This window comes from uncultured Brevundimonas sp., assembly GCF_963975535.1.
In the GTDB taxonomy this organism is placed as follows: Bacteria; Pseudomonadota; Alphaproteobacteria; order Caulobacterales; family Caulobacteraceae; genus Brevundimonas.
The window spans coordinates 343,753-399,075 of the sequence record NZ_CAXBHE010000002.1 but is presented as its reverse complement, the minus strand read 5'-3'; the positions used below and the strand labels follow the sequence as shown (position 1 = coordinate 399,075).

Annotated in this window: 52 protein-coding genes (1 of these 52 only partly in view); 32 read left to right on the top strand and 20 right to left on the bottom strand. The window is 68.6% G+C overall.

The window, feature by feature from the left end:
* The first annotated feature begins 160 nt into the window (after positions 1-160).
* From AACZ75_RS04240 to aguB, 5 genes are all read left to right on the top strand, one after another.
* Complete coding sequence (locus AACZ75_RS04240; protein ID WP_339871434.1) at positions 161-1,363, top strand: capsular biosynthesis protein; 1,203 nt, start codon at positions 161-163, stop codon at positions 1,361-1,363.
* Positions 1,364-1,432: 69 nt separating this feature from the next.
* Positions 1,433-2,065, top strand: coding sequence for a peptide-methionine (S)-S-oxide reductase MsrA (gene msrA, locus AACZ75_RS04235; RefSeq protein ID WP_339871433.1), 633 nt, complete (start codon positions 1,433-1,435; stop codon positions 2,063-2,065).
* Positions 2,066-2,236: 171 nt separating this feature from the next.
* A complete protein-coding gene (locus AACZ75_RS04230) occupies positions 2,237-4,600 on the top strand; it encodes a TonB-dependent receptor (RefSeq protein WP_339871432.1) in 2,364 nt (787 codons plus the stop codon).
* Between the two features lie 165 nt (positions 4,601-4,765).
* Positions 4,766-5,776 (top strand): agmatine deiminase family protein, encoded by a 1,011-nt coding sequence (locus AACZ75_RS04225; RefSeq protein ID WP_339871431.1) that lies wholly within the window; start codon positions 4,766-4,768, stop codon positions 5,774-5,776.
* Complete coding sequence (aguB, locus tag AACZ75_RS04220) at positions 5,776-6,645, top strand: N-carbamoylputrescine amidase (protein WP_339871430.1); 870 nt, start codon at positions 5,776-5,778, stop codon at positions 6,643-6,645. The genes AACZ75_RS04225 and aguB overlap by 1 nt, the downstream gene beginning before the upstream one ends.
* A gap of 7 nt (positions 6,646-6,652) precedes the next feature.
* Here the strand turns inward: aguB and AACZ75_RS04215 are convergent, their stop codons facing one another.
* From AACZ75_RS04215 to AACZ75_RS04195, 5 genes are all read right to left on the bottom strand, one after another.
* Positions 6,653-7,444 (bottom strand): PA-phosphatase, encoded by a 792-nt coding sequence (locus tag AACZ75_RS04215; protein ID WP_339871429.1) that lies wholly within the window; start codon positions 7,442-7,444, stop codon positions 6,653-6,655.
* Complete coding sequence (locus tag AACZ75_RS04210; protein ID WP_339871428.1) at positions 7,441-7,920, bottom strand: hypothetical protein; 480 nt, start codon at positions 7,918-7,920, stop codon at positions 7,441-7,443. The genes AACZ75_RS04215 and AACZ75_RS04210 overlap by 4 nt, the downstream gene beginning before the upstream one ends.
* A 103-nt stretch (positions 7,921-8,023) precedes the next feature.
* A complete protein-coding gene (locus AACZ75_RS04205; RefSeq protein ID WP_339871427.1) occupies positions 8,024-8,266 on the bottom strand; it encodes a ribonuclease in 243 nt (80 codons plus the stop codon).
* A gap of 107 nt (positions 8,267-8,373) precedes the next feature.
* A complete protein-coding gene (locus tag AACZ75_RS04200) occupies positions 8,374-9,429 on the bottom strand; it encodes a deoxyhypusine synthase (RefSeq protein WP_339871426.1) in 1,056 nt (351 codons plus the stop codon).
* A gap of 114 nt (positions 9,430-9,543) precedes the next feature.
* Positions 9,544-10,806 carry a type III PLP-dependent enzyme gene (locus AACZ75_RS04195; protein ID WP_339871424.1) on the bottom strand — a complete coding sequence of 421 codons (1,263 nt, stop codon included), beginning with the start codon at positions 10,804-10,806 and terminating at the stop codon, positions 9,544-9,546.
* 231 nt (positions 10,807-11,037) lie between these two features.
* Here AACZ75_RS04195 and AACZ75_RS04190 point away from each other — a divergent pair, with 231 nt between their 5' ends.
* From AACZ75_RS04190 to AACZ75_RS04165, 6 genes are all read left to right on the top strand, one after another.
* A complete protein-coding gene (locus AACZ75_RS04190) occupies positions 11,038-12,273 on the top strand; it encodes a DUF2254 domain-containing protein (protein ID WP_339871423.1) in 1,236 nt (411 codons plus the stop codon).
* A 109-nt stretch (positions 12,274-12,382) separates the two neighbouring features.
* The gene (gene phnC / locus AACZ75_RS04185) at positions 12,383-13,180 is read left to right on the top strand and encodes a phosphonate ABC transporter ATP-binding protein (protein WP_339871422.1); all 798 of its coding nucleotides are present in this window, start codon (positions 12,383-12,385) and stop codon (positions 13,178-13,180) included.
* On the top strand, positions 13,177-14,181 hold the full coding sequence (gene phnD / locus AACZ75_RS04180; RefSeq protein ID WP_339871421.1) for a phosphate/phosphite/phosphonate ABC transporter substrate-binding protein: 1,005 nt from the start codon (positions 13,177-13,179) through the stop codon (positions 14,179-14,181). Before phnC ends, phnD begins: the two co-directional genes overlap by 4 nt.
* A 107-nt stretch (positions 14,182-14,288) precedes the next feature.
* Positions 14,289-15,032, top strand: a complete 744-nt coding sequence (gene phnE / locus AACZ75_RS04175; RefSeq protein WP_339871451.1) for a phosphonate ABC transporter, permease protein PhnE — start codon at positions 14,289-14,291, stop codon at positions 15,030-15,032.
* A gap of 78 nt (positions 15,033-15,110) precedes the next feature.
* On the top strand, positions 15,111-16,169 hold the full coding sequence (locus AACZ75_RS04170) for a substrate-binding domain-containing protein (RefSeq protein WP_339871420.1): 1,059 nt from the start codon (positions 15,111-15,113) through the stop codon (positions 16,167-16,169).
* Positions 16,170-16,419: 250 nt separating this feature from the next.
* Positions 16,420-17,634, top strand: coding sequence for a porin (locus AACZ75_RS04165; RefSeq protein WP_339871419.1), 1,215 nt, complete (start codon positions 16,420-16,422; stop codon positions 17,632-17,634).
* A gap of 87 nt (positions 17,635-17,721) precedes the next feature.
* Here the strand turns inward: AACZ75_RS04165 and AACZ75_RS04160 are convergent, their stop codons facing one another.
* The 3 genes from AACZ75_RS04160 to AACZ75_RS04150 all read right to left on the bottom strand — a co-directional run bounded on the left by AACZ75_RS04160 (position 17,722) and on the right by AACZ75_RS04150 (position 21,499).
* A complete protein-coding gene (locus tag AACZ75_RS04160) occupies positions 17,722-18,807 on the bottom strand; it encodes a glycosyltransferase family 1 protein (RefSeq protein ID WP_339871417.1) in 1,086 nt (361 codons plus the stop codon).
* A gap of 92 nt (positions 18,808-18,899) precedes the next feature.
* A complete protein-coding gene (locus tag AACZ75_RS04155) occupies positions 18,900-19,823 on the bottom strand; it encodes a hydroxymethylglutaryl-CoA lyase (RefSeq protein WP_339871416.1) in 924 nt (307 codons plus the stop codon).
* Positions 19,820-21,499: a glycosyltransferase family 39 protein gene (locus tag AACZ75_RS04150; protein ID WP_339871415.1), complete on the bottom strand. Its 1,680-nt coding sequence runs from the start codon at positions 21,497-21,499 to the stop codon at positions 19,820-19,822. Before AACZ75_RS04150 ends, AACZ75_RS04155 begins: the two co-directional genes overlap by 4 nt.
* Positions 21,500-21,619: 120 nt before the next feature.
* On the opposite strand from AACZ75_RS04150, the gene AACZ75_RS04145 reads away from it, so the two are divergent.
* Both AACZ75_RS04145 and AACZ75_RS04140 read left to right on the top strand, forming a co-directional pair.
* Positions 21,620-22,360, top strand: coding sequence for a glycosyltransferase family 2 protein (locus AACZ75_RS04145; RefSeq protein ID WP_339871414.1), 741 nt, complete (start codon positions 21,620-21,622; stop codon positions 22,358-22,360).
* A gap of 109 nt (positions 22,361-22,469) precedes the next feature.
* Entirely contained in the window at positions 22,470-22,895 is a 426-nt protein-coding gene (locus AACZ75_RS04140; RefSeq protein ID WP_339871413.1) for a hypothetical protein, read from the top strand.
* Positions 22,896-23,169: 274 nt separating this feature from the next.
* On the opposite strand, the gene AACZ75_RS04135 is transcribed toward AACZ75_RS04140, so the two are convergent.
* The 3 genes from AACZ75_RS04135 to AACZ75_RS04125 form a co-directional block, all read right to left on the bottom strand.
* Positions 23,170-23,529 carry a hypothetical protein gene (locus AACZ75_RS04135; protein WP_339871412.1) on the bottom strand — a complete coding sequence of 120 codons (360 nt, stop codon included), beginning with the start codon at positions 23,527-23,529 and terminating at the stop codon, positions 23,170-23,172.
* The gene (phaR, locus tag AACZ75_RS04130; RefSeq protein ID WP_339871411.1) at positions 23,526-24,149 is read right to left on the bottom strand and encodes a polyhydroxyalkanoate synthesis repressor PhaR; all 624 of its coding nucleotides are present in this window, start codon (positions 24,147-24,149) and stop codon (positions 23,526-23,528) included. The genes AACZ75_RS04135 and phaR overlap by 4 nt, the downstream gene beginning before the upstream one ends.
* Positions 24,150-24,223: 74 nt before the next feature.
* The gene (locus tag AACZ75_RS04125; RefSeq protein ID WP_339871409.1) at positions 24,224-24,925 is read right to left on the bottom strand and encodes a hemolysin III family protein; all 702 of its coding nucleotides are present in this window, start codon (positions 24,923-24,925) and stop codon (positions 24,224-24,226) included.
* Between the two features lie 152 nt (positions 24,926-25,077).
* Between AACZ75_RS04125 and AACZ75_RS04120 the strand changes: the two genes are divergently transcribed.
* The 11 genes from AACZ75_RS04120 (at position 25,078) to AACZ75_RS04070 (ending at position 34,077) form a co-directional block, all read left to right on the top strand.
* Positions 25,078-26,265 carry an acetyl-CoA C-acetyltransferase gene (locus tag AACZ75_RS04120; RefSeq protein ID WP_339871407.1) on the top strand — a complete coding sequence of 396 codons (1,188 nt, stop codon included), beginning with the start codon at positions 25,078-25,080 and terminating at the stop codon, positions 26,263-26,265.
* An 82-nt stretch (positions 26,266-26,347) separates the two neighbouring features.
* Positions 26,348-27,250 (top strand): methyltransferase, encoded by a 903-nt coding sequence (locus AACZ75_RS04115; RefSeq protein WP_339871406.1) that lies wholly within the window; start codon positions 26,348-26,350, stop codon positions 27,248-27,250.
* Between the two features lie 77 nt (positions 27,251-27,327).
* Positions 27,328-28,017, top strand: a complete 690-nt coding sequence (locus tag AACZ75_RS04110; RefSeq protein ID WP_339871450.1) for a pseudouridine synthase — start codon at positions 27,328-27,330, stop codon at positions 28,015-28,017.
* Positions 28,018-28,053: 36 nt separating this feature from the next.
* On the top strand, positions 28,054-28,296 hold the full coding sequence (locus AACZ75_RS04105; RefSeq protein ID WP_339871405.1) for a type II toxin-antitoxin system prevent-host-death family antitoxin: 243 nt from the start codon (positions 28,054-28,056) through the stop codon (positions 28,294-28,296).
* Positions 28,290-28,709, top strand: a complete 420-nt coding sequence (locus tag AACZ75_RS04100; RefSeq protein ID WP_339871404.1) for a type II toxin-antitoxin system VapC family toxin — start codon at positions 28,290-28,292, stop codon at positions 28,707-28,709. The genes AACZ75_RS04105 and AACZ75_RS04100 overlap by 7 nt, the downstream gene beginning before the upstream one ends.
* On the top strand, positions 28,706-29,335 hold the full coding sequence (locus AACZ75_RS04095; protein ID WP_339871403.1) for a phosphoribosylanthranilate isomerase: 630 nt from the start codon (positions 28,706-28,708) through the stop codon (positions 29,333-29,335). The genes AACZ75_RS04100 and AACZ75_RS04095 overlap by 4 nt, the downstream gene beginning before the upstream one ends.
* A 38-nt stretch (positions 29,336-29,373) precedes the next feature.
* Positions 29,374-30,588, top strand: coding sequence for a tryptophan synthase subunit beta (trpB, locus tag AACZ75_RS04090; protein WP_339871402.1), 1,215 nt, complete (start codon positions 29,374-29,376; stop codon positions 30,586-30,588).
* 18 nt (positions 30,589-30,606) lie between these two features.
* Positions 30,607-31,038 carry a hypothetical protein gene (locus AACZ75_RS04085; protein ID WP_339871401.1) on the top strand — a complete coding sequence of 144 codons (432 nt, stop codon included), beginning with the start codon at positions 30,607-30,609 and terminating at the stop codon, positions 31,036-31,038.
* Positions 31,035-31,865: a tryptophan synthase subunit alpha gene (gene trpA / locus AACZ75_RS04080; RefSeq protein WP_339871400.1), complete on the top strand. Its 831-nt coding sequence runs from the start codon at positions 31,035-31,037 to the stop codon at positions 31,863-31,865. The genes AACZ75_RS04085 and trpA overlap by 4 nt, the downstream gene beginning before the upstream one ends.
* A gap of 10 nt (positions 31,866-31,875) precedes the next feature.
* Positions 31,876-32,781 carry an acetyl-CoA carboxylase carboxyltransferase subunit beta gene (locus AACZ75_RS04075; RefSeq protein WP_339871399.1) on the top strand — a complete coding sequence of 302 codons (906 nt, stop codon included), beginning with the start codon at positions 31,876-31,878 and terminating at the stop codon, positions 32,779-32,781.
* Positions 32,782-32,790: 9 nt separating this feature from the next.
* Positions 32,791-34,077 (top strand): folylpolyglutamate synthase/dihydrofolate synthase family protein, encoded by a 1,287-nt coding sequence (locus tag AACZ75_RS04070; RefSeq protein WP_339871397.1) that lies wholly within the window; start codon positions 32,791-32,793, stop codon positions 34,075-34,077.
* A gap of 90 nt (positions 34,078-34,167) precedes the next feature.
* Here AACZ75_RS04070 and trxA read toward each other — a convergent pair whose 3' ends face one another.
* The 7 genes from trxA to AACZ75_RS04035 all read right to left on the bottom strand — a co-directional run bounded on the left by trxA (position 34,168) and on the right by AACZ75_RS04035 (position 44,357).
* Positions 34,168-34,497, bottom strand: coding sequence for a thioredoxin (trxA, locus tag AACZ75_RS04065; RefSeq protein ID WP_339871396.1), 330 nt, complete (start codon positions 34,495-34,497; stop codon positions 34,168-34,170).
* A 96-nt stretch (positions 34,498-34,593) separates the two neighbouring features.
* Complete coding sequence (addA, locus tag AACZ75_RS04060) at positions 34,594-38,088, bottom strand: double-strand break repair helicase AddA (protein WP_339871394.1); 3,495 nt, start codon at positions 38,086-38,088, stop codon at positions 34,594-34,596.
* Positions 38,085-41,174: a double-strand break repair protein AddB gene (gene addB, locus AACZ75_RS04055; RefSeq protein WP_339871392.1), complete on the bottom strand. Its 3,090-nt coding sequence runs from the start codon at positions 41,172-41,174 to the stop codon at positions 38,085-38,087. The genes addA and addB overlap by 4 nt, the downstream gene beginning before the upstream one ends.
* A gap of 52 nt (positions 41,175-41,226) precedes the next feature.
* Positions 41,227-41,922 carry an N-acetylmuramate alpha-1-phosphate uridylyltransferase MurU gene (gene murU, locus AACZ75_RS04050; protein ID WP_339871449.1) on the bottom strand — a complete coding sequence of 232 codons (696 nt, stop codon included), beginning with the start codon at positions 41,920-41,922 and terminating at the stop codon, positions 41,227-41,229.
* 29 nt (positions 41,923-41,951) lie between these two features.
* Positions 41,952-43,040, bottom strand: coding sequence for an N-acetylmuramate/N-acetylglucosamine kinase AmgK (gene amgK, locus AACZ75_RS04045; RefSeq protein ID WP_339871448.1), 1,089 nt, complete (start codon positions 43,038-43,040; stop codon positions 41,952-41,954).
* Positions 43,033-43,503: a tRNA (adenosine(37)-N6)-threonylcarbamoyltransferase complex ATPase subunit type 1 TsaE gene (gene tsaE / locus AACZ75_RS04040; protein WP_339871391.1), complete on the bottom strand. Its 471-nt coding sequence runs from the start codon at positions 43,501-43,503 to the stop codon at positions 43,033-43,035. The genes amgK and tsaE overlap by 8 nt, the downstream gene beginning before the upstream one ends.
* Positions 43,500-44,357: a 1-acyl-sn-glycerol-3-phosphate acyltransferase gene (locus tag AACZ75_RS04035; RefSeq protein ID WP_339871389.1), complete on the bottom strand. Its 858-nt coding sequence runs from the start codon at positions 44,355-44,357 to the stop codon at positions 43,500-43,502. Before AACZ75_RS04035 ends, tsaE begins: the two co-directional genes overlap by 4 nt.
* 139 nt (positions 44,358-44,496) lie before the next feature.
* On the opposite strand from AACZ75_RS04035, the gene AACZ75_RS04030 reads away from it, so the two are divergent.
* The 4 genes from AACZ75_RS04030 to AACZ75_RS04015 all read left to right on the top strand — a co-directional run bounded on the left by AACZ75_RS04030 (position 44,497) and on the right by AACZ75_RS04015 (position 51,254).
* On the top strand, positions 44,497-46,626 hold the full coding sequence (locus AACZ75_RS04030) for a S9 family peptidase (protein WP_339871388.1): 2,130 nt from the start codon (positions 44,497-44,499) through the stop codon (positions 46,624-46,626).
* A gap of 143 nt (positions 46,627-46,769) precedes the next feature.
* Entirely contained in the window at positions 46,770-48,812 is a 2,043-nt protein-coding gene (locus tag AACZ75_RS04025) for an AsmA family protein (RefSeq protein ID WP_339871387.1), read from the top strand.
* A gap of 71 nt (positions 48,813-48,883) precedes the next feature.
* Positions 48,884-49,741, top strand: a complete 858-nt coding sequence (locus tag AACZ75_RS04020; protein WP_339871386.1) for an alpha/beta hydrolase — start codon at positions 48,884-48,886, stop codon at positions 49,739-49,741.
* A 67-nt stretch (positions 49,742-49,808) separates the two neighbouring features.
* Positions 49,809-51,254 (top strand): AMP nucleosidase, encoded by a 1,446-nt coding sequence (locus tag AACZ75_RS04015; protein WP_339871385.1) that lies wholly within the window; start codon positions 49,809-49,811, stop codon positions 51,252-51,254.
* Here AACZ75_RS04015 and AACZ75_RS04010 read toward each other — a convergent pair.
* Entirely contained in the window at positions 51,247-52,005 is a 759-nt protein-coding gene (locus tag AACZ75_RS04010; protein ID WP_339871384.1) for a methyltransferase domain-containing protein, read from the bottom strand. The two genes, AACZ75_RS04015 and AACZ75_RS04010, sit on opposite strands and share 8 nt — an antisense overlap.
* Positions 52,006-52,105: 100 nt before the next feature.
* Between AACZ75_RS04010 and AACZ75_RS04005 the strand changes: the two genes are divergently transcribed.
* The 4 genes from AACZ75_RS04005 to AACZ75_RS03990 are packed head-to-tail and all read left to right on the top strand — an operon-like array spanning position 52,106 to position 55,184.
* The gene (locus tag AACZ75_RS04005) at positions 52,106-52,732 is read left to right on the top strand and encodes a hypothetical protein (RefSeq protein ID WP_339871383.1); all 627 of its coding nucleotides are present in this window, start codon (positions 52,106-52,108) and stop codon (positions 52,730-52,732) included.
* 2 nt (positions 52,733-52,734) lie between these two features.
* Positions 52,735-53,037 (top strand): transcriptional regulator, encoded by a 303-nt coding sequence (locus AACZ75_RS04000; protein WP_339871381.1) that lies wholly within the window; start codon positions 52,735-52,737, stop codon positions 53,035-53,037.
* A 54-nt stretch (positions 53,038-53,091) separates the two neighbouring features.
* Complete coding sequence (locus tag AACZ75_RS03995; protein WP_339871380.1) at positions 53,092-53,871, top strand: tyrosine-protein phosphatase; 780 nt, start codon at positions 53,092-53,094, stop codon at positions 53,869-53,871.
* Positions 53,868-55,184: a chorismate-binding protein gene (locus tag AACZ75_RS03990; protein WP_339871378.1), complete on the top strand. Its 1,317-nt coding sequence runs from the start codon at positions 53,868-53,870 to the stop codon at positions 55,182-55,184. Before AACZ75_RS03995 ends, AACZ75_RS03990 begins: the two co-directional genes overlap by 4 nt.
* Here the strand turns inward: AACZ75_RS03990 and AACZ75_RS03985 are convergent.
* Positions 55,172-55,323 carry the final stretch of a TadE/TadG family type IV pilus assembly protein gene (locus AACZ75_RS03985; protein WP_339871377.1) on the bottom strand. The gene runs 391 nt beyond the window's last position, so 152 of the gene's 543 nt are visible here — the last part of the coding sequence; the start codon falls outside the window, past its right edge — the gene reads right to left on this strand; its stop codon occupies positions 55,172-55,174. The genes AACZ75_RS03990 and AACZ75_RS03985 overlap by 13 nt on opposite strands.

Genomic DNA, 55,323 nt, shown 5'->3' with positions numbered 1-55,323 from the left:
CACGATTGAACCGCCGGCCCCCGCAAGGTGGCCGGCGGTTTTCGTTCGGGATCCGTATGCTTGCCAAGGCCGCTTGGCGGGCCCTAGGAACAGGACGTCCGGCCGATTATCCGAGAAGGGACCGGTATTGCTCGCCACGACCGATTCCCCATCTTCGACCTTGGAGCCGGGTTGCCTGGCCCTGACCGGGCGACGCTTCCTCATCGTCACCGCGCCCTTTGGTCCGTTCGCCGGGCGTCTGGCCGATGCGATCGCCGCACGCGGCGGGACGGTCGTCCGGATGATTTTCAATGCCGGCGACCTGCTGTCATGGCGGCGACCGAACGGACGGGCGTTCCGGGACGGCCCGGATGTCTGGGCCGCGCGGCTGCCGGCGCTGGCCGCCGGGTTCAGCGACCTGGTCATCTTCGGCGAGGGCGGGCCCTACAATCACGCGGTCGTCGCCCTGGCGAAGGCCGGCGGCCCCCGGGTCTGGGTGCTCGAGAACGGCTATTTCCGCCCGGACTGGATTACGCTGGAGCAGGGCGGGGTCAACGCCTGCAGCAATCTGCCGCGAAACCGCGCCGACTACGGTGACCCCGTCGCCGAGGCTCCGCCCCCGCGGCCGCTCGGGCGCATCCTGCCCTATCACGTGCTCAATATCACGGTGCACCATCTGGTCCAGGTGCCGGGTCGCCTGCTGTTTCCACGCTATGCGCCGGCCTATACGGCCCCGGCCTGGTTGCAATGCGCCGGCCATATCGGCCGCTATCTGCGGGGCCTGATCGCGTCGCCGCGGGCCTGCGACGCGGACGCGATCGCGGCCCGGGGGGCCTATTTTCTCGTCTGCCTGCAACGGGAAGGCGATACCCAGCTGCTGCGCTATTCGCGTCTGCCTGACAATGCGGCCTTTCTCGCCGGGGTGATGACCAGTTTCGCCCGGTCCGCGCCGCCGGAGGCGCGGCTCGTGGTCAAGAACCATCCACTGGACCCGGGGTTGCTGGATCTGCGGCGGGTGACCCGCTCCCTCGCGGTCGAGCGGGGTCTGGCGTCGCGGGTCGAATTTATCGACGGTGGCCAGTTGGCGGACCTGTGCCGGGGATCGCGCGGGCTGGTGGTCAACAACTCCAGCGCCGCCCTGTCCGCGCTTGGTTTCGGCACGCCGGTCAAGGTCCTGGGTCAGGCCTTTTTCGATTTCGACGGCCTCACCGACCAGCAGCCGCTGGACGGGTTCTGGACGTCGCCGGCCGCCCCCGATCCGGACCTGTTCCGGCGGTTTCGCGCCACGGTCATCGCCCGGACCCAGATCAACGGCAGTTTTCATGCGCCCCGGGCCGTCGACCGGACGGCGACGCGACTGGCCGAAATTTTTGCGGAATCGTGAAACCCGGCGCGTGCTTTCGTCGTATCCTGAAAGGAGCCGCCCGCCCGGCGGGCCTGGAGACACGGGATCATGCTTCGCCGTCGCCTGCTTGTCGCCCTGTGTGTGGTCGCCGCCGCAGCCTGTTCGGCCGCCGAAACCGCCGAGGGCGGACAGGCCGGCCGCGAGCCGGACAGTGGCCGGCGTGAAACGGCGGTCTTCGCCGGAGGCTGTTTCTGGTCGGTGGAGGCCAATTTCGAGCAGATGCCGGGTGTGGTTGCCGCCGTTTCCGGCTTCACAGGCGGCCGGACCCGCAACCCGACCTATGACCAGGTGGTGCGTGGCGGCACCGGTCACGTCGAGGCCGTGCAGGTCCGGTTCGATCCGGCCCGCGTCAGCTACCGGCAGCTGGTGGACCGGTTCTGGCTGACGATCGATCCGACCGATGCTGACGGCCAGTTCTGTGATCGCGGGGCCGCCTACCGTACGGCGGTGTTCGCGACCGCGGCGCAGAAACCGGCGGCCGAGGCGTCCCGCCGCGCCGCCGCCGTCCGGCTGGGCCAGACCCGTCTGGTGACGCCGGTCCGGGATGCGGTCCGGTTCTGGCCCGCCGAGGCCCATCACCAGGACTTCGCCCGGCTCAACCCGGTTCGCTATGCGGGCTACACCCGGTTCTGCGGCCGGGCGGCGCGCCTGCGTGCGGTCTGGGGTAGCACCGGCCGCTGAAACCGGCGCGCGCCCTAGTGTGGCCTTCCGGTCACCTTTCGTCGTCGTCACATCACTGTCACACGACTGTCGTCCCAGCTTCCCACTGCCACCGTAGACGGGTCCTGATTTTTGGCACGCTCCGGTGTGCCGCAGGCCTTTAATGCCTTCACCATCTGGGGAAAGATGACAATGACGAACCGCAAACGCGTGTTCTGGGCGACGACCGCCCTGTTCACAGGCCTTCTGGCCGCCGGAGCCGCCTCGGCGCAGTCGACCGGTACGGAGGCTTTTGAAGCGTCCAAGGTTGACGACGTCGTCGTTCAGGGTCGTCGGGGCCCGTTGACGATCGACGGCGGCATCGTTGCCGAGACCGCCTCCAAGTCGCGCGCCACGATCACCGAAGAATACATCCAGACCCAGCCGGCCGGCCAGTCGATCCTGAACTCGATCAACCTGATCCCGGGCGTCAACTTCACCAACAACGACGCCTACGGTTCGTCGGGCGGTGATCTGACCATCCGCGGCTTCGACGCAGCGCGCGTCTCGCTGACCGCCGACGGTATCCCGCTGAACGACACCGGCAACTATGCCATCTACTCGAACCAGCAGCTCGACCCCGAGCTGATCGAGCGCGCCACCGTCAACCTCGGCACGACCGACGTCGACAGCCCGACGGCCTCGGCCACGGGCGGCACCGTCAACTACAACACCCGTCGTACCCGCAGCGACTTCGGCATCATCGCCCAGCCGTCGATCGGCGAGGAAGACTATCGTCGCCTGTTCCTGCTGATGGACACCGGCGCGTTCGGTCCCTGGGGCACGGAAGCCTGGTTCGCCTATTCCAGCACCGAATACGACCACTTCAAGGATCCGGGTGGCATCAACAAGACCCAGTACAACGGCCGCGTCTATCAGGCCCTGGGTGACAACGGCGATTTCATCGCCCTGACCGGCCACTACAACCGCAACCGCAACAGCTTCACCCGCCGGGTGACCCTGGCGCAGTTCGATGCCGGCACGGCCTTCGACCAGGCCAACTCGGTCGCCGCGTCCTACACGGGCATCAATCCGTCGAACACGGGTAACATCCGCGGCGCGTCGCGCTTCACCCTGTCCGACCAGCTGACGCTGACGGTCGACCCCTCGTTCCAGTACGTCCTGGCCAACGGCGGCGGCACCAGCAACTGGAGCGAGACCGATCGCCAGCTTCGTGGCAACTCGGGTGCCGCCGGCGTCGACCTGAACCGTGACGGTGACCTCAACGACACCGTGACCCTGTATCGTCCCAACACCACCAATACCCACCGTTACGGCCTGACCAGCTCGCTGGTCTGGCGCCCGAACGACAACAACACGGTCCGTCTGGCCTACACCTATGACTACGGCCGTCACCGTCAGACCGGTGAGGTCGGCTACATCGAGGCGAGCGGTCGTCCCGAGAACCCGTTCGCGGGCCGCAACGGCACCGCAATCGCCCTGCCGGACGGCACCATCCTGCGTCGCCGGGACCGTCTGTCCTACGCCGAGCTGAACCAGATCGCCGTCGAATATCGCGGCTCCTTCGCCGACGACGCGCTCAGCGTGTCGCTCGGCCTGCGCGCCCCGTTCTTCGATCGTGAGCTGAACAACTACTGCTACCAGCGCGACACGTTCAACGCCTACTGCACCACCCAGGCCCCGACGGTCACCAATGCCGACGGTACGGTCCAGTTCCCGGTCTCGGCCCTGAACTCGAGCGCCAACAACCGCTATCGTCCGCCGGTTTCGTTCGACAAGTCGTACGAGGCTGTCCTGCCGAACGCGGGGGCCACCTGGCGCTTCGCTGACAACCAGTCCTTCTACGTCAGCTATGCCGAAGGCTTCTCGGCGCCGCGCACCGACGACCTGTACGATCGCGTCGACGTCAATCCGGAACCGGAAAAGACCAACTCCTACGACCTGGGCTATCGCTACCAGTCGTCGGGCCTGATCGCCTCGTTTGCCGTGTGGCACACGGACTACTCGAACCGCATCCTGCGGACCTTCGACGAAGCCGCCAACCTGTTCCTGACCCGCAACATCGGTGAAGTGACCCTGCGCGGCTTCGACGGCCAGCTCGGCTTCTCGCCGTTCGAGAATTTCAGCCTGTACGGTTCGGTGACCTACACCGACAGCGAGGTCCAGAATGACCTGCCGAACGGCGTGGTTCTCGGCGTGCCGGTGTTCCTGCCGACCGCCGGCAACCAGCTGGTGGAAACCCCCGAGTGGCAGTACGCCATGCGTGCGGACTGGAAACTGGGCAACTGGGACCTGGGCGTCCAGGGCAAGTATGTCGGTGATCGTTTCTCCAACGACATCAACACCGAAGTCGCCCCGTCCTACGCCCTGTGGGATCTGGACGTCCGTTACACCTTCAACGCCATCGGTGCGCCGAACTGGTGGATGCAGGTCAATGTGACCAACCTGTTCGACGAAGAGTATCTGGCCGACATCTCGACCAGCACCTCGGGCGCGGCCCAGTACCAGTTGGGCGCTCCGCGCACGACCATGGTCACCCTGCGGACCGCCTTCTGATCACGGTCTGAAGTCGACAGGCGAGGGGGGCGGGCCGGTGACGGTCCGCCCCCTTTGTCGTTTGGTCCCGAGTCCCCCGAGGGGGCGTCTGTTGAACTCGCCCGTCCGGGTGTCTATCTGGCCGGGCTGGCCCGCTTGGCCCCAGTCCGGATGTTTGCCGTCACCATGACCTCTTCGCTCCCGCCGATCCCGGCCGAATGGACCCCGCACCGCGCCATGTGGGTGGGCTGGCCAAGTCACGGCGAGTTGTGGCTGGATCAACTCGACCAGGCCCGCGACGAGGTCGAGGCCCTGGTGCGGGCCCTGGCGGGGCCGGGCCGCGAACAGGTCCGGCTGATGGTCGGAAATGACGAGTCGCTGTCCGAGGTCCGGGCCCGCTTTGACGGCGTGGCCGGAGTCGCGGTGATTCCCGGCCGGTTCGGCGACATCTGGCTCAGGGACACGGGGCCGATCTTCGGGGCCGGATCGAAGACGGCCCATGCCTTCCGCTTCAATGGCTGGGGCGGCAAATACGACTTCCCGCACGACGACGAGGTCGCCGACCAGATCGGGGCCGCTGCCGGCGTGCCCCTGGTCCGGCACGACTTCATCCTCGAGGGGGGCGCACTCGACCATGACGGGGCCGGGACCCTGCTGACGACCCGTCAGTGCCTGCTGAACCCGAACCGAAATCCCGGCTGGACCGAGGCGGCGGCTGAAGCCGCCCTCGGCGCGGCGCTGGGGGCGCGCAAGGTGCTGTGGCTGGGCGACGGCCTGCTGAACGACCACACCGACGGTCACGTCGACAATCTGGCCCGTTTCGTCGCCCCGGGCGTGGTCGCCTGCCCGGTGGCCTGGGGGCGCAACGACCCCAATGACGAGGTCTATGACGCCACGGCCCGGACGCTGTCGGCGATGACCGATGCCGACGGACAGCCGATCCGGGTGCTGCGTATCCCCTCGCCCGGCTTCGTCCCCGACGAGGACGAAAAACCGATTCCGGCCAGCCACATGAATTTCCTGATCGCCAACGGGGCCATCGTCGTGCCGACCTATGGCGACGACCGGGCCGCCGGGCTGGCCGGCCAGGCCCTGGCCACCGTCTTCCCGGACCGGGAGATCATCCTGCTGCCGTCGCTGGCGATTCTCAGCGGCGGCGGCTCCTTCCACTGCATCTCCCAGCAGGAGCCTGCCTGATGAGCCGCACCATCTCCGTCGCCGCCCTGCAGACGTCCTACGGCGAGGACCTGCAGGTCAATATCGACAAGACCATCGACCTGGTCCGTCAGGCCGCGGCGAAGGGGGCGCAGGTGATCCTGCCGTCCGAACTGTTCCAGGGCCCCTATTTCTGCGTCACCCAGGAGGAGCACTGGTTCGCGACCGCCCATCCGTGGCGTGAACATCCCTGCGTCACCGCCCTGGCCCCGGTCGCCGCCGAACTGGGTGTGGCCATTCCCGTGTCGATCTTCGAGCGCGAGGGGCCGCACTACTATAATTCCATGGTCATGCTGGATGCCGACGGCGCGCCGATGGGAGTCTATCGCAAGAGCCACATCCCCGACGGTCCCGGCTATCAGGAGAAATACTATTTCCGACCGGGGGATACGGGCTTCAAGGTCTGGGACACCCGCTTCGGCCGCGTCGGCGTCGGCATCTGCTGGGACCAGTGGTACCCCGAGACCGCCCGGGCCATGATGCTGATGGGGGCCGAGGTCCTGATGTATCCGACGGCCATCGGTTCCGAGCCGCATGACAGCGAGATGGACACCGCCCTGCCGTGGCAGCGGGCGATGCAGGGCCATGCCGTGTCGAATGTGGTGCCGGTGGTCGGGGCCAACCGCATCGGCCATGAGCAGGTCGCGGGCGAGGGGCAGGAATTCTACGGTTCATCCTTCATCGCCGATCATCGCGGCGACCTGGTGCAGAGTCTGGGCCGGACCGAGGAGGGGGTGCTGGTCCACACCTTCGATCGCGACTTCCTCGACCGCCATCGCGCGGCCTGGGGCTTTTTCCGGGATCGCCGGACAGACCTGTATGGCCCGTTGGTCGCGCCCCGGCCGGCCTGAGTCCGGTCTAGGTCGGCGCGAAAAACAGCCGGCGTTCGGCGGCACAGCCCGGGCTTTCCAGCCCCGGTGTGCGGGCGGCCGACACTTCGGCCCGGGCCAGGGCCAGGTCGGCCTGAAACGCCGGTGTCGCCGCTGCGGCGGCGTGGACGGCATGGCCCAGCCGTTGGCCCGCTGTTACGTCACCGGGCCAGTCCAGGGCGCAGACGGCGCGGCTGAGACCGATCTCCCGGCCGACGCGCTGGATCGCCTCTGAACGCTCCGGAACCAGACTGCTGAACAGGTCGCCATAGGCCGTCCCGACGGCCGCGGGAATCGAGGGCCAGGAGGGGGACGCGCGTCCCGCCGCGGTCAGGCGCAGACAGACGCGACGCTGCGGATCGAGCGCCGCCGGTCGGGGGCGCGGGTTCCGGTCCCGGGCGATGGTGCCGACGGCCAGGGCGTCAAGCTGCAGACGGGTCATCAGCCGGGTCAGGGCCGGCATGGGTTCGGCGGTCAGCCGGGCCCCGACGGCACAGTCGAAATGCTGGGCGACGTACGGCGGTCTCAGCTCGGCGTGGGCGATCGCCATCAGCCAGCGGTCGCCGCCTTCCAGCGGGCGATAGCGGTCGGACCCGGCGCGGTCCTGCGACGACACACCGGACGGACCCGGCAGGATGGCGGTCGCCAGCTGTTCGCCGATCGTGTCCGGCAGATAGCCCGACAGCGTCACCGCGGGCGCAGCGGGCGCATCGGGCAGGCTGGCACAGGCACCGAGCAGCAGCGCCGCAACCGCAAGGGTCGCGCCGCCGTTCAGAGTCACCGCCCGGTGCTCCAGGTCAGCTGGACCGAGGTTGCGCCGTCATCGACCGGGTCGGCCACGACCCTCAGGCTTGTGCCCGCGTTGGCGGCGGCGACCGCGCCATAGGCCCGGGCCTTGCCCTGGTTCATGCCCATGATCGAGGACAGGCCCGCTGCCTCGGCCTGCTGACGATACCAGGCGACCACGGTGTCCGGATCGGCGTTGGTCGTGAAGGAAATAATGCCGCCGGGACCGTCGGGACCATTGGCCACGGTCGGCGGACCGGAGACCTGCCCGCCGGGATAGACCGCGGCGAAGGCCGGGACGCCGGACGCTGCGGCCGGAGCGGCGGCAGGCGTGGCGCTGCCGGGAACCACGTCGACGGCAGGGGCGGGCGTTCCGGCTGCAGCTTCGCGCCCGGCGGGCTGCTCCGCCGGCCCATCGCCGTTTCCGCAACCCGTGAGCGAGGTTGCCACCGCCACGAAGGCGATTGCCATGCTCCGCTTCATCCGTTGTACGTCCTTGAGACTGTTCTGATTATGGGATCACCGTGGCCCATCGATGCGGCGACGACAAGGCGGCACGGTGGCACCTTCGGTCTCACCCGGCGTCCGGATCTCGATCGGCCGCGTCCGCCTGTCCCTGCTCGGCCAGGAGGGCGTTGATCCGGTCCTGGTCCGGATCGATGTCCGAGCCGGAGGCCGAGCCACCGCGCAGCGAGCCGGCGCGGGTATCGGATCCACCGTCCGATCCGGACAGGGCCAGGGCCAGGGCCTCCGGGCCCAGGTCCTGATCGGTCCCGGTTGACGGGGGAGCGGCGGCGGGGCGGGGCGTTTCGGGCATGATCAGTATCCTCTCGCGACTCTAAGCCGCCGCCCGTCGGTCAGTTCCCGAAACCGGCAGGGACGGAGCCGGGACCCCGCCCCCCGCCGCCCTGACCGGGATCCGGCCTAGCCTTTGGCGAACAGCTTGTTCCAGCGGCGCTTGTCGCGGTTTTTCCACGCGCCGCGGTGCCAGGCGTCCGAGCCGATCAGCGGCACGACGGTGGTGGCCTCGGCGAAGACCATCTGCTCGTGCGTGGTCTGGACCTTGCCCCACGAGGCGGCCTCCTTGAGCGTCGAGGACGAACAGGCCCCGTCGCGCACGTCGGCCACGGTGATCTGGACCGCATAGCGGTGCATCTCGGCCTCGACGCCGAGGATCTCGGCGCAGACGACGGTGTCCTGGGCGAAATTCTTGGGCACGCCGCCGCCCACCATGAACAGGCCGGTGACGCCGGCGGCGATCTTGATGTCGGTCAGTTCGCGGAAGTCGGCCACGGCGTCGATCATCAGATAGGGCTTGCCCGCCGCGATCCGCTCCTTCTGGTGCTTGACCAGACCGAAGCCGGCCGAGGAGTCGACGAAGGCCGGGCAGAAGATCGGCACGCCCTCTTCATAGGCGGTCTGGATCAGCGAGCCGGGCTTTTTGGCGTTGCCCTCGCTGAGCCATTTGCCCATCTCCCAGATGAACTCACGGCTGGAATAGCCGCGCGGCTCCAGGGCGTTGCAGATCTCCAGAATGGTGTGGTCGCAGGCCTGGAGCTCTTCCTCGTCGATATAGGTGTCGTAGATCCGGTCGATGTAGTTGTCGCGCAGGACGTTGTCGTCCACCTCGCCGGCGGCCTGGTAGTGTTTGAAGCCCAGGGCCTCGAAGAAATCCATGTCGACGATCGAGGCCCCGGTGGCGACCACGGCGTCGATCATGCCGAATTTCACCATGTCGCGGTACACGTGCATGCAGCCGCCGGCCGAGGTCGAGCCGGCCAGGATCAGCCACGGCGAGCAGTCCTTGTCCTCGATGGCCATGCTGAAGATGTCGGCGGCGCGGGCGGTGTCGCGGCTCGAGAATGACATCTTGCGCATCGCGTCGATGATCGGCCGGGCGTCGAAGCTGGTGATGTCGATGTGCTCGACGGTGTTCTGGAGCAGCTGGGCCTTGGTGTTCGACTTTACGGGTGCGGTCATCTCGCGGGGTTCCCTGGATTTGAGCGCCCGTCCTGAGAACTGCAGCGGCCCGGACGGAGCGACGGGCCGCTGCTTCGTTGAATAGCCGAGGGACGCTGTCGCGTCAGCCTGGGATCAGCGTTTGCGCTTGCGCACGCCGGCCTTGCCCTTCGGGCGCGACAGGCGAACGATCTTGCGCGCCTGCTCCTCGGCCGTGGTGCGCACGGTCGGAATCGAGCGGGGCGCCAGGCCGTAGAGCGAGGCCATCGGCGCGTCCTCGACCATGGCCAGCTCGTGCTCGCCATAGCCGTTGAAGCCCGTCGACATGGCGACGCCATAGGCACCCAGCATGCCGATCTCGATGAAGTCGCCTTCACGGATGTCGGCCGGCAGCCAGAACGGGCCGGGCATGTGATCGATCGAATCGCAGGTCGGGCCGTAGAACTGGAACGGCTTCAGGTCCCCCGAGGCCTCGGCATCGCGCACCAGCTTGACCGGGAAGGGCCAGCGCGAATGCGTCGCGTCGAACAGCGAGCCGTAGCTGCCGTCGTTCAGATACAGGGCGTCGCCCTTGCGCAGGTCGACGCGGCACAGGACCGACGACGACTCGGCCACCAGCGCCCGACCGGGCTCGCACCACAGTTCGGTGGTCTCGGAGACCGGCATCTCGTTGAAGCCGCGATGGATGGCGTCGGCGTATTCGCTCATGTCCGGCGGCACCATGCCGGGATAGACCGAGGGGAAGCCGCCGCCGACATCGACGATGTCGACGAACACGCCGGCGCGGCTGATCGAGCGTCCGACCTGGGCCATGGCGGCCTGGTAGGCGCTGGGCCGCATGCACTGCGAGCCGACGTGGAAGCTGACGCCCATCAGGCCGTCGACCACGGCGCGACGCGTGGCCAGCAGCAGGGCGGGAGCCTGGTCCGGCGCGACGCCGAACTTGCCGGACAGGGTGTAGGCGGCACCGTCGGTGGCGACGGCCATGCGCACGATCAGGTTCAGGTCCGTTGCACCGGCGGTGGCGTCGAGGATCTTTTCCAGCTCATCGTGGCTGTCGAGCGCAAAGGTCCGCACGCCCAGATCGAAATAGGCGCGGGTGATGGCATTGCGGCTCTTGACCGGGTGCATGAAGGCCAGGCGTGCGTCGGCGCTGACCGAACGCACCAGTTCGATCTCGGCGAGCGAGGCGACGTCGAACGCGTTGACGCCTTCCGCGACCAGGGTCTCGATGACCCAGCGTGAAGGGTTCGCCTTCACCGCATAGAAGACGTCGGCTTTCAGATTGTCCTGGAACCAGCGCGCCGCTACGGAAACCGAACGCGGCCGCACAAGTGCGACGGGACGCTCGGGGGGCCGCTCACGGACCAGGTCCAGGGGAAATGGATACGTGCGCAATTCACGTAAACCCCTGTAATTGTTGAACCCAGCCGGCGTTAGCAGCGCAAGATCAGACCACGGGGTCCGCCGGAAAGGGCGATGTAGGGTCGTGAGGCCGGAAAGTAAAGCGGCGATTTTGTGTTGCCGGGGCGGAACTGACCCTCGTGCCCCTGTATAGAACCCTCTGTCCGCCGGGGCGTTCCCGATGTTCCGGGGAGCCGGTACGCGGGCCTCGGGCAGGGAGATGCAATGAACCGGTGGCTGTTTGTCTGGCGTCGTGCGACCCGCGAGTTATGGTTTCGGGCCGGGCTCTACGCGGTGTTCGGCGTCATCGCGGCCCTGGCCGCTGTCGTGGCGGCCCCGCTGGTCCCGAGCGAAATGGCGGATCGCTTCGGCGGGGAGTCGGTCGAGCAGGTCCTGACCATCCTGGCGTCGAGCCTGCTGGCCGTCGCCACCTTTTCGCTGGGGGCGATGGTGACGGCCTATACCGCCGTCTCGAGCGCCGCCACACCGCGGGTGGCGTCCCTGGTCACCGGCGACGAGGCGACGCAGAAATCACTCGCGACCTTTGTCGGGGCCTTCCTCTACGCCATCGTCGGGGTCACGGCGATCAATGCCCACTACTATGCGGCGGCCGGGCGGGCGGTCCTCTTTCTCATCAGCCTGGCCGTGGTCGGCCTCGTCGCCTTTCGCCTGCTGGCCTGGATCAACCGCCTGTCCAGCCTGGCCCGGCTGGGACATATGATCGAGCTGGTTGAGGAGCGCGGTACCCGGGCCCTGCTTGAAGCCGCCGCGCGTCCGAATCTCGGAGGGCGGGCCGGAACCCTGGGGCCGCGGGCGCTGGCCGTTGCCAGTCCGAAGACGGGCTATGTCCAGAATGTGGACCCGGACCATCTGCAGCGCGCGGCCGAGACCGCCGGCACCGATGTCGAGGTTGTCGCCGTGCCGGGCACGTTCGTACGCCGCGGTGAGGTTCTGTGCCGGCTTGGTCGGGCCGACGCGGATGCCGCCCTGCAGGCCCGGTTTTGCGCGGCCTTTACCCTGGGGCGATCGCGGTCGTTTGATCAGGATCCCCGATTCGCCCTGACCGTGCTGGGGGAGATCGCCGGCAAGGCCCTGTCGCCCGCCGTCAATGATCCCGGAACCGCCGTCGAGATTGCGACCACCGGTGTGCGCCTGCTGGACGAATGGTGCCAGGCGCGCGAGGCCGCGGCCGGCGAGGGGGCGGTCACCCACGACCGTCTGCGCGCCCCCTCCCTTGTGGAGGGCGACATGCTCGACGACGTCTTCGGCCCCCTGATCCGTTTCGGTGCCGGCGACCTGCTGGTGGCGATCCAGCTGCAGCAGGCGCTGAATTCGCTGGGATCGGAGCGGAGTCCCCTGGGCCGTGCGGCTGCGCTGCTGGGCAAGGAGGCCCTGAAACGGTCGTCGACGGCCCTGGCGTCTTCGCACGACCGGGCGCGGCTCAGGGCAATCATTCCCTGACTTCGATGCGTCACACTGGACGAAATCGACGCCGGCGTGTCATTAAGACTTGCCGAAGCGCGCTCCGCGCGTCATGCGGCCCAGCCCTGCAACCGCCGTCAGCGAGTCCATGAGCTCATCCGCCGCCGCCGTCGCTTCCGTGCGCGATGTGTCAAAGACCTTCGGTTCCCGCAAGGCGCTCAACGGCGTGTCCGTCGAGGTCGCCGCCGGAGAGATGGTCGCCCTGATCGGTCCTTCCGGTTCCGGGAAGTCGACGCTTCTGCGTTCGATCACCGGGCTGCAGAGCATTGATCCCGGCAAGGGCACGATCGAGGTGTTCGGCGAGGTGGTCCAGAAGAACGGTCACGTCACCGGCCGGGTTCGTGCCGCGCGCGGCAAGCTGGGCATGATCTTCCAGCAGTTCAATCTGGTCGGCAGGCTGTCCCTGTTTTCCAACGTCATGCTGGGGGCCCTGGGCCGGCTGCCGGGTTGGCGCGGTGTGCTGGGCCTGTGGCCGGCTGCCGACAAGGCCCTGGCCATGGCCGCCCTGCACAGGGTCGGCGTGTCCGACTACGCCGGACAGCGGGCCAATACCCTGTCGGGTGGCCAGCAACAGCGCGGGGCCATTGCCCGGGCTCTCGTCCAGGGGGCCCAGGCCATTCTCGCGGATGAGCCGGTCGCCTCCCTCGACCCCGTTTCCGCCCGCAAGGTCATGGAATTGCTGGTCGAGCTCAACAAGCGCGACGGGCTCGGCGTGATCGTTACCCTGCACCAGGTCGACTATGCCATCCGCTATTGCGACCGGGTCATCGCCCTCCAGGCGGGCAAGATTGTGTACGACGGCCCGACCACCGGTCTGGACACCAATCGCCTCATCGACATCTACGGTCCCGAGTTTGAGGACGCGTTCTGGGAAGCCAAGGCATGACCCGCACCCTGTTCACCCGCCGTCTGGCCGCTGCCGCTGGCCTTGCTGTCCTGGCCCTTGGCCTCGCGTCCTGTGGCAAGGGCGAAGACACGACCGCCGGCGCGCCGACGGAAATCACCTTCTCGATTCTGTCGGCCGAGGGCCAGGCGTCCTCGGGGCCGCTGTGGCAGCCGTTGCTCGATGACATGTCCAAGGCCATCGGCGTGCCGGTAAAGCCGTTCTTCGCCGGCAACTACAACGTCCTGATCGAGGCGATGCGCTTCAACCAGACCCAGGTCGCCTGGTTCTCGGCCAAGCCGGCTCTTGAGGCGGTCGACCGGGCCCAGGGCGAGGTGATTGCCCGTATCGTCGATCCCGAAGGTCGTGACAGTTATCAGTCGACCCTGATCGTCCGGAAGGGCTCGGGCATCACGCTGGACAAGGTTCTGGCGTGCGGCAAGGTCTATGACTTCGGTCTCGGCGACGCCCAGTCGACCTCGGGCACGTTGGCTCCGATGACCTTCCTGTTCAATCCCCGCGGCATCCAGCCCGGTCAGTGCTTCAAGACCGTGCGGTCCGCCAGCCACCAGGCCAATGCCTTTGCCGTGGCGACCGGCGTCGTTGATGTGGCCACGTCCAACACGGTCAACACCATCTTCATGATGCGCGAGAACCCGCATCTGGGCGGCCAGCTGGAAGACATCTGGACCTCGCCGCCGATTCCGGAGTCCGGGATCGTGATCCGGGAAGACCTCGATCCGGTTCTCAAGGAAAAAATCCGCAGCTTCTTCCTGACCTACGGCCAAGGCGACGGGGCCGAGGCCGAGCGTCAGCGCCAGGTGCTCGCGACCCTGAACTACTCGATGTTCCGTGCTGCCGATGACGGCTACCTGGACCCCGTTCGGGAAATGATCGCGGACATGCATCTGACCGAGGCCCGGGCCAAGGGCGACCGGGCCGCGATTGCCACCGCTGAATCCACCCTGGCGGCCCTGCGCGCCAAGCGTGAGGTCCAGCCTTGAGCGAGACGCCGAAAATCGCAGCTGCCGCGGCTGCTGTCGGGGGACGGCCCGTGAACGCGGCCGGCGAGGTTCCTCGCCCGCCGTCGAAATCGCTGTCGGCCTGGCTGATGGACCTGCTGCTGTGGGGCGGTATCGCCGTCGTGCTGCTGATCAGCTTCGACAAGGTCGACATGGCCAATCTGCCGAAATTGGTGACCAACCAGGAAAGTATCCGGACCTACGGCCGCGAGCTGCTGCGGCCCGATTTCACCAATTGGCGGCATCTGGTCGGCCTGATGTGGCTGACGGTGCAGATCGCCCTGTGGGGGACCTTCATCGCCGTGTTCATCGCCGTGCCCCTGGGTCTGGCGGCGGCGCGCAACATCGCGCCGGGCTGGATCGTCTGGCCGGTTCGCCGGGTGATGGACCTGCTGCGCTCCATTCCCGACCTGGTGATCGCCACCCTGTTCATCGTCGCGGTGGGCCTTGGTCCCCTGGCCGGCGTCCTGGCTTTGGCCCTCAACACCGGTGGTGTCCTGGCCAAGCTGTTCTCGGAGGCCGTCGAGTCGATCGACAAGGGGCCCGTCGAGGGCGTTCGCGCCACGGGGGCCACGCCGCTGCTGGAAATCGTCTGGGGGGTAATCCCGCAGGTCGCCCCGTTGTGGACCTCGTTCGCCCTTTACCGGTTCGAATCCAACAGTCGCGCGGCGACGGTGCTGGGTCTGATCGGGGCCGGCGGTATCGGCCAGCTGCTGTTCGAGGACATCCAGGCATTCAAATACGCCGAGGTTTCGGCGATCGCGATTGTCATCGTGGTGGCGGTGACCCTGATCGACACCCTGTCGCAGATCATGCGCAAACGCTTGCTCTGACTGTCACAAAGGCGCGCGCTGTCCGTCATATTTGTCTGGTCTAAGCCTGTCTGACACACCGTGTTCGGAGAATTGATCATGACTTCCAAGCTTCTGATGGCCGTCTCGGCTGTAGCCCTGCTCGCCGTGGCCGGTTGCGGCCAAGGTGGAGGCGGCGACGGAGCCCGCGCGGGCATCTGGGCCGCGGGTTCCTCGACCGTCTTCCCGTTCGCGACCCGTGTGGCCGAGAATTTCGCCCGCGCCTCGGGTGGTGCAGCGCCCCGCGTTGAGTCGCTGGGCACGGGTGGTGGCATCCAGGCCTTCTGCCAGGGCGTCGGCCCGACCACCCCGGACATTGCCAACGCGTCGCGGCAGATGAAGGCCTCCGAGTTCGCGATGTGCCAGGCCAACGGCGTTACCGACATCGTGGAGCTGAAGGTCGGCTTTGACGGGATCGTCATCGCGACCGCGCGCGATGGCAACGGCTTCAACTTCCGTCTTCAGGACCTGTATCAGGGTCTGGCCAAGGACGTACCCGGCGGCGGCGGCTTTGTCGCCAATCCGGCGACGACCTGGAACATGGTCAATCCGGCCCTGCCGAACCAGCGAATCCAGGTCTATGGCCCGCCCCCGACCTCCGGCACCCGGGATGCCTTCCTCGAACTGGGTATGGCACCCGGTGCGGCCCTGATCCCGGCGCTGGCTGCGGTCAAGGCAGCCGACAAGGACCGGTTCGAGACCCTGGCGCACACGCTGCGTGAGGACGGCTCCTGGATTGACTCCGGCGAGAATGACAACGCCATCGTCCAGACCCTGTCGCGCACGCCGGGGTCCCTCGGCGTCTTCGGCTTTTCCTTCCTCGAGCAAAACATGGACACGGTTCGGGCCGAGACGATCGACGGCATCGCGCCGACCGTCGAGACCATCGCCGACGGCTCCTATCCGCTGGCGCGCAGCCTCTACATCTACGTCAAGAAGGCCCACATCGGCGTGACGCCGGGTCTGCAACAGTTCGTGCAGGAGTTCATGTCGGACGCTTCGGCCGGGCGTGGTGGCTATCTGCAGGATCGGGGACTGGTGCCGCTGCCGGTCGACCAGCTGGCTGCGCAGCGGGCCATTGCCGCTGCGATGACGCCGATGACCGCACCGTCGAAATAAACACCCACACTCGAACGACGATCAGCGCCGCGGGCCCCAGGGTCCGCGGCGTTTTTCTTGGCCGAACCGGCACCGTCATCAAACTGCCAGACCCCTGTAGCGCAAGCGAAACATCAACCTCGCATTACGGTCACGCGTTCCTCACCAACCCGTCGCCGGACTGGAAAAAAACCGTCTCAGGACCCGGCTAAAGCGAGGCCGTAGGCGGCGGAAAAGCGCCGGACGGGGCAACCAGTACAGGATCCACTCCATGCGACATCACACCCTGACGGCGAGCGTCGCGCTCGTCCTCGCGACAGCGCTCAGCGGCACCGCCCAGGCACAGGACGCCGCGCCGGCCACCATCATCAGCTGGAAGGGGGCACCGCAGTTTCAGTGGGGCGAGTTCACCTTCAAGCCGCGTGGCCGGGTCTATTTCGACTACGTCCGCCAGGACGTCGACCGCGCCACAGGCACGGATTTCAGCGCCTCGGAGAGCCGGTTGCGCACCGCCCGCCTCGGTGTCCAGGGCACCTACAGCGATCAGTGGGCCTATGTCGCCGAGGCCAGTATCGGCAATGGCGACGCCACCTGGGACGATCTGGCCCTGACGTATTCGCCGTCGGATCACACCGAGATCAAGGTCGGCAACTACAAGAGCCTGTCGCTCGAGAACCTGACCTCATCGCGCTACACCACCTTCATGGAGCGCGGACCGTTCAACGACCTGATCGACGCCGGTCGTGTCATGACCCTCTCGGCCCGCACCGGCGGCGATAACTGGTCGGTGACCGGTGGCATCCACGGCGATTCGATCAATGACCCCTCGGTCGCCGGCGACGAACAGACCGGTGCCTTCGTGCGCGGCCACTTCGCCCCTGTCGTCAGCGATGACGTCAACATCCACCTCGGGGCCTGGGCCCGGACGCGCGACCGCCGCGACGACTCCGCCTTCCGCTACCGCGTGCGCAACAACACCAACTACGGCGACCGCTACACCGACGCCGGCTCGTCCCCGCTCGGGGCCGGCGACAAGGACACCACCTGGGGTCTCGAGGCCGCCGGTGTCTGGCGCAGTGTCTCGCTCCAGGGCGAATGGGCCCAGGTCAACGCCGACCTGACCGGCGGCGGCAAGGCTGACGCGCGCGGCTACTATGTCATGGCGTCCTTCTTCCCGACCGGCGAACAGCGCAACTACGACGCCGCCGACGGCGAGTTCGGCCGGGTCAAGATCCGCCGTCCCGTCACCCAGGGCGGACCCGGCGCGGTCGAGCTGGGCGTGCGTTATGATAACGTCGACCTGACCGAGTTCGCGGGTGTCGCCACGGCGGGTCAGTATTCGGCCGTGACCCTCGGCGCGACCTGGTACCCGTTCCCCTACGTCCGCTTTATGGCCAACTACACCGACGCCAACAATGACGCCCAGGTGGCGTCCGTCGACGTCGATGTGAAGACGCTGCAGTTCCGGGGTCAGTTCGACTTCTGAGTCGATCCGCGTTCGGCCCCGCATGGCGAGGCCACGATTGAGAAGGCCCTGAACGGTCATCCGTTCGGGGCCTTTTTGTCGACGGGATCAGGCGGCGACCTTGCGGCGGAGGCGGGCGATTCGCCTCAGGCGACGCCAGAAGCGGCCCCGCTCGGGTTCCGGATACGGCTGCAGGTTTTCGACGAACTGCTCTGCCGAGGCGCGCCAGCTGAACTTCTCCGCATAGGCTCGCACCTCGGCGCGATCACATGTCAGCGCCTCGAGGCAGGCGGTTCGCAGATCGTCACTGATCGCCCCGGCACCCGATCCGGGAATGATGTCGATCGGTCCGTGCGCGGGGAAGGCCGCGACCGGGGTGCCGGTCGCCATGGCCTCGAGGATCACCAGTCCGAAGGTGTCCGTCCAGCTGGGGAAGACGAACACGTCTGCGTCACGGAAACAGCGTGCCAACTCTTCCCCGAACCGCGCCCCGAGGAATTTGGCCTCCGGGTAACGGGTCGCCAGGTCGGCACGGGCGGGGCCGTCGCCGACGACGATCTTGGTGCCCGGAAGGTCGGTCTCGAGGAAGGCCTCGATGTTCTTCTCGACGGCCACCCGGCCGACGTTGAGAAAGAAGGGCCGGGGCCAGTCCTTGCCGCCCAGCTCGTCATAGATGCGCGGGAGGTCGGGGTTGAACTGCTCGGTGTCGACACCGCGGGACCAGGGCGAGACATTCCTGAATCCGTGTTCGACCAGCTCGTCGCGCAGGGTCGGTGTGGCCACCATCAGTCGACCGGACGGCTTGTGGAACCATTTCATATAGGCGTAGCCGACCTGAACCGGGATCGGGAAGCGGGCCGAGACATATTCGGGGAATTTGGTGTGATAGCTGGTCGTGAAGGGCAGCTTCCATTCGACGCAGATACGCCGCGTGGCGATGCCGATCGGCCCCTCGGTGGCGATGTGAACCGCCTCGGGCTCAAAGGCGCGCAGGCGTTCGCGAATCTCTTCTTCCGCCCCCAGGGCGAGCCGGATCTCCGGATAGGTGGGGCAGGGGATCGTCTTGAACTGGTCGGGGCGAATGACCTCGACTTCATGACCCATGGCACGGCATTCAGCCACGGTCCGGGTCAGGGTGCGGACGACGCCATTGACCTGGGGTTCCCAGGCGTCGGTTGCCAGAACTATGCGCATGGACGGGCAGCGAGCTTTCACCATCAGCGAGGAGGACAGCCTTAGCCGCTCCTGAGGCCTATGGCGAGACTTCTGCGCCGGCATCGCGTCGATCAGGTCGTGCGGGGGAAACCGCCGGCGCGGCTGAGCGCTGAAGGCGCGGATCGGCCGAGTTTCTCGCCCATCCAGCGCGCCGTGTCGATCAGGGCCTCCAGATCATAGTCGGTTGTGAACCCCGCCCGCTCCAGCATGTAGACGAGGTCTTCCGTGGCGATATTGCCGGTGGCCCCGGGGGCGAACGGGCAACCGCCGATGCCGCCGGCCGAGGCGTCCAGAACATCGACACCGGCCTCGACGCCCGCATAGGCGTTGGCCAGGCCGGTATTGCGGGTGTCATGGAAATGCAGACGCAGCCGCGCGTCCGGTGCGGTCCTGCGGGCGGCCTCGACCACCCGCGTCACGGCCCAGGGGTCGCCGGCCCCTATGGTATCGGCCAGGGCGATCTCCCCGACCCCGAGCGCGGCGACCTGGCCGACGAGGTCGATCACCCGCCCGACCGCAACCTCGCCCTCGAACGGGCAGCCCCAGACGCAGGACAGGGTCGCGGACAGGGAAGGCGCAACGCCGGCCCGGCCGGCCGCATTGTGACGCCGCCCGATGATCTCCCCGAGCATGGCCACCTGGTCTTTCACGGACAGGCCCTGGTTCTTCAGCCCGAAGCCGTCGGTTACGGACAGGGAGACGTTGACTTCATCCACGCCTGTTTCCAGCGCCCGGTCATAGCCGCGGCCGTTCAGCACCAGGCCGATGCGACTGTGCCCGGCCCGGGGCGGCAGCAGGGCCATCACCGCTTCTGCGCCGGCCATCTGCGGAACATATTTCGGATGGACGAACGAAACGGCCTCGATCCGCCGGGCTCCGGCCGCTTCCAGCTTGTCCACGAACTGTGCCCGCACGGCGGGGTCGAACACCGTCGGCTCATTCTGCAGGCCGTCGCGCGGCCCGACCTCGACGATGGTGATGTGACGGCGGCTCATCGGCGGCCTCCGGGGGTGTCCGCCGCGCCGGGTGGCGCATAGACGGTCAGGCTGACGTCGTCGCCGTTGGAATAGTTGTGGCCCGTCACCACGCCGACCGCGCGGCCGGTCACGCCAAGCCGGGCGCTGGACTGGTGGAAGGCGTCGGCGTCATGCGCCTCGACGATGGCCGGGCGGCCCTCGGCCAGGGCCCGGGCCGCGCCCTCGGCATCGGTCAGCTCGGTGTTGCGGCCGGTCAGGAAGACGAAGCTGGGCTCATGAAAGCCGGTGATGGCGACCGGGCCGGTGATCCGGCCCTGTCGGGGATGGAGGGCCGCCTGTTCAAGGGTGGCCTCCAGACGGGGGGCCACCGACAGCGGTCGCAGCTGGCGCAGGGTACCCGCCAGGGCGGCGTGGGCGATCACGCCGAGCATGACCGAGGCGAGAACGGCGGAGGTCGCGGCCCGGTTCAGCAGCAGGAAGGCCCCGATCGCGGCCGCGGCGGCGGTAAAGGCGATGGTCAGGGCGGCCCAGGTCTGGGCCGTCGAGGTGCCGAATTCGGTCAGGCCGTACAGGGTTATGCCGATGATCAGGGTCCCGGCGAACACGGTCAGAACCGCTCCGGCCCGTCTTGAAACCGCGCCGATCGGCTGGGTCAGGGCCGCGGCGGCCAGCAGGGCCACGGCACCGAATGTCGGCAGGGTATAGTGCCACAGCTTGGTCGGGGCGGCTTCGAAGATCAGCCAGGCCGGCACCAGCCAGCAGACCATGAACCGCACCGCCGGCTCGGCCCGTCGATGCCAGGCCGTCGACAGGGCCGCGGGCAGCATCAGGGTGGCCGGGAACAACAGGAGCGGGGCCAGCACCAGATACATGCCCGGAAAGCCGCCGTGACTTTCATGGGCACCGGTCAATTTCGGTGCGAGGTCGCCCCCGATCGCCTCCCGCCAGAACCCGCCGTCGGTGGCGATGGTGATGGCGATGGCCCAGGGACCGACGATCAGGGCGACCAGCGGCAGGCCCCAGCCCCAGCCGAGGCGACGCATCCATGTCAGGTCCCGGTCCCAGACGGACAGGGCGATCATGGCCGGCAGAATCACGATCAGGCCGATCGGCCCCTTGATCAGGATCGACAACCCGAGTCCCAGCCAGAACAGTAGTTTGTGCAGCCTTTGCGGGGCCTTGTCGGCCCGCGCCGCCATGTAGATTCTCGCCAGGGCCGCCATCGCCAGGGTGACCGCGCCGCACAGCATGGCGTCGGTCTTGGCGATCCCGGCCTCGCTGGACAGCAGGAAGGTGGCTCCCAGCAGGATTCCTCCCAGAAACCCGGCCCGTTGGCCGAACAGGGCCGCGCCGGCCCAGGCGCAGGCGGCCGCGGCCAGAATCGCGCCCAGCAGGGACGGAATGCGATAGGGGGCGATGTCGCGATTTTCGACCTGGGAGACCGTGGCGACGGCGAGCGCCTGCATCCAGTAGATTCCGACCGGCTTTTTCCAGCGCGGCTCGTCCTGGAAGCGGATGTCGACGTAGTCGCCGCTTTCCAGCATCTGCGAGGTCGCCTGGGCATAGCGACTCTCGTCGCGGTCGAGCGGCGGCAGCAGCAGGAGGCCGGGCAGACCGGCGACAAGGGTCAGCAGGGCCGCCAACAGGGGGCCGCGCCAGCCGGCGATATGGCGATCCAGATTCGGGCGCATCATGCGGTCATTCCTACCATGCGGTTTGGCGCGACGTCAGCCACCGTGACCCATCCGGTCCATGGTGACGCTTGTGTCCGCTTGTGGCTCCCGCCGGGCGGCAAACTCGGCTATTGAGCGACAATGACAAGCAAGGAAACGCCTGAAATCTCCGTTGTTGTGCCGGTGCATGACGAAGCGGGTGCCGCTGGACCGCTGGCCCGCGAAATTGCGGCGGCGTTTGCGGGGCGCGCCTACGAGATGATCTTCGTCGACGACGCCAGCCGCGACACTACCCTGGCCGAACTCCAGGCGTTGATGGCCGAACTGCCTGCCTTGAGGGTGCTCGGTCATGACCGCAACGCCGGTCAGAGTCGGGCGGTCCGCAGCGGGGTGCTCGCCGCGCGCGGGTCGATTATCGTGACCCTCGACGGCGACGGCCAGAATCCGCCGGCGGATGCGCCGAAACTCGTCGATGCCCTGATCGCCGCGCCGGCGTCGGTGGCGCTGGTCGGGGGGCGGCGTGCCCGGCGGCAGGATTCCCATGCCAAACGCCAGGCCTCGCTGTGGGCCAACCGCATTCGCAAGAAGCTGCTTCACGACGACGCCGACGATACCGGCTGCGGGTTGAAGGCGTTCCGGCGCGAGATCTTCCTGCGCCTTCCCTATTTCGATCACATCCACCGTTACCTGCCGGCACTGATGATCCGCGAAGGCTTCGAGAACCGGTATCTGGACGTCGATCACCGGCATCGCGAGACCGGCCAGTCGAAATACACCAACTGGGGGCGGCTGATGGCCTCGGTTTCGGACCTGATGGGCGTGATGTGGCTCAAGTCGCGATCACGGCAGCCCGGCGCTGTGCGCGAAATCGGGACATCCTGACCGTCTGACTCGCCCCTCGCGCGAAGTGGCGTAGCCGTCGGGAGCGAACAGGGGTATTCGTCGTTAACAAGCGCGGCCGTTCGACCGGCCGCCTGTCGAGGATCGAACCATGCTGATCGCCCTGCCGCTGCTGCTGATACCCGTCGTCATCTACAACATCGTCGTTCTGTCCGGGATGATGGGCAGTAACGGTGCCCTTCAGGCGGACGCGGTGCTGCGTGATCCGATATTCTCGATTCCGATGACCTCGGGTGCCAATTGGGATGTCGGCGTCGGCGATCTGATCCTGTTCCTGGCCTTGATCCTGCTGTTCTTCGAACTGCTGAAGTCGACGTCGAGCCAGAAGGTGGCCATCGTCAATCACGCCCTGTCGATGATCCTGTTCGTGGCCTGTCTGGTCGAGTTCCTGCTGATGAAGGGCTTTGCCACCTCGACCTTCTTCCTGATCGTGGTGATGGTCATGCTGGATGTGCTGGCCGGCTTCATCGTCACCATCATCGCGGCCCGCAAGGACCTGGAATTCGGCGGCGGCTAGACCGTCTTGTTTCCGGTCGATCCGACCTGATTCCGGAACAGGGTCGAGATTCAAACGGGAGCGAAATCCGGGCCGGGCTGGACTGCGGCCGGTTCAGCCGATGTCGCTTCCGGGCTGAGTGTGCCGTCTAGCTGAAGGCGGTGAAGATCAGGGCGACGACCGTGACGTCGAAGACGCGGGCGGCGATGGTGAGAACCGTGGACATGGCAGGCGATCCGGACAGCGGGACAGGACCCCCTGCACAGCAAGGACCGTGCCGCCGGATGTCGCCGCGTCAGACGTCGGTGCGCTTGCCCTTGCCGGCCCCCGGGCGGCGTTCATTCGGCCCCGAATATTCCGTGCCCAGATAGGTGGAGCGGGCTGCACCGAGAACCGGCGGGCCGCCCTTCAGGCCTTTGCGCTGGCCGGTCTGGCCGATCATCTGGGCCGCGAAGGCGGTTGCGCCGGGGTCGGCGGCGGGCCTGGGGGCAGGTCTTGCCGGGTTGTCTTCCGACGGGGCGGCATGATCGGCGGCCTCTCCCAGTGGCACGAGTTCGCGCGAGGTTGAGCCGGCCCGGCGTTCGGCCGCGCGTCGGTCGCGATCGCGGCGATCCTGCCGCTCGACCGGGCTGACGGGGCGAACGCCGTCCGTCATTGCGAACCCTTGTCGCCCGCCATGCGGTCGATCTGGGCCTTCATCTCATCCATCTGCCGGCGCATCTCGGTGAGCGGATCACGCGGCGGGGTGTCGGCACCGGATTCGGGCGCGGTGTCGGCTCGCGCCGCGGGGTTGCCCATGGCGAATCCCGGCCACATGGTCATGGCCTTTTCGAACAGGGCCATGTTGCGCTTGACCGCCTCGTCCATCAGCCCGGCTCCGGGGGCCGCTCCGAAGGTGCGGCTGAACTGGCTGCGCAGCTCCTCCTGCTGCCGGGAGAAGGAATCCAGCGACATTTCCAGATAGCTGGGCAGGACCCCCTGCATCTGGCCGCCGTAGAAGCCGATCAGCTGGCGCAAAAACTGGACCGGAAGCAGGGCCTCGCCGCGGCTTTCCTCCTCGAAGATGATCTGGGTCAGGATCTGCCGCGTCAGGTCGTCGTTGCTCTTGGCGTCATAGACGACGAAATCGGTGCCTTCGCGGACCATGGCCGCCAGGTCTTCAAGCGTGACATAGGCGCTGGTGGCTGTGTTGTAGAGCCGCCGGTTGGCGTACTTCTTGATGATGACGGTATCGCCGTCCTTGCCTTTTTCGCTTCCGGACTTTTTCTCGGCCACGCGTCGCACCCGCTCTTGTTGCAATGCCGCACTATCCCGCAGGGCGAGGGCTGATACCAGCCCCCTTGCGGGGGTCAGGCCGCGGGCACGAGAACCACGCCGACCAGAACAGCCGACCAGTGGACCGCGGCCCCGGCGACGACGAAGCCATGCCAGATGGCGCGGCGGAATTTCACGCGCGGGCTGATGAAGACGAAGACGCCGGCGGTGTAGATCAGTCCACCGATGACCAGCAGGGTCAGGGCTGCCGGATGGACGGTATCGATCAGCGGCTTCAGCGCCAGGACCGCCAGCCAGCCGAACAGGGCATAGACCACGCTCCAGAAGCCGTCCGAAAGGCGCGGGGCGATCAGTTTGGCGAAGACGCCGGCGAAGGCGATCAGCCAGACCCCGACGGTGAAACCGATCGCCCACGCCCCTTCGAACCTCTGGGTGGTGAAGGGCGTGTAGCTGCCGGCGATCATCAGGAAGATGGCCGCCTCGTCCAGTCGCCGCAACACGGGTCGGGCAGCGCAGGGGCTGGCCTGGTTGTAGATGGTCGAGGCCGTCAGCATGGCGATCAGGCACAGGGCGTAGACGGCGGTCGAGACCGATGTGCCGACCCCGGCATAGAGGGCCGCCAGGACCGCGAGAACAACGCCGCCGGCCGCAGCCAAGACCAGGCCGATGATGTGGACCCAGCGGTCCGCCAGCTTCTCGCCGCGGGTCTGGTAGTGTTCGATCATGTCCAGCTCGTCGGGGGTACAGAGCCGGGTCGCCAGTTTTTTCAGTCTCATCCGCATGGTTTTCTAACCAGATCAGTCTGCTTCTTGTTCCCGGTCATCATGCGGAAACAGAATGACTATCCGCTGAACGCCACGGGCGTGGGTGACGAAGGCCGCGGAATGCGGCAGAAACGCCACGCAACAATTTTGCCCCGGAGTTTCCCATGTCTGACGCCCGTCCCGATGTCGTGATCGTGTCCGCCGCCCGCACGCCGGTCGGGTCGTTTCTCGGAGCCCTGTCGAGCCTGCCGGCGTCGAGGCTGGGCGAAATCGCCATCCGCGGGGCGCTGGACCAGGCGGGCGTGGCGGCGGCGGACGTCGACGAGGTGATCCTGGGTCATGTGCTGCAGGCTGCGGCCGGACAGGGGCCGGCGCGGCAGGCGGCGATGGGGGCCGGGGTGCCGCAGGAGTCGCCCGCCTGGAGCCTGAACCAGATCTGCGGGTCCGGTCTGCGGGCTGTGGCCCTGGCCTATCAGCAGATCGCCCTGGGCGATGCCCGCATCGTCGTCGCCGGGGGGCAGGAGAGCATGAGCCAGGCCCCGCATGCGGCCCATCTGCGCAATGGCCAGAAGATGGGCGACCTGGCCTTTACCGACACGATGATCAAGGACGGGCTGTGGGACGCCTTCAACGGCTATCACATGGGCCAGACCGCCGAGAACATCGCCGACCAGAACCAGATCGATCGCGCGGCCCAGGACGCATTCGCCGTGGCCAGCCAGAACAAGGCCGAGGCCGCGCAGAAGGCGGGTCGCTTCGCTGACGAGATTGTTCCGGTCACCATCCCCGGCCGCAAGGGCGACGTGGTCGTCGACCAGGATGAATACATCCGCCACGGCGCGACGATCGAGGCGATGGCGAAGCTGCGACCGGCCTTTGCCAAGGAGGGATCGGTCACCGCCGCCAATGCCTCGGGCCTGAACGACGGGGCCGCGGCCCTGGTGCTGATGAGTGGCGACGAGGCCCGCAGGCGCGGCCTGGAGCCGCTGGCGCGCATCGTGTCCTGGGCCAGTGCCGGGGTCGATCCGGCGATCATGGGTACCGGCCCGATCCCGGCCTCGCGCAAGGCGCTGGACAAGGCCGGCTGGACCGTCGCCGATCTGGATCTGGTCGAATCCAACGAGGCTTTCGCCGCCCAGAGCCTGTGCGTGCTGAAGACGCTGGGTCTCGATCCGGACAAGGTCAACGTCAATGGCGGGGCGATCGCCATCGGCCATCCGATCGGCGCGTCCGGGGCCCGCATTCTGACCACCCTGCTGCATGAAATGAAGCGGCGCGACGCGAGGAAGGGTCTGGCGACCCTGTGCATCGGCGGCGGCATGGGCGTGGCCCTGTGCGTTGAGCGGGACTGAGTCTGGACGAAGACCGGTCTTGAGCCCCGCGCCGCCACCGGCCCGACTTCGCGAATTGGGCGGAAGGGGCTAAGGCGACGCGATGACGACAGACATTCTCCATGGCCGCCCCCCGCTGGTGTTCGATCCGCCGGGGGCTGCGATCCAGACCTCGCCCCTGATCCCCGGCTCGACCGCGCTGGAAAGCTTCGCGCCGGAGTCCGTGGATTCGGCCATGCTCTATGCTCCGCCGGGGGTGCTGGAGCGACGCTATCTGCTGGCCCTGGCCCTGCGGGCGCTGAAGGTTGGCGGGCGGCTGGATGTGATGGCCGCCAAGGACAAGGGCGGGTCCCGGCTGAACAAGGAGCTGAGGGCGTTCGGCGTCGAGGTCGCCGAGAGCTCCAAGGCGCACCACCGCCGCTGCGTGGTGATCCGGCCCGGGACCCTGACCGGGATCGACGACGCCATCACCGCGGGCGCACCGCGGCAGGTCGAGGGGCTGGAGGCCTGGTCGCAACCGGGAATCTTCGCCTGGGATCGGGTCGATGCGGGCACCGCCTTGTTGGCCGAACACCTGCCGCCGATGAAGGGTACCGGCGTGGACCTGGGCTGCGGCTACGGGGCCCTGGCCACCGTGGTGCTGCGGTCAGAGGCCGTGACCGGCCTGAAACTGGTCGATCTGGACCGTCGGGCGATCAAGGCGGCGCAGAAGAACGTCGTCGATCCGCGCGTGAGCTTCGACTGGATCGACGCTCGCAATCTGGAGGCGACCGGGGACCTCGACTTTGTGGTCAGCAATCCGCCGTTCCACGATGGCGGAACCGAGGACAAGCGGCTGGGCCAGGCCTTCATCCAGAAGGCCGCCGCCCTGCTGCACAAGGGCGGGGTGGCCTGGATCGTGGCCAACCGGCACCTGCCCTATGAGGCCGAGCTGAACGCTGCCTTCAAACGGGTGACGATGGTTGCCGACCGCGGCGGCTACAAGCTGTTCGAGGCGGTGAAGTGAAGACCCCCGCCTCGGGCTCAAGTAGCGCGAAGCGCGTTAGCCCACCAACAAGCCGCGTCGACAAGCTGCTGGGCGGGATGGGCTACGGCTCGCGCAGCGAGATGGCGCGGCTGGGCAAGGCCGGGGGCATTGTGCTGGACGGGGTCGATCTGGTCGATGTGTCGAAACGCATCCCGGTGACCCGTGACCTGCCGCAGCGGATGATGATCGACGGTCGTCCGGTCGACCCACCGCCAGGGGTGGTGCTGCTGCTGAACAAACCGCTGGGCATGACCTGTTCGCGCAAGGAGGAGGGGGCGCTGGTCTATGACGTGCTGCCCGCGCGCTGGCGGCATCGCGATCCGGCCATCTCGACCATCGGGCGGCTGGACAAACAGACCTCGGGCCTGCTGCTGCTGACCGATGACGGCGACCTGCTGCACCGGGTGATCTCGCCGCGCCGCCATGTGGCCAAGGTCTATCACGCGACCCTGGCGCGGCCGCTGGCCGGGACGGAACAGGCGCTGTTCGCCGCCGGGGGGCTGGTGCTGGAGGGCGAGGACAAGCCCTTGGCCCCGGCCGAGCTGGAGGTGCTGTCGCCGACCGAGGCGCGGCTGACGGTGACGGAAGGCCGCTATCACATGGTGCGGCGCATGTTCGCCGCCGCCGGCAACCACGTCGAGGCCCTGCACCGCGAACGCCTGGGCGGCCTGACCCTGCCCGACGACCTGGCCCCCGGTGAGTGGCGGTTGCTGGACGAGGCCGAGGTCGAGCAGATCTTCGCCTGACTGGACGATAGCCATCGGGGTGGCTATCTTGTCGGGATGAGTACCTACACCGTCGCCCAGGCCCGGGACAATCTGTCGAAGCTGATCGCTGCGGCCGAGCGTGGCGAAGACGTGAGAATCGCTCGGAACGGACAACCCGCTGTGCGGATGATCAGTGATGCGCCGAAGGGAACCGTCATCGATGTGGCCGATCTGAAACGGCGACGGATCGTTCCCGAGAAAGGCCCGACGGATATCCTTCAGATACTGGAGGAAATGCGCCAGGAACGGCCGTGGTAAACGCCTATCTCGATGCCAGCGTCCTGTATTCCATCCTGATCGCTGACGCCCATTCCGAGCGGGTCAGGGACTGGCTGTTGGGTGAACCGGTCCTGACCTTCAGCCTGTGGACCCTGACCGAAACCTCGTCGGCCCTGTCCCACGCCCAGAGAACCGGCCGGATCACGGCCGGAGAACGCCGGCGGGCGGAGGTGGAAATGGACAGACTGCTTAACCCCTCGCGGCCGGACACGGTCGTCGGGCCTGACGATTTCCTTCAGGCGCGCCGTCTGCTTGAACGTCATGAGGCCCTGCGCGCACCCGATGCCCTGCATCTGGCCATCGTCGAGCGGGAGGCCTGGACCCTGGCCACCCTGGACCGTCGCCTGGCCGAGGCGGCGGTCAGTCAAGGCGTGGCGCTGGCCCTGCCATGACCCTCGCCAAGATCTGTGGCCTGACCACGCCCGAGACGCTGGACGCGGCGCTGGATGGTGGGGCCGCCTTTGTCGGGGCGGTGATGTTTCCGAAAAGCCCCCGTCATCTGGAGCCGCTGCATGCGGCGACCCTGTTCGACCGGGCCCGGGGGCGGGCGAAGGTGGTGGCCGTGACGGTCGATGCCGACGATGCGCGACTGACCGAGATCGCCCTGATCCTGAAACCCGACCTGATTCAGCTGCACGGTCGCGAGACGCCCGAGCGGGCGGCACGGGTGCGCGAGCTGACCGGGGCCGGGGTCATCCGGGCCCTGGCGGTGTCCACCGCCGCCGACATCGCGGCGGCAGCGGCGTGGGAGCCGGTGGTCGACCATCTGATGTTCGATGCCCGCCCGCCGCAGGGTTCGGACCTGCCCGGCGGGGTCGGGGCCAGCTTCGACTGGTCGTTGCTGGCCGGACGGGCGTTCCAGAAGCCGTGGTTCCTGGCCGGAGGGCTGACCCCGGACAATGTGGCGCGGGCGCTGGCCGTGACACGGGCCCCCATGGTCGATGTGTCCTCTGGTGTGGAAAGCGCGCCCGGTGTTAAGGACACCGACCGGATCAAGGCCTTCCTCAAGGCAGTGTGACGCCCCATTTCCGACGCCTCCCCGCGAGAGAAACGCCTGTGAACGCCATCCTGCCCAATGCCTATGCCCTGCCTGACGCCGAGGGGCGCTTCGGTCCCTACGGGGGCCGGTTCGTGGCCGAGACCCTGATGCCGCTGGTGCATGAGCTGACGGACGCCTATGCGGCGGCCCAGGCCGATCCGAGCTTTCAGGCCGAACTGGACGGTTTCCTGACCCACTATGTCGGTCGGCCCAGCCCCCTGTATCTGGCCGAGCGGCTGAGCGCCCACTACGGCGACGCCAATATCTGGTTCAAGCGCGACGAGCTGAATCACACCGGCGCGCACAAGATCAACAACTGTATGGGCCAGATCCTGCTGGCGATGCGGATGGGCAAGACGCGGATCATCGCCGAGACCGGTGCCGGTCAGCACGGCGTGGCCACGGCCACCGTCTGCGCCCGCTTCGGCCTGAAATGCGTGGTCTATATGGGCGCGACCGACGTGCAGCGGCAGTCGCCCAACGTCTTCCGCATGAAGCTGCTGGGGGCCGAGGTGGTGCCGGTGACCAGCGGCCGGGCGACGCTCAAGGACGCGATGAACGAGGCGATGCGCGACTGGGTCACCAATGTCGAGGACACCTACTATCTGATCGGCACGGCGGCGGGTCCGCACCCCTATCCGGCCATGGTGCGCGACTTCCAGTCGGTGATCGGCAAGGAAACAAAAGTCCAGATGCAGGCGCGGCGCGGCAAACTGCCGGACGCCTGTGTCGCGGCCATCGGCGGCGGATCGAACGCCATCGGCCTGTTCCACCCCTTCATCGACGACGCGAGCGTGCGGCTGATCGGGATCGAGGCGGCCGGGCGCGGGCTGGACGGACCCGACCATGCGGCCAGTTTGCAGGGCGGGCGACCGGGCGTGCTGCACGGCAACCGCACCTATCTGCTGCAGGACGATGACGGCCAGATCCTCGAGGGCCATTCGATCTCGGCCGGGCTCGACTATCCCGGCATCGGGCCGGAACACGCCTGGCTGAAGGACATCGGCCGCGCCGAATATCGCGCCACCACCGATGTCGAGGCGCTGGAGGCCTTCCAGCTGTGCTCGAGGCTGGAGGGGATCATTCCGGCGCTGGAGCCCAGCCACGCCCTGGCCCGGGTCGGCGAGATCGCGGCCGAGGTCGGCAAGGGGGGCGATGTGGTGGTGAATCTGTGCGGCCGCGGCGACAAAGACATCTTTGCCGTGGCGGAACATCTGGGCGTAGAGCTCTAGGGCTCGGGGAGTTTGAACATGAAACATGTCATCGCAATCACGGCCCTCGTGTCACTGACCCTGGCCGGCCCGGTCCTGGCCCAGGCCCAGGGGCAGCCGGCGGCGGACACGCCGGTCCTGGCCGGGGCCACCCTGGCCCCCGAATGCGGCAATCTGTACGCCCTCGCCGGCAAGGCCTTCTGTGTCAGCGCGCCGCTGGCGGGCGTGGGCACGCTGGCCGATGCCTATGTCGCCCATTTCGAGGGTCAGGGCTGGCTGGCCGCGGGCGGCGACAGCAACCGGGTGGTGCTGGTCAAGCGGCGCGACAGTGGTGGCTGCGACGGCATCCAGATGATCGCCTTCTATGACACGACGCGACCGGCCGGACCGACCTCGACCGGTTATCTGGGCTTCGCCACCATCCCGGGCGACGTCTGCACAGCGGCGGCCGCGGTGCCGGCGGCGCAATGACCACAGCTCGTATCGACGCCCGTTTCGCGGCACTGAAGGCCGCGGGCCGGGCCGGGTTCGTGACCTATGTGATGGCCGGTGATCCGACGCCGGACGCGGCGCTGGAGATCCTGCGCGGCCTGCCGGCGGCCGGGGCCGACCTGATCGAACTGGGCATCCCGTTTTCCGATCCGATGGCCGAGGGGCCACCGATCCAGAAGGCCGCGATCCGCGCGCTGAAGGCCGGGCTGACGCTGAAGGGGACGCTGGACCTGGCGCGGGCCTTTCGTGACGGCGACGCCGATACGCCGCTGATCCTGATGGGCTATCTGAATCCGCTCGAGAGCTATGGCTATGATGCCTTTGCCCGCGACGCGGCGGCCAGCGGGGTCGACGGCGTGATCGTGGTCGACTGCCCGCCGGAAGAGGCCGATCCGCTGTCGGACGCGCTGGATGCCCACAAGGTGGCGCTGATCCGGCTGGCGACGCCGACCTCGGACGATGCGCGGCTGAAGATCATCGCCCGGCGCACCTCGGGCTTCGTCTATTACGTCTCCGTGGCCGGGGTGACCGGGGTCAAGGAGGCCCAGGCCCTGTCGGTGGCCCCGGCGGTCGCGCGGGTACGCAAGGCCTCGGGCCTGCCGGTGGCGGTCGGCTTCGGCGTGCGCACGCCGGAACGGGCGGCCGAGATCGCCCGCGTCGCCGACGCGGTGGTGGTCGGCTCGGCGCTGGTCGACGAGGTCGCCGCGGCCCTGGAGGCCGGAGCGTCCGCGCCGGAGCGGGTGCTGGCCCGGGTCAGGGCCCTGTCCGATGCGGTCAGGGCTGCACGCGTGACGGAAACCGTCTAGAGACACGTTCATGGCCGACAAGAACACGCCCCCGACCAAGACCCCGCCCGAACGCCGTGGCGGCTGGCTCTCGCGCTTCGCCCCCGGCGTCCGCAAGATCGTCAGCCGGCGCGACACGCCCGATGGCCTCTGGGTCAAGGACCCCGACACCGGCGAGATGCTGTATCGGCCGGACCTGGAGGCCGCCCTGTGGGTGACCCCGTCCGGCCGCCATATGCGGATCGGCGCGAGCAAGCGGCTGGGCTATACCTTCGATGACGGCGACTATGAGAAGATCAGCAGTCCCGAGGTCGAGGAAGACCCGCTGAAATTCAGCGACGGCAAGCCGTATCGCGAGCGGCTGGCCGCGGCGCGCAAGGCCGTGGGTACGCGCGACGTGATGTCGATCGGCTATGGCGAGATCGACGGCACACCGGCCGTGGCCATTGTGCAGGACTTCGCCTTCATGGGCGGATCGCTGGGTATGGCCGCCGGCGAGGGCTTCATCGCCGCCGCCCAGGCCGCAGTCGCGCGCCAGGTGCCGATGGTCTGTTTCACCGCGGCGGGCGGGGCCCGGATGCAGGAGGGCGCGCTGAGCCTGATGCAGATGGCGCGCACCACCCTGGCGGTGCAGGAGCTGAAGGCGGCGCAGCTGCCCTTCGTCGTGGTCCTGACCGACCCGACCACCGGCGGGGTCACGGCCAGCTATGCGATGCTGGGCGATGTGCACCTGGCCGAGCCGGGAGCCCTGATCGGCTTCGCGGGGCCGCGCGTGATCGAGGCCACCATCCGCGAGAAACTGCCGCCGGGCTTCCAGCGCGCTGAATACCTGGAACAGAAGGGCATGGTCGACCGGGTGGTCACCCGCGCCGATCTGCCGAAGACCCTGGGCCAGGTCCTGTCGATGCTGATGGACGGCAAGCGCCGGGCCGCCTAGGCCCGGGTCATGGATCCGATCTCGGCCCGGTTGCTGGCCCGACATCCCCAGAAGATCGACCTGTCTCTGGACCGGATGCGAGCCCTGTGTGCCGCGCTGGGCGACCCGCAGGACGCCCTGCCGCCGGTGATCCACATCGCCGGGACCAACGGCAAGGGCTCGACCGCCGCCCTGCTGCGCGCCATGGCCGAGGCGGCGGGGCTGCGGGTGCATGTCTATACGTCGCCACATCTGGTGCGGTTCAACGAACGCATCCGCCTGGCCGGCACCCTGATCGACGACGCCGCCCTGAATGCGGCCCTGGACCGGGTCGAGGCCGCCGGCGAGGCGCGCGGCGTCGGGGCCACGGTGTTCGAGGCGACCACGGCCGCGGCCCTTGTCGCCATGGCGGAGGTGCCCGCCGATCTGGCCATCATCGAGGTCGGGCTGGGCGGGTCACTGGACGCGACCAATGTCATCGACCGGCCGTTGCTGAGCGTGATCACCCCGATCGCGCTGGATCATGCGGAATTTCTCGGCACCGATCTGGCGGGCATCGCCGGGGAGAAGGCCGGAATTCTGAAGCCCGGAGCGCGGGGGCTGGTGGCGCGCCAGTCCGAAGCGGTGATGGCGGTGATCGCGGCCCGGGCGGCGGCGGTCCTGGCCCCGTTGACGGTGATGGGCCGTGATTTCGACGCCTGGGCCGACCGCGGCGGCCTGTCGTACCAGGACGAAGAGCGGTTTCTCGACCTGCCGGCCCCGGCCCTGGCGGGGGCGCACCAGATCGACAACGCCGGACTGGCCGTGGCCGTGGCTCTGGAACTGGACCTGCCCGAGGCCGCGCTCGCCGAGGGTTTGCGCACGGCGCACTGGCCGGCGCGGATGCAGCGGATAACGACCGGCCCCTATGGCGAGACGGCGCGCTCGGCCGACGCCGAGTTGTGGCTGGACGGAGGGCACAATCCCCATGCGGCGCAGGCCCTGGCCGGGACCCTGGCGGCGCGGCAGGCGCGCGCGCCCCGGCCGCTGGCCCTGATCGTCGGCATGCTGGCCAACAAGGATTCGGGCGGCTTCTTCGAGGCGCTGAAGGACAGCGGCGCGGCGGTGTTCACCGTCGGCTTCGACGGGGCGGCCGCCGAGCCCGAGGCCCTGGCAGCGGTGGCGCGCGGGCATGGACTGGGCGCGCAACCGGCGGGATCGGTCAGCGGGGCGCTGGATCTGGCGCTAAGACTGGGGGCCGGACGGGTGGTGATCTGCGGCTCGCTCTACCTCGCGGGCGAGGTGCTGGGCGCGAGCCGCGAGACCTGGCCCATTTAGCATGGGGCCGATCGCGCTTCGCGCTACTTGAGGCCGTTGGCCGGACCAGCCTGCCCGGTGGCCCCTCCGCGCGGGAGGGGCCCTGGGACGTCAGGCGGTGATGCCGGCTTCGGCCAGCCATTCGACGATCTTGCCCTTGGGCATGGCCCCGACCTTCATCGAGGCCATCTGGCCGTCGCGGAACAGCATCAGGGTCGGGATACCCTTCACGCCCAGCTTGGACGGGATCATCGGCGAATCATCGATATTGACCTTGGCGATCACGACCTTGCCCGCCAGTTCGTCGGCGATCTGTTCCAGGGCCGGGCCGATCTGCTTGCAGGGGCCGCACCATTCAGCCCAGAAATCGACGAGCACGGGGACCGACGACTTGAGGACGTCGGCGTCGAAGCTGGCGTCGGTGACCTTGACGGTGGCCATGGGGAAAATCTCCTGCTGCGCCGGGAATGGCGCGGGGTTGGGGCGGGATCGGAATGATCGACCGTTGCCGCAGATGTGGGGCGATTCCCGCTGAAATCAACGCCCCGCGGCCAGGGCTGTCTCCATCAGGGCCTGGGGCACGGGCATCAGTCGCGGTCCGTCGGTCCAGACCAGGGCGGCCTCGACCGCCCGGTCCGGGTACAGGCGCTTCAGCACGGCGACATAGACGGCCAGCTGCAGCACATAGGCCGGGTCGGCGTTCTCGATCCGGTCGGGGGCCGGGCGGTTGGTCTTGTAGTCGACCACAAGGACGCGCTCGGGCGTAATGACCAGCCGGTCGATCCGGCCGGAGATGGACACGCCCGGCGGCAGGCCGGGGGCCCAGCCGGTCAGGGCCACCTCGGCGCGGGAGCCGGTACCGAACACCGGGGCGAAGCGGGGATCATCCAGCACCGTGAAGGCGGCGTCGATCATGTCGGCGCGCTGGGCCGCGTCGAGATCGGGCTCGCGCGCCAGCATGCGCACGGCGGCGTCGCGGCGGGCCGCCGGGTCGATCTCCGGCAGTCGCTCCAGCAGCCGGTGGATCAGGTCGCCGCGGCGGAACCGGCCGAGCGGCGCACCCGGCCCGGCGGCGGTGGCCAGCGGTGAGGGGGCGGGGCTGTGATCAAGCATCTCGAGCCGTGACGGCACCAGGGGGCGGTCAGTGTCTTCGCGCACCGGCTCGGCCGTCAGCCAGGCGGGCGGTGACGCAGCGGCGGGGGTGGCAACGGCCGGACGGGCCAGCAGGGTCGGGTCCGCGCCGAAACGGCGGGCGCGGCCCGACGCCGTCTCGATGTTCCGCACACCGTCCAGCCCGCCAAAGGCGTCGAACACCGGACCCCACCAGGCGCGGGCATTCTCGATCTTGCGGTTCGAGGCGATCCGGCCCCCGATGATCAGCCGGTCGCGCGCGCGGGTCAGGCCGACATAGAGCAGCCGCAGCGACTCCTCCTCGTTGCGGGTCTTGCGGGCTTCGCGGGCGAGGGCGGAGGCGTCACAGTCGCGTTCGGACGCCCCGCACCACAGGAAGTCCCCGTCGGCCGTCTCCAGCAGCGGGTCGCCCTTGGGTTCGGCGAAAATGGTATCGGGCAGGATGACGATGGGAGCCTCCAGCCCCTTGGAGGAGTGGGCGGTCATGACCCGGACCTCGCCGCGCGGTTCGTCCATTTCGCGTTTAACGGTCTGGTCGATGGCTGCCAGGCTGGCGCAAAACCGTTCGAGGTCGGTGACGCCGCGCCCCTCGGCGGCCCGTGCCTGATCGAGGAAGGCGTCCAGGGCGTCGGCGGCCTCGCCGCCCAGCCGCGTCATGAAGCGCTGGCGCACGGTCAGGCCGCGCGCGTCGCGGCGGTTGAGCAGCCGGGCGTAGAGGTCGAACGGCGTGCGCAGCTTCGCCTCGGCGCGGAACCAGCGGATCAGGATGCGGGCCGCCGTCCATTCCGGCCGTTCGTCGGCGCGGGCCTTCAGTGTCCGCCACAGGCTGCCGTTTCGGCCCTGGGCCAGATCGAACAGGCCCTGCTCGTCGACATCGCACAGGGGGCTGCGCAACAGGCCCGCCAGGGTCAGGTCGTCCTCGGGATAGAGGGCGGCGCGGCCGAGGGCCAGGAGGTCCTCGAACACCGGATGTTCGGCCAGCTTCAGCCGGTCGGCACCGGCGACGGGAATGCCCGAGCGTTTCAGGGCGCGCAGGACTTCCTCGAACATCGGGCCGCGCTTCTTGACCAGGATCAGCACATCGCCCCAGTCGGCGGGCCGCCAGGCGGTGCGGTCCTCCGGATTCTTGGCATGGACGCCCTGTCCGGAACCTACAATGTCACGGACCTCAGCCACGATGCGTTCGGCCACCCGGCGGCGCGCGCCCTGACCGGCACCGGCGTCGAGTGGATCGTCCCAGGCGCGGCGATCGTCGGCGGGCTCGTCCTTCTCTTCCGGCCACAGGTCGACGGTACCGGGACCGTCGGTGCGTCCGGCCGTGTGCTGGACAACGACATCGACCCGGTCGCCGACCTCGCCCCGGCCAGGGCTGAGCGCGCGCGCATGGTCGGGTGTGCCGAACACCGTGTCGACGAAGGTCAACACCTCGGGTGTCGAGCGCCAGGATTGCAGCAGGTCGACGGTCTCGAAGGAGCGTCCGGCGGCCTCGGCCAGCCGGCGATAGGTCTGGCTTTCGGCCAGCAGCCGTTCCGGCGCGGCACCCTGGAAGGAGAAGATCGACTGCTTCTCGTCGCCGACGACGAAGACGGTGCGTTCGCGTCCATCCTCGCGCGCGCCGGCCCCCGCGAAGAACTCCTCGGTCAGGGCGCGGGCGATGGCCCATTGTTCGGGCGAGGTGTCCTGGGCCTCGTCGATGAGCAGGTGATCGACACCGCCGTCCAGCTTGTACAGAACCCAGGCCGCCCCCGGGCCGTCGGTCAGCAGGGCGCGGGCCCGAACGATCAGGTCGGCGAAATCGAGGGCCCCCGTCGCAGTCTTCGCCGCCGCATAGGCCTGGGCATAGGTCCCGGCCAGGGTCAGGGCATGAACGGTCTCGGTCGCGACGCGGGCGGCGCGCAGGCGCTCGGCCGCCGCGACCACCCGGTCCTGCTGTTCCACCAGCCAGTCGCACAGGCCGGGCTCGGCTTTGGCGGCGGCGCTTTTGGTGCACCAGGTCGCGGGGGCACCCTTTCCGGTCAGGAGGATGGCTTGAAGGGATTCGAACCGGCCCTCGCCGTCGCGGGAGGCCTCGACGAAGGCGCGGATCTGGCGCGCCCGATCCTTGTCCCCGGCGGACTTGGCGCGGTCCAGGGCGTCGGCGGCCCACAGCCAGCGAGCCGCGTCGATCGCGGCCGGGTCAGCGGCCTCGATTTCGAGCGTCTCGATGTCGGCCTCGGTGGCATCCCCGAAGCCGACCGAACGGGCGACGAAGTCGGCCAGACCATCCTCGCTCTCGGCGTGTTCGACGTAGGCGGCGAGGGCCGCGCGTTTGGCCTCGAATACGCCGAACATTGCCTCAAAGGCCTCGTGATGCAGGGACTCGCTCATTGCGGCATAGGCGTCGGACAGGGCGGGGTATTTCTCGCTCAACGAGGCACGGGCTACAGCCTCGCGGGCGACGGCCGACACGGCGGCGGCCTCGGCGTCATCGATGACCCTGAAGCCGGGCGAGACCCCGGCCTCGATCGGGAACCGGCGCAGCAGCTGTTCGCAGAAAGCGTGGATGGTCTGGATCTTCAGCCCGCCGGGGGTTTCCAGCGCGCGGGCGAACAGGGCGCGGGCGCGGGACAGGCCGGCGCGATCATAGGCGTCGGAGGACCGGGCCTCCAGCTTGCCGAGATCGGCGCGCAAGTCTTCATCGGTGGCCACGGCCCAGGCCCCGAGGCGCTGGTACAGACGGCGCTGCATCTCGGCCGCCGCCGCCTTGGTGAAGGTCAGGCACAGGATGGCGTCGGGCCTGGACCCGTCCAGCAGCAGGCGTGCAACCCGGTCAACCAGGGTCGTGGTCTTGCCCGAACCGGCGTTGGCCATGACGAAGGCGTTGATGGCGGGATCAGCCGCACGGGCCTGGGCGGTGGTCATTCCGGACCCTCGGCTTCATCGGCCACCGACCATTCCCGCACCCGGGCGAGGTGGTCGTAGTCGGAGAAGGCGCGCTGGGCGTACTGGGGCGCTGCCCGTGAGACGTAGGCCTGATCGGCGCGTTCATAGGTCGCGATCAGACGATTGAGCCCCGCCAGCGCGTCATCGACGGTGACCGAAATGGGCTGGGGGTCCTTTTTCTGGGCATCACCGCTGCGGTCGACCTCGGTCGCGGGCGGACGGCGTCCCGTTACCGTGACATAGAGCAACCGCTCCGGCTCTGGTGTGCCCAGACCCGGGAAACCGCCCGAGCGGGCGATGGCCGCGGTCAGGGACAGCTGGGGCGAGAAGCCGGTGTGGACCTGCTTCCAGCTCGGGGCGGCACCGGTCTTGAAATCCATCACCGTCAGCCGGCCATCGTGCAGTTCCAGCCGGTCGGCGCGGGCACTGAGGCGGAACGGTTCACGCGGGGCGTCGAACTCCATGACACCGCGCTGCTCGATCAGGATGGCGGCCCCGTCGGCCCGCCGTTGCGTCTCGAAACCGACCGCCCAGCCGGCGACATTGCGAGCAAGGACGACCTCGCGGGCGAGGGCGGCGTCGGGCATGCCGCCGTCGCGCAGCTGATCCAGATAAAGGTCGACGAAGGTGGCCTCGGCGGTGGCGGGGTCCAGCGTCGGCCAGGCCTCGGCGAACTGTTCCAGCGCCGCATGGATGGCGGTGCCGCGCAGCCGGGCGTCGACCCGTTCGTCGGGCCGGGCCAGGGCCTCCAGCCCGAGGATGAAGCGGGCATAGGTGGCATAGGGGTCGCGCACCCATTCCTCGATCCGCGTCACCGACAGGCGGCGTGGGCGCAGGTGCACGGGCGGGGTGGGGGCCGGACGCGGCGCGGGCAGGAGGGTCGGGGGCGGCGCGCTGTCGGCCGCGTCGAGGGCGCGGGCCATGGCCAGGATGTCGGCACGGCCGGGCAGGGCACGGCCGGCCCCACCGACCAGGGTCTCCAGCCGCCAGAGCCAGCGGGATTTGACGGAGGGCTGACCCCCGCGCCGTTCCGTGTGCAGCAGGATGACCTCGGACGCGCAGGCCGACTGGGCAAAGTCGTGGGCGGACAGGCCGATGCGGCGCTCGGGCGGCGGCAGTCCCAGGGCCTTGCGCATCGGCCGCGACAGGAAGGGATCGATCGGCGCGCCACGTGGCCAGACGCCTTCCTCCATCCCGGCCAGGATCATCCGGTCGGCCCGGGCCAGCCGTGCCTCGATGGCCCCGAGAATGAACAGGCGCGGATGCGCGGCACCGCCGGTGCGCACCACTTCGGAAGCCAGCATGCCGGAGATCAGACGGGCAAAGTCCGCGCCCGACAGCGGTTGCAGCCCGGCACCGTCGGCGATCAGGCCGGACAGCATGCGCGCCGCCGCCTCGCCTTCGGCCCCGCGCCAGGCACCATCCGTGGCCCCGGTCTCGTCGCGGCTCAGTCGTTCGATCGCCTGCACCATGGCTGTCGTCGCAGCGTCGACCGTCACCGGGCCCGCCGCGAACAGATCCAGCCATGGGTCCAGCGCTGTGCGCAACGGCGTCAGCAGGGACTCGCCCTCGTCGACCTGGGCCAGCCAGGCGTCAGTGCGGGGGCGTTCGAACCGGGGCAGGCGGGCGCGGTCCAGCTGGCGTTGCACGGCGGTCCAGTCGGCAGGACGGGGCCCGCGCAGGCCAAGCAGTTCCAGCATGCGGGCCCGACGGGCCAGGGTGCGGTCGTCGAGTCCGAGATGGACCACCGGATGTTTGAGCAGGGCCAGCAAGCTCGCCCCGCTGAACGGCTCTCCGACGAGATCCGCCATCAGCGCCAGCAGGACACCGACCGGCGTGATCGACAGGGGCGAACCGGCCGAGGAGTCGGCTTCCAGCCCCCAGCGCGAGAGCCGGGCCTGGACGCGGCGGGCGAACAGGGGGTCGGGGGTGACCAGGGCGGTGGTCTTGCCCGGCGTCTCAAGGGCCTCGCGCATCAGCACGGCGGCGACGGCGGCCGCCTCTTCCTCGGCGCGCGCCGGGATCAGGGTCAGGCCATCAAGGCCCTCAATGATCGGGTCGCCCGGCTCGCGGGCCATGGCGTCGATGGTGTCGCGCCAGTCGGCGGTGGCCTTGGGCGGAGTCAGGGCCTCGGCGATCAGGCGGCGACGCGCCGACGCCGAGGGGATCTCGGAGCCAGCCCAGACCGATACCCGCTCACGGGCGATGTCGTGTCGTTCCAGCAGCCGCTTCAGGGCCCCCTGGGGGTGCTGTTCATCCACCGCGTTCCAAGCGTCGATCGAAAGGTCGAGGTCCAGTCCGGGCAGGACGACGCACCCTTGTGGCGCGCGCGCGGCGGCACCGATGACCGCCGCAGCAGCCGGTGCCGTGCCGGTCGAGCCGGCCACGATGAGGGGCGTGGTCGGGGGACGGGCGTCCCAGGTTTCGGCGAGTCGTCGCAACAGGGCGGTGCGGCGCGCGGCGGGATCCATCAGGCCCAGTTCGGCCAGGCGGATCGGCCACCGGTCCACGGCGATGGCCAGGAAGGCAGCGGATTCGAGCCAGTGCTGGGCCAGATCGGCCCCGGCGAGACTGGCGACGAGGCCGAGGTCGGGCACTTCCTCGATCTGGCAGGAGTCGAGAAAGGCCCCGAGAGCGTCGGCCATTTCCAGCGCATGTAGAGGCGAGGTCGCGGCGCGGGGGTCGTGGGCCGCGACCAGACGCGCCATCTCGAACCGCCGGGCCAGGGGGCTGATGGCCGGGGGCAGGTCCAGACCCAGTTCGCCGGGGGCGAAGGGGGCCTCGTCCTCTTCCAGATCGCCGAGCGGACGGACCTGGGGCAGCAGGACGGGGCGGTCGCCGCCGAGCCGCGACAGGGCGGCGGTAAAGGCCCGGGCGGCGCGGCGGTTGGGCAGCAGCAGGGTGGCGTCGGACAGGGTCTCGGGCGGCTGGTCGCCCAGCCAGGCCAGCACCCCGGCGGCGAGATCGTCGAGAAAGGGGCGGTGCGCGGGGATCGCGTACCAGCGGGGGGCCGACCCGGAAAACGGGTCAAAGGTAGAGGTCAACGTCGATGTTGTAGAGGTCATGGAGCTCTGCTTGGCCGATGCGCGGCGGCACCCTGTTTGAGGCGCGCGATCATCATGCCGCTCCAGCCAGTTTCGCCTCGGCGGCGTCGCGGGCCTGCGGGTCGCCGACATGCATCCAGTCGCCGTCCAGCACGCAGCCGTACAGACGACCGGCGGCGGCCGAGGCGCGCCACAGGGGGCTGAGCGAAAAGGGGCCGTCGGGGCCGGCGTCGGCATAGTCGGGCCGGGTGATGTGCACACCCATATAGGCGAAGGGGGCCGCAGCCGCGTCGCCGCGGAAGGACAGTTGACCGTCATCCCCGAGGAAGAAGTCGCCATTGCCCTCGAAGCCGATCGATCCCTCGCGCCGGGCCAGCAGCAGGACGGCGTCCATCCGTTCCGGATCCCACAGCCGGGCCAGGTCGCCGAGGGCGTCGCCGTGGTCGGTCCAGACACTGTCGATATTGGCGACGTACACGGGATCGGGCCCGAGCAGGGCGGCGGCCTTCTTCAGCCCGCCGCCGGTCTCCAGCAATTCGGCGCGCTCGTCGGAGATGACGATCGCCGGGCCACCACAGCGCGCCGCCAGATGGGCCTCCAGCCGGTCGGCGAACCAGTGCACATTGACCACGGCGCGGGCGACCCCGGCCTCGGCCAGCCGGTCCAGCACGTGATCGATCAGGGCCCGCCCGGCCAGCTCGACCAGGGCCTTGGGCCGGTCGTCGGTCAGGGGGCGCATACGGGTGCCGAGGCCGGCGGCGAGCACCATGGCGGTGGCGGGGGCAGTCTTGGGAGCGGTCATCGGCGGCTGGCCTCCGGCACGTGGCGGTCGAACCAGGTGGCGACGCCCTCGAGGCCCGGCGCTGTCAGATTGCGGTTCAGATGGGCCCACATGCGCGGCATGAAGGCCCGGTAGCGGGGCTTGCCGTCGCGGGCGATCAGCCGGGCAAAGACACCGAGGATGCGGGCCTCGTTGAGGGCGGCGAGACCGGCATAGGCCTGCAGGAAGGGCGCGCGATCAACGTCGGGCCGCAGGGCGAAATAGTGGTCCAGGGCCAGCCGTTCGAGCTCGGGCGAGACGTCGCGGCGGGCGTCCTGCAGCAGGGAGTGCAGGTCCCAGGAGGGATGGGCGCGGACGGCGTCCTGAAAGTCGATCATCCCGGCCCGGGCCGGACCGGCACGGCCGGGCAGCCAGATCAGGTTCTCGGCGTGATAGTCGCGGTGGGCCATGACCGTGGCCCCGGCGGCCCCGGCGGTAACGACCGGGGCCCAGGCGTCATGCCATTCGGCCACGGCGGAACGGTCGAAGGTCAGGGCCGGATCGAGTTTCGGCAGCCAGTCGACGAACAGATCGGCCCCGCCCTGCAGGGCGGTCTCGTCATAGGGCAGCAGCGGCCAGTCCCCGGCGGGCCCCTTCAGGACGTCGGGGGTCGGGGCGGCGTGGATGCGGGCCAGGGTCTCGACCGCCGCCAGATAGAGGGGAGCTTCATCCGCACCCCGGTCGATGGCGTGGGCGAACAGGTCGTCGCCGAAATCCTCCAGCACGGCGAGACCGGCGGGGGCGTCGAGGGCCACGATGTCAGGGGCCGACAGGTCCAGCGTACGCAGATGGGCGGCGACGGCGGCGAAGGCCTCGATCCGCCCGGCCGACAGACGGGCCACGGCGTTCCAGCCCTCGGCCCGGCGGCGTTCGGGCGACCAGGCCGGGTCACAGGGGGCGCTCTCGGCGGCGGGCGGCTGGTCCATCAGCATCAGGGAGGTGCCGGACGGGGTGGTCAGCCGCTCGTAGCGGCGGGTCGAGGCGTCGCCGGGCAGGGGCGCGCGCACGGCGTCGGCGAGGCCGGATGCCCTGAGAAATTCGAGACGCTGGTGTTCGCGGTCAGACATGGACATCGGTGAGTTTGGCTTCCCATGAGCCTGCGCCGGAAACGGTCGCAAGGCGGCCGTCGACACCGTCGAGGCTCTGTTCGGACAGGGTGATGGTCAGGCGGTCGGGGCCCAGCATGGCGGCCGGATCGTCGCCGAGCCGTTCCGGCCATTCGATCAGGGCGCAGCCCTCGTCGAGCGCCTCGTCCAGACCGATCTCGAAGGCTTCCTCGGGCCGGGACAGGCGGTAGAGGTCGAAATGGGCCACGGGCGGATCGCTGTCGTAGAATTGGACCAGGGTGAAGGTCGGCGAGGGCACGTCCTCGTCCGGCGTGGTCAGGGCCCGGATCAGCCCGCGGGCCAGGGTCGACTTGCCCATGCCCAGAGGACCGTACAGCAGCACCGACTCGCCGGGAACCAGCAGGGGGGCGATGGCCGCGCCGAGACGGGTGGTGGCGTCGGCGTCGGACAGGGCGATCCTCATGCGAGTTCCGCGTCCGGATCCTGCGACAGCACCCGTTCGGTGAAGGTTTTCAGGGCCAGGGTCGCCTCGACCGGGTCAACGGACAGGCCGGCCGGGTCAACCGGGCGGCCGACATGGAGACGGTAGGCCTTGCCCTGCTTGTTCAGAAGTTCGTGGAACAGGGTGATGTCGCGCAGCTCGTCGGAAATGCGGTGGAACAGGTGGAACAGGTGCGAGCGCGGTCCGGCGAGATGGATCGGCACCACGGGCGCGGCGTATTTCCGGGCGAGGGAGGCGGCGGTCGCGGCCCATACCGGATCGGCCAGGGCCCCGTCCGGCCCGATGCGCGAGATGCGCCCGGCGGGGAACAGGACGACGCAGCGTTCAGCCTCGAAGGCCGCCTTCGCCGCCAGCAGGGTCAGCCGGGTCTTTTCACGGGTGCGTTTGCTCACCACCCATTCGACCGGGATGACGGTTTCGGACAGGCGGGGTGCGACGCGCAGGGCGTCGGCATTGGCGAAGAAGATGGCGTCGGGCCGGCGACGGCTGACGGCATCATGGACGGCGATACCATCGGCGATCCCGGTCGGATGGTTGCAGACCACGACGCAGCGGCCGGTGGCCGGGATACGGTCGAGGTTGTGGGCCGCGACCTCGAGCGCCAGCAGGTCGGACATATGGCCGAGGGCGTCGAGCCCTGACAGGGGCCCCACGGCGTCGGCCATGGTGCGGGCGTGGTGATAGCCCAGCAGACGATAGAAGAAGGGGCGCAGGGCCGGCCAGAACACGGATCCGGTCAGCCGGGGCGCGCGCTCGGCGATCAACACATCGCAGATGTGGGCGTCCGGGGCGGTGGTGAGAGGAACGGGCTGCATGCAGACCGGTTGTCGCCGGTCGCGGCGCGGCGGGCAAGCGGTCCGTGCGGGTTTGCCAGCGACGGCCCGGCATTGACGTAGCTGAGGCGGGTGCTACCCCTGCGCACCGGATCTGTGACCGATGCCAAGGATATCCTGCATGCGCCGTCTGCCCCTCCTGCTTTCCAGCCTCAGCGCCGCCGCCCTGTTGAGCGCCGCCGCCCTGCCCGCCGTGGCCGAGGCCCCCGCCGCAGTTGCGGCACCTGCCGCCGCAGCCGCCGTCGCGGACGGCCATACGGCCTTCACCTATCGCGACCTGATCGGTCTGAACCGGCTGGGCGACCCCCAGGTGTCCCCGGACGGTGCGTGGGTGATCTATGCCGTCACCGCCACCGATGTGGAGGCGAACAGCCGATCGGGTAGCGTCTGGATCCGCCCGGTCGCCGACGACGGCAGCCCGCGTCGCCTGGCGATCTCCGACGGCGGTGCCAATACGGCGCGCTGGGGTTCGGACAACCACATCTATTTCCTGTCGAGCCGGTCCGGTTCGAGCCAGGTCTGGCGCGCCGAGGCCGACGGCACCGGGGCGATGCAGGTGACGAACCTGCCGGTTGATGTGAACGCCTATCGGCTGAGCCGCGCCGCCGACAAATTGGTGATGTCGCTGGCGGTGTTTCCGGACTGCGCCGATCTGGCCTGCAGCGTTGAGCGCGCCCGGGCCGAGGCCGAACGGAAATCGACCGGCCGGGTCTACGACCGGATGTTCGTGCGGCACTGGGACACCTGGAATGACGGGACCCAGAATCACCTGTTCACCCAGGCCATCGGCGACGACGGCCAGGCCAGCGGCGACCCGGTCTGGGTCAGCAAGGGCTTCGACGGGGACACGCCGTCCAAGCCGTTCGGCGACGAAAGTGAATTCACCTTCACGCCCGACGGCGACGCGGTGGTGTTTTCCGCCCGTGAGGCCGGCCAGAGCGAGCCGTGGAGCACCAATTTCGACCTGTGGCGCACCAATGGCCTGTCGGGTGACGGGCTGTTCGAAAACCTGACCGAAGCCAATCCCGCCTGGGATACTGGTGCGGTCTTCTCGCCCGACGGCCGGACCATGGCCTATCTGGCGATGGAGCGGCCCGGCTTCGAGGCCGACAAGTTCAGCATCTTCCTGAAGGATGTGGCCAGCGGCCAGACCCGCCAGATCGCCGCCAACTGGGACCGTTCGCCCGGCGGCCTGCAGTGGGCGGCCGACGGCAACACCCTGTACGCCACCGCCGGAGATGTCGGTCAGACGCGCATTTTCGCCATCGATACGCGCAACGGCGCGGTGGTCCCGGTGACCGGCCCCGGCCACGTATCCAGCTTCGGGCTGACGCCGTCCGGAATCGTCTTCGCCCGCGACGCGCTGGATGCCCCGTCGGACCTGTATTTCAAGACCTATCGTGGTCGGGAAATGCCGCGCCGTCTGACCAATGTGAATCCGTCTCTGGACGACAAGATGTTTGGCGAGGCCGAGCAGTTCACCTTCGACGGCTGGAACGGCGAGACGGTGCACGGCTATGTCATCAAGCCCGCCGGCTATGTCGAAGGCCGCAAATATCCGGTGGCCTTCCTGATCCACGGGGGGCCACAGGGCTCGTTCGGCAACAGCTGGTCCTATCGCTGGAACCCGTCGAGCTATGCCGGGGCCGGATTTGCGGTGGTGATGATCGATTTCCATGGCTCGACCGGCTACGGCCAGGCCTTCACCGACTCGATCAGCCAGCACTGGGGCGACCGCCCGCTGGAAGACCTGCAGAAGGGCTGGGCCGCGGCCCAGAGCCGGTACAGCTTCCTCGATGGTGACAATGCCTGTGCCCTGGGAGCGTCCTACGGCGGCTATATGATCAACTGGATCGCCGGCAACTGGCCCGACGAATTCAAATGCGCCGTCAATCATGACGGGGTGTTCGACACCTTCAGCATGGGCTTCGCCACCGAGGAACTCTGGTTCACCGAGTGGGAAAATGGCGGCACGCCGTGGGACAACCCGCGCGCCTACCAGGAATTCAATCCGGCCAACCATGTCCGCAACTGGAAGATGCCGATGCTGGTCGTCCAGGGCGAGCTGGACTATCGCATCCCGACCTCCCAGGGCCTGTCGACCTTCACCGCCCTGCAGCGGCGCGGGATTGAAAGCCGGTTGCTCGTCTTCCCCAATGAAAACCACTGGGTGCTGAAGCCGCAGAACAGCCTGCAATGGCACAATGAGGTGTTCGGCTGGCTGGACAATTACCTGCGCCCGGCGGACTGACGGGAACGCGACTGGCCCGCGACGGGACGCGACGCGACGCGAGTCCGCGTCCCGTTTCGGTTTCGGGGCACCGGCCTTGCCGGTGTCGGTTGAGGCCAAAAGGGTTGGTCAGGCGTTGACCGGTTTCCGCCGGAGACGATCACGTGGCCAAACCCCTGGACTGGAAGTCCCCCTGGAGCGCCATCCGTGAGCGCGTCCTGATCCCCGCCGGGGCCCGGATCCGCGCCTGGCGGGACTGGGTTCAGGCCAATGATCCGGTCTATCGCGCGTTCAGGCACCCCGGCCGGGCGGAGATGTGGGCCGCGTCTATCGCCCTGCTGCTGATCGTGGCCATGGTGGTCTTTCTGCTGCTGTTCGACTGGAACTGGCTGCGGGGCCCGATCGGGCGCTGGGCCTCGGCCAGCTATGATCGTGAAATCGAGCTGAACGGTGATCTCGACGTCAATCTGTTCAGCTGGACGCCGTCGGCGCGGGTGCGCGACCTGCGCATCGGGGGACCGGACTGGGCGCGGGCGCAGGACACGGCGCGGGTCGATGATCTGCTGGTGATGGTCCGCCTGAGGCGTCTGTTGGTCGGCCAGATCGAAATCCCGCTGCTGTCGATCATCCGGCCCGATGTGGTGCTGATCGCCGACCGGGAGGGGCGGACCAGCTGGACCCTTAATCCGGATCGGCCGGACGACGGCCGGGGCATGAAGCTGCCGCCGATCCAGCGGCTGATCATCACCGACGGCAAGCTGTCGCTGGACGAACAGCGCCGCAAGGTGAAGCTGGCGGCGACGGTTACCGCGCGCGAGGGGTCGGACGAACAGGCCGGGTTTCATCTGCAGGGCGACGGCACCCTGAACGGGACCCCGCTGACCCTGATCGTGCGCGGCGGACCGTTCATCAACATCCGCCGTGATCGCCCCTATGATTTCACGGCCGAGCTGTCCGGGGTCAATTCGCGGCTCAAGGCTGACGGTGCGGTCACCCGCCCGTTCGACCTGGGTCAGTTCACCGCCACGTTGAGCCTGGAGGGGCAGGACCTGGCGGACCTGTATCTGCTGACGGGGATCACCCTGCCCAATACGCCGCGCTATCGCCTGAGCGGGGGGCTGAGCCGGGATGGTGCCCGGTTCCGGTTCAGGGATTTCAGCGGCCGGGTCGGCTCGTCGGACCTGTCGGGCGACATCAAGGTCGACAGGGTCGGTGATCGGCGCCGGGTCGAGGCCACGCTGCATTCGCGGTCGCTGGATATCGCCGACCTGATGACGGTGCTGGGCGCGAAGCCGCAGGTCGGGGCCGGCGGCACCACGGTCACCTCGGGAACCCCGGGTCGCCTGCTGCCGGACGCCCCGCTGCAGACGGACCGACTGAGGGCGATGGACGGAACGCTGAGCTACCGGGCGGCCTCGGTGAAGCGCAACGATCTGGAAATCCGCCGGGTCCGACTGGATGCCGGACTGGACGGCGGCGTGCTGACGCTGGATCCCGTCGCCTTCACCTTCAGTCGCGGCGAGCTCAGTGGCACGGCGCGAATCGATGCGCGCGAGACCGTGCCCTACAGCAAGGTCGATTTCCGTCTGTCCGGCTATCCGCTGGAATCGATCATCCCCGCGCGCAACGGCGCACCGACCGTCACCGGCCGGGTGCTGGGCCGGGCCCGACTGGAGGGGCCGGGGGCCTCGGTTCATGATCTGGCCGCCCGGGCCAGGGGCACGATCAGCCTGGTCGTGCCACAGGGGCAGATCCGCAAGGCGTTCGCCGAGTTGCTGGGCATCAATGTCGGGCGGGGCCTCGGTCTGTTGCTGTCGGGCGACCGTTCGACGACGGACATTCGCTGTGCCGTGGCGGACTTCGATGTGTCGGGCGGGACGGCCACGGCCAAGACGTTCGTCATCGACACGGACGTGGTGCTGGCCAAGGGCTCGGGCACCATCAACCTCGGGTCCGAGACGCTGAACCTGCGTATCGACGGGGAAACCAAGCGACCGCGGCTGCTGCGGGTCTGGGCCCCGATCACGGTCAGGGGGGCGCTGGTCGCGCCGAAGGTGGGGGTCGACGGTGCCGCCGTGGCCGGGCAGGTGGGTCTGGCTGGAGTGGTCGCCGCCCTCGTCAATCCGCTGGCGGCGATCCTGCCCTTTATCGACCCGGGGCTGGCCAGGGACGCCAACTGCGGGGCGCTGATCGCCGGGGCCCGATGATCTGGCGATTTGAGCCGTTTTGCCGTTTCGTGCGTATCTAGCCGCATTGACCCATCGCCTGACGAGATCGCATGACCCGTAGAGGATTTCTCGCCCCCGCACTCGGTGCGCTGGTGGCCGCCTGTTCGCCGCTGGGGATGCTGAACCAGTTCGGCCCGCGCGACGCCGGGGTGCGCCGGGTGGCGCAGGGTCTTGCGTATGGCGACGACCCGCGCCAGCGCTTCGACCTGCACGCACCCGAAGGCCCGGGCACCGGCCTGTTGCCCACGCTGGTCTTCTTCTATGGCGGGGGCTGGGATTCCGGGACGCGGAGCGTCTATGCCTGGGCGGCCCAGGCCCTTGCGGCGCGGGGGTTCGTCGTGGCGGTGCCGGACTATCGGCTGGTGCCCGAGGTCCTGTTCCCGGCCTTCATCGAGGATGCGGCTGCGGCCACGGCGGCGGTGGCTGCGGCGGTCGGCGATCACGGCGGCGACGCCGGGCGACTGGGGGTGATCGGCCATTCGGCCGGGGCCCATCTGGCGATGATGATCACCCTCGACCGGCGCTATATGGCGGCTGTCGAGCGCCCCGACCTGATCCGGGCGGCGGCGGGGCTCGCCGGGCCGTACGACTTCCTGCCGTTCGACGTGCCCGCCTCGGTCAATGCCTTCGGCCGGACGCCGGACCCGACCCTGACGCAGCCGGTGACCTTTGCCCGGGCCGACGCCCCGCCGCTGTGGCTGGGTCACGGCACCGCCGACACGGTGGTGCATGACGACGACACCATGATCCTCAATGACCGGATGCAGGCGCTGGGCGGTCGGTCGGAGGCCCATCTCTATCCGGGGCTGGACCATGCCGACCTGATCGCGACCTTCTCGCCCCTGTTCCGCAAGAAAGCCCCCGTGCTGGACGATGTGTCCGGCTTCTTCCGTCGGGAACTGGGCTGATCCGGCCGGGTCGTTCGGGCAAGCCTGACCGTCTCGCCAAGGGCCCAAAGTTCCGCTAGTGGAGGTCATGAAAAAAGCCATGACAGCCCAGGCGGCACTGGACCGCCTCGAAGCCCACTACAATCAATCGGTCTCCAACCTGCGGGATGCGGTTCGCACCTTCATCGCCACCGGCGAGCGCACGACGCCCGAGGCCCGCGCCACCGGCCTGTTCGCCTATCCGCAGCTGCGTGTCAGCTGGTTCGGCGAGCGGCTGGATGTTCAGCCGATCCGGGCCTACGCGCGCCTGTCGCGGCCCGGCATCTATTCAACCACGGTGACACGGCCCGACCTGTTCCGCACCTATCTGGAGGAACAGCTGACCCTGCTGGAGCAGGACTATGGCGCGACCTTCGAGGTCGGGCCGTCGGAGCAGGAAATCCCGTTCCCCTATGTGCTGGACGGCTCGGATGTGGTGCTGGACCGCAGCCAGACGGCGGCGATCGCGCGCTGGTTCCCGACCACGGATCTGGCCAATATCGGTGACGAGGTCTCGGATGGCCTGTTCGACCCGGCCGAGGACTTCCCGCTGTCGCAGTTCGATGCGCTGCGCACCGATTTCTCGCTGGCCCGGTTGCGCCACTACACCGGCACCCCGGTCGAGGATGTCCAGTCCTACATCCTGTTCACCAACTACCATCGCTATGTCGACGAATTCGTCCGTTGGGCCTGTGTCCAGCTGGCCAATCCGGACAGTCCCTACGAGACCCTGTCCTGCGCCGGCGGCGTGGTGATCACGCGCGACAATCCCGACCCGGAATTGGCGGTGATGGACACGGCCTGGCGCAAGCATCAGATGCCGGCCTATCACCTGACCGCGCCGGGCTGGAAGGGGATCACCCTGGTCAATATCGGGGTCGGGCCGTCGAACGCCAAGACCATCTGTGACCATCTGGCCGTGACCCGGCCGCACGCCTGGATGATGATCGGCCACTGTGGCGGGCTGCGCCCCAGCCAGACCATCGGCGACTATGTGCTGGCCCACGCCTATCTGCGCGATGACCATGTTCTGGATGCGGTGTTGCCGCCGGACATTCCCATTCCGTCGATCGCCGAGGTTCAGCGGGCCCTGTACGACGCGGCCAAGATGGTCTCGGGCGCGCCGGGCGAAGAGGTCAAGCGCCGGCTGCGCACCGGGACGGTGGTGACCACCGACGACCGTAATTGGGAGTTGCGCTATTCCAAGTCGGCGCTGCGCTTCAACCAGAGCCGGGCGGTGGCCATCGACATGGAGAGCGCCACCATCGCGGCCCAGGGCTATCGCTTCCGCGTGCCCTACGGGACGCTGTTGTGTGTGTCGGACAAGCCGCTGCACGGCGAGATCAAGCTGCCGGGCCAGGCCAATCGCTTCTATGAGGGGTCGATCTCCGAGCATCTGCAGATCGGCATCCAGGCGGTCGACCTGCTGCGCGCCGAGGGCGACAAGCTGCATTCCCGCAAGCTGCGCGCCTTCGACGAGCCCCCCTTCAGATAGGGGGTTTGCGCAGCAGATAGAGGCCGAAATCGACGTAGTCGCCGCCGTACTCGAACATGATCTTTACCCGGTCAGCCGAGGCGCGGACGACGGCGGTCTCGGGGGCGTCCGGATGGTCAGCCAGCCATGCGCGGGCCTGCCGGTCTGCAGTGCCGATATAGTGATCCATCGCCGCCCGCGGCGAAATCCCGGCCGTGACAACCTCGTACCCCGCGGCCCGGGCGGCCTCGTGGGTGCCTTCATGGGTCGTGAAACGATTGACCGCTTCGAAGATCTGACGCACCGGCACCGGTGGTTCTGCGTTCCAAATCAGGTCGCCCCATAGCAGCCAGCCGCCCGGCTTCAGGTGACCGGACAGGGCGTCGAGGATCGCGGAGGGTTCGAGGCGGCCATCCCCGACCGGGTCGGTGGTGCCGGTGGCGACGATCAGATCGAGCGGGGCGATGTCGGCCAGTACCGTGCCGGATCCGGCCTGCCTCAGATTGACCAGACCGGCCGCCGGGGATGCGTCGACACGGCCTCGCGCGATGGCGGCCATGGCCGGGTCCCGTTCCACGGCCGTCACGTCCAGTCCGAAGTGCTCGGCCAACCGGACGGCGATAGCGCCGTTGCCGGTCCCGATGTCCAGAGCCCGGGCCCCGGGCCGCAGGCCGGTGCGGGTCACGGCGGCGTCGACTGTGGCCATGTCGAGTGGGTTGCAGACGTCGAGTGCGGCATAGGCGAGGCAGTGATAATTGATCGATGAGGCCATGGTCGGATGCTACGACGCCGGGCATTTTCTCGCTGCATGAAAAGTGCTTTACAACGCAAAGCACAAGTGCCACTGTCGCGGTGAACACGAGGTGACCATCATGACCGACAACCCCCATTCCACCGCCCACGACGATATCGCCTATATGCGGGCCATGGCTCAGGAGGGGCGGCAGGCCCCGCTGCTGAACGGCCCCATCATGGTGGCGGCCGGCCTGATATTCGGGGCCGCCAATCTGGTCCAATGGACGATCGTCAGCGGCCTTTGGGTTGTCGAACCCATGGTCATGCTGTGGGTCTGGCTGACCGCCGGGGCCGCCTTCTCGGTCGCCCTGTTTTTCCTGGTCCGTCGGGCCAATCGCAAGCCCGGTGCCGGCTCGACCGGCAACAAGGCCGTCGGGGCCGCGTGGTGCGCCCTTGGTTTCGGCATCTTCGTCATGTGGCTCAGCCTGATGGCTGTCGGTTTCACCAGCGGAAATTGGGAGATGATGTGGGCCATGCCGAGCATCGTCGCGACCACCTACGGGACCGCCTGGATGGTTTCGTCCGCCTTCTCGACCCAGCGCTGGATGACGGTCGTGGGCCTGGTCGCCTACGCGGGGGCGATCGCCTGTGGTGCCCTGATCGGTAATCCTGCCATCTATCTGGTCTTTGCCGTGCTGATGGTCCTGACGGGCCTCGTCCCCGGACTGGTGATGATGCGTCAAGAACCCGCCGAGGTGCGCTGAGCATGGCCGACTTTGACATCGGCCAGATTGACGACGTCATTCACGGCCGGGTTCGGCTGGGGATCATGGCCTATCTGTCCGGGGTGGACAGCGCCAATTTCAACGAACTCAAGGAGCGGTTGCAGACGACGGACGGCAATCTGTCGGTGCATTTGCGCAAGCTTGAGGATGCCGGATACGTCGCCGTGAACAAGACCTTTCACGGGCGCAAGCCCATGACACGGGCAAGCATGACGGAGCCGGGCCGCAAGGCCTTTGTCGCCTATCTTGACGCCATGTCGGGACTGGTCGCCGGCCAGGCCTGACCGCAACGACCGCCGGTGGTTCCAAGCGAACCGCCGGCGGTCTATGCAGGCGTGATGAGCAGCCGCATTCTTCGTTTCGACGCCCTCGACAATTTCCGCGACTATGGGGATTACGCCACCGCGGCGGGGAACCGGGTCCGGCCGGGACACCTGCTGCGATCGGCCCATCATGCGCGGTTGACCCCGTCGGACCTGGCGCAACTGGCCGCCCTGGACATCGGGACCGTCGTCGATCTGCGCCGGCCGGTTGAGCGCACCAAACAACCGTCCCGCCGCCCTGACGCCTTCAGCGGCACGGTGATCGAGAGCAATCTGGACGCGGTCGGCGAGGCCCCGCACATCACCTTCCTGAAGGCCGCGGACCTGACCCCGGAGTCCGGGCGTCGTTTCATGACCGAGACCTATCGTCAGCTGCCGTTCGCCGAAGCCCATCTGGACCTGTTCAGCCGGTATTTCCGCGCCCTGGCCGACAGCGACCGGCCGGTCCTGATCCATTGCGCGGCCGGCAAGGACCGGACCGGCATGCTGGCGGCCCTGACCCACCATCTGCTGGGGGTCGGGCCCGATGACATGATCGAGGATTATCTGCTGACCAATGTTGCGGTGGATCTCGAGGCGCGGGCACCGGCCATCGCCCGACAGCTGGAGGCCGCGACCGGCCGTCCGGCCGCGCATGACGCCGTCGTGGCCTTCATGGGCGTGGAGCCCGCCTATCTGCAGGCCGCCTGGGTCGCGATCGATGACCGCTACGGTTCGACCGACGCCTATCTGGCGGAGGCCCTGGGGGTCGATGCGGCGCTGCGCGACCGGATCGGCGCGCGCCTGTCGGCATGACCGCCCCGCTGCGCGTCGTCGATGCGCGGGACCTGCCGTGGACGGATCCCCTGGCGGTCGCCGCCGGACTGCGCGACCGGATCGGGACCCTGGCCCTGCTCTCGGACGGTGGCCCCCTGGGGCGCTGGTCGTGGGTCGCGTGCGATCCGGACCGGATTCACGTCGGCCCGGTCGGGGCGTCGGCCCCGTTCGCCGCCCTGCGGCGGCCTGAATTCGCCACCGGAACCGTGGGCCTGGTCAGCTATGACGCCGGTGCCCGCCCCGCCACCGGTACCCGCGCTGAGGTGTGGCCGGACCTGACCCTGGCCCGCTATCCGGCGATGCTGGGGTTCGATCATCAGACACGCCGGGTGCGGGCCGTCGGTCGCGGCGTCGACGCCAGGGCGGCCGGGGCGGCCGTTGAGCAGGCGGCGAGTTGGCTGGCCACCGCAATCCTGCCCCCCGTGCCGGACGCCCCGGCCCCGGCGTTTGAGGCCGAAGCCTCCGATGCGACCTATCGCGCGGCAGTGGCGGATGTGATCGCCCGGATCGCCGCCGGGGAGCTGTTCCAGGCCAATATCGCCCGGGCCTGGCGGGGCGACCTGGCGTCGGGAACCGAACCCTTCGATGTGATGCTGCGCCTCGCCGGTGCCCGGGCCGCGGCCTACGGGGCCTACTGGCGGCTGGGGGACCGGGCGCTGGTATCGAACTCGCCCGAACTGTTTCTGGCTTTTGAGGCCCGGACCGGGCGTATCGAAACGCGGCCGATCAAGGGCACGCGGGCCCGCGATATCGACCCGGGTCGCGACGCCGGGCTGGCGCGCGAACTGCAGGCCAGCGCCAAGGACCGGGCCGAGAATCTGATGATCGTCGACCTGATGCGTAATGACCTGTCGCGCGTGGCCCGTCCCGGCACGGTCCGGGCCGAGCGGCTGTTCGAGATCGAAAGCCTGCCGACCGTGCATCATCTGGTCTCGACGGTGACCGGGATGGCGGAGGCCGGCGTCAGCGCCGCCGATCTGCTGGAGTCGACCTTCCCGCCGGGCTCGATCACCGGGGCCCCCAAACACCAGGCGATGAAGGTGATCGCCGGTCACGAGCCGCCGCGCGGGCCGTGGTGCGGGTCCCTGTTCCTGATCGACGACGACGGCGGTCTGACGGCCTCGGTCCTGATCCGGACCGCCAGCTTCGAGCGGCGCGCGGGTGTCTGGCACTATCGCACCCTGGCCGGGGCCGGCATCGTCGCGGACAGCACCCCGGAGGCGGAACTCCAGGAAGCCACCGCGAAGATCCGGGCCCTGCGCGAGGCCCTGGTCGGGGATCAGTTGGTGTAGCCGACCTTGTCGACGGTTCTCGGCCGCAGATAATAGGTCTGGCTGAACCGGGTGATCGCCGGCATCAGGTAGTCGACCGGCGAGTCATAATCATAGGTCACCTCGGTCATGATGACGCTCTCGCCGTTGGCGATCAGAC

Coding starts and splice junctions, on each gene's coding strand:
- AACZ75_RS04200 (WP_339871426.1), bottom strand. CDS start 9,429: ATGACCGCACCCGTAAAGTCGAACACCAAGGCCCAGCTGCTCCAGAAC.
- trxA (WP_339871396.1), bottom strand. CDS start 34,497: ATGGCCACCGTCAAGGTCACCGACGCCAGCTTCGACGCCGACGTCCTC.
- AACZ75_RS04075 (WP_339871399.1), top strand. CDS start 31,876: ATGGCCGACAAGAACACGCCCCCGACCAAGACCCCGCCCGAACGCCGT.
- AACZ75_RS04125 (WP_339871409.1), bottom strand. CDS start 24,925: ATGAGACTGAAAAAACTGGCGACCCGGCTCTGTACCCCCGACGAGCTG.
- AACZ75_RS04030 (WP_339871388.1), top strand. CDS start 44,497: ATGCGCCGTCTGCCCCTCCTGCTTTCCAGCCTCAGCGCCGCCGCCCTG.
- AACZ75_RS04015 (WP_339871385.1), top strand. CDS start 49,809: ATGAAAAAAGCCATGACAGCCCAGGCGGCACTGGACCGCCTCGAAGCC.
- AACZ75_RS03990 (WP_339871378.1), top strand. CDS start 53,868: ATGACCGCCCCGCTGCGCGTCGTCGATGCGCGGGACCTGCCGTGGACG.
- AACZ75_RS04095 (WP_339871403.1), top strand. CDS start 28,706: ATGACCCTCGCCAAGATCTGTGGCCTGACCACGCCCGAGACGCTGGAC.
- AACZ75_RS04155 (WP_339871416.1), bottom strand. CDS start 19,823: ATGAGCCGCCGTCACATCACCATCGTCGAGGTCGGGCCGCGCGACGGC.
- AACZ75_RS04210 (WP_339871428.1), bottom strand. CDS start 7,920: ATGGCAATCGCCTTCGTGGCGGTGGCAACCTCGCTCACGGGTTGCGGA.
- AACZ75_RS04140 (WP_339871413.1), top strand. CDS start 22,470: ATGCTGATCGCCCTGCCGCTGCTGCTGATACCCGTCGTCATCTACAAC.
- AACZ75_RS04105 (WP_339871405.1), top strand. CDS start 28,054: ATGAGTACCTACACCGTCGCCCAGGCCCGGGACAATCTGTCGAAGCTG.
- phnC (WP_339871422.1), top strand. CDS start 12,383: ATGAGCTCATCCGCCGCCGCCGTCGCTTCCGTGCGCGATGTGTCAAAG.
- AACZ75_RS04085 (WP_339871401.1), top strand. CDS start 30,607: ATGAAACATGTCATCGCAATCACGGCCCTCGTGTCACTGACCCTGGCC.
- AACZ75_RS04035 (WP_339871389.1), bottom strand. CDS start 44,357: ATGCAGCCCGTTCCTCTCACCACCGCCCCGGACGCCCACATCTGCGAT.
- AACZ75_RS04010 (WP_339871384.1), bottom strand. CDS start 52,005: ATGGCCTCATCGATCAATTATCACTGCCTCGCCTATGCCGCACTCGAC.
- AACZ75_RS04120 (WP_339871407.1), top strand. CDS start 25,078: ATGTCTGACGCCCGTCCCGATGTCGTGATCGTGTCCGCCGCCCGCACG.
- AACZ75_RS04005 (WP_339871383.1), top strand. CDS start 52,106: ATGACCGACAACCCCCATTCCACCGCCCACGACGATATCGCCTATATG.
- tsaE (WP_339871391.1), bottom strand. CDS start 43,503: ATGAGGATCGCCCTGTCCGACGCCGACGCCACCACCCGTCTCGGCGCG.
- phnD (WP_339871421.1), top strand. CDS start 13,177: ATGACCCGCACCCTGTTCACCCGCCGTCTGGCCGCTGCCGCTGGCCTT.
- AACZ75_RS04170 (WP_339871420.1), top strand. CDS start 15,111: ATGACTTCCAAGCTTCTGATGGCCGTCTCGGCTGTAGCCCTGCTCGCC.
- AACZ75_RS04020 (WP_339871386.1), top strand. CDS start 48,884: ATGACCCGTAGAGGATTTCTCGCCCCCGCACTCGGTGCGCTGGTGGCC.
- AACZ75_RS04070 (WP_339871397.1), top strand. CDS start 32,791: ATGGATCCGATCTCGGCCCGGTTGCTGGCCCGACATCCCCAGAAGATC.
- aguB (WP_339871430.1), top strand. CDS start 5,776: ATGAGCCGCACCATCTCCGTCGCCGCCCTGCAGACGTCCTACGGCGAG.
- addB (WP_339871392.1), bottom strand. CDS start 41,174: ATGACCTCTACAACATCGACGTTGACCTCTACCTTTGACCCGTTTTCC.
- trpA (WP_339871400.1), top strand. CDS start 31,035: ATGACCACAGCTCGTATCGACGCCCGTTTCGCGGCACTGAAGGCCGCG.
- murU (WP_339871449.1), bottom strand. CDS start 41,922: ATGGTGCTCGCCGCCGGCCTCGGCACCCGTATGCGCCCCCTGACCGAC.
- phnE (WP_339871451.1), top strand. CDS start 14,289: ATGGACCTGCTGCTGTGGGGCGGTATCGCCGTCGTGCTGCTGATCAGC.
- AACZ75_RS04150 (WP_339871415.1), bottom strand. CDS start 21,499: ATGATGCGCCCGAATCTGGATCGCCATATCGCCGGCTGGCGCGGCCCC.
- amgK (WP_339871448.1), bottom strand. CDS start 43,040: ATGTCTGACCGCGAACACCAGCGTCTCGAATTTCTCAGGGCATCCGGC.
- AACZ75_RS04115 (WP_339871406.1), top strand. CDS start 26,348: ATGACGACAGACATTCTCCATGGCCGCCCCCCGCTGGTGTTCGATCCG.
- AACZ75_RS04205 (WP_339871427.1), bottom strand. CDS start 8,266: ATGCCCGAAACGCCCCGCCCCGCCGCCGCTCCCCCGTCAACCGGGACC.
- AACZ75_RS04225 (WP_339871431.1), top strand. CDS start 4,766: ATGACCTCTTCGCTCCCGCCGATCCCGGCCGAATGGACCCCGCACCGC.
- AACZ75_RS04230 (WP_339871432.1), top strand. CDS start 2,237: ATGACGAACCGCAAACGCGTGTTCTGGGCGACGACCGCCCTGTTCACA.
- AACZ75_RS04145 (WP_339871414.1), top strand. CDS start 21,620: ATGACAAGCAAGGAAACGCCTGAAATCTCCGTTGTTGTGCCGGTGCAT.
- msrA (WP_339871433.1), top strand. CDS start 1,433: ATGCTTCGCCGTCGCCTGCTTGTCGCCCTGTGTGTGGTCGCCGCCGCA.
- AACZ75_RS04000 (WP_339871381.1), top strand. CDS start 52,735: ATGGCCGACTTTGACATCGGCCAGATTGACGACGTCATTCACGGCCGG.
- AACZ75_RS04110 (WP_339871450.1), top strand. CDS start 27,328: ATGGGCTACGGCTCGCGCAGCGAGATGGCGCGGCTGGGCAAGGCCGGG.
- addA (WP_339871394.1), bottom strand. CDS start 38,088: ATGACCACCGCCCAGGCCCGTGCGGCTGATCCCGCCATCAACGCCTTC.
- AACZ75_RS04190 (WP_339871423.1), top strand. CDS start 11,038: ATGAACCGGTGGCTGTTTGTCTGGCGTCGTGCGACCCGCGAGTTATGG.
- AACZ75_RS04165 (WP_339871419.1), top strand. CDS start 16,420: ATGCGACATCACACCCTGACGGCGAGCGTCGCGCTCGTCCTCGCGACA.
- AACZ75_RS04160 (WP_339871417.1), bottom strand. CDS start 18,807: ATGCGCATAGTTCTGGCAACCGACGCCTGGGAACCCCAGGTCAATGGC.
- AACZ75_RS04135 (WP_339871412.1), bottom strand. CDS start 23,529: ATGACGGACGGCGTTCGCCCCGTCAGCCCGGTCGAGCGGCAGGATCGC.
- AACZ75_RS03995 (WP_339871380.1), top strand. CDS start 53,092: ATGAGCAGCCGCATTCTTCGTTTCGACGCCCTCGACAATTTCCGCGAC.